A 52,770-nucleotide genomic window follows, 5' to 3' on the forward strand; every position below is an offset into this window, starting at 1 on the left:
AAAATCTAAAATCTAAAATCGATAGTCTCATCCAAAATCTAAAATCTAAAATCTAAAATCGATAGTCTCATCCAAAATCTAAAATCTAAAATCTAAAATCTAAAATCGATAGTCTCATCCAAAATCTAAAATCTAAAATCTAAAATCTAAAATCGCATGACTCACTATCAACAGATACTCAAGATTCAAACTACAGGGAAGTCTCTGTGCAAAATCACTCCTAAGATTGAAGATGCGGTGGCGAATTCAGGTATCAAAACAGGACTTTGTACCTTGTTTTTGCGCCATACTTCTGCTAGTTTGGTGATTCAAGAAAATGCTGACCCGGATGTACTTAAGGATTTGGCTAACTTTTTAGCTAAACTGGTACCGGAGGGCGATCGCTACATTCACGATGCGGAAGGACCAGACGATATGCCTGCCCACATTCGCACTGCGCTGACTCACACTTCCGAACAAATCCCGATCGATCGCGGCAGGTTACTGTTAGGAACTTGGCAGGGAATTTACCTGTGGGAACACCGCCAGCGGGGTCACATTCGCGAATTAGTTGTTCACGTCAGCGGCACCTGATCGGAATTTGCACCTCGCTGATTTTAGTTGCTTCCGGCGTCATCGGGGAATTGTAAAAAAAGCGGCGGGGCGGCCCGACTATTTCGTATTCAGGATGTTCTTGAAGCCAATCTTTGAGTTTCTGGAGGTTATTTTCGTAGCTTTCCCAAGTGTAGGCCCCGCCCACGCCGATGCTGACAACCGTCATCGGCGAAGTATCCCTGACTTCTACAGCGGAGTTAACGCTGCTGGGGGCGATATTTGGTGCGGGATAGAGGAACGAAACTTCTGCTTGGGGAACCCCATCGATTTGCTCAGAAGTTGCCGTGTAGCGCGCTTCTACTGGCGTTGTCATCGCAATTTGGTTGTTGCTGATGTGTTGAAATAAGGGATTGAAGGCGATTCCAGTTGCTTGTCGCAAATCGCCCGCGTGGGTGTAGGTGACAGCGCGGTACTGAGGATATTGCTTAACTTCTATGACCCCAATCTGTGCGGGCTCAGGGAATCCACTAGGTAATGCCATTTAAGATTTGAGATTTGAGATTTTACATTAAAGAATGGGGAAAGACTGACTCCGCAAGGGTTGGGAACTTGCTGGCAGTTGCATTGTTTTTTTGCAACTGGTATAAATAGGCTGAGATTGTTTGCAGACGATCGAGCCACACAACCAGTTTAGCAGTTATTCAGGGCGATGCTAACTGTCGATCGCCTAGAATTAGTTAGAGATTTATTAATTAAGCTCGTAATAAAACGGAGGGCGCTGAGTAAGCAGAGAAACATTAATCTAGTCGTCCTTGAAAAATAACCGTTTTTCAGGGGCGTCTGCTATTTTGGTCGGAAAACATTTGGCTGTTGGGCCGCTCGAGCTGTGCGTTCTCAGTTATTGCGACGCCGATCGCGTTCAGCAACGCCGATCGATTATACCGCTTTCAGGAAATGACGTATGAAAAAGATTCTAGTGATTGAGGACGAGCAAATAATTCGGGAGAATATTCTCAAACTCCTCAAAGCTGAAGGTTTCGACGTGACGGGTGCAGAAAATGGAGCCCAAGGTTTAAATGCGGCGGTGTCAAATCTTCCCGACGTGATTATTTGCGACGTGATGATGCCGGAACTTGACGGGTACGGGGTGCTGATGGCCTTGCGATCGAATCCTGTTACTGCTACACTACCTTTTGTTTTTCTCACCGGTAAAGTCGAGCGCTCTGAAATGCGGCAAGGTATGGAATTGGGAGCAGATGATTACCTGACTAAACCTTTTACTAAAGCTGAACTTGTGGGGGCGATATCGAGCCGCTTGAAAAAACAAGAAGCTGTCGCCGAACAGTACAATACTTTGCGATCGCAAAGCTGCGCATTAATCCAAGATGCCGCCGACAAATTAGAGCAGATAAAAACAAGTTTGTGCGACGCCCTGGAACGAGAAGAATTCCAAGTTTACTATCAGCCGCAGGTCAATGTCCAGACTGGTAAAATTATGAGCGCAGAAGCTTTAATACGCTGGCTGCATCCAGAAAAAGGGCTGATTTCCCCCGCACAATTTATTCCGTCTGCCGAAGCAACTGGCTTCATTGTACCGTTAGGCGAGTGGGTTTTGCAGACAGCTTGCAGGCAAATGCAAGTTTGGCAAAATGCTGGTTTTTCGGGGCTGCGGGTAGCGGTGAATCTGTCGGCGCGCCAATTTCACCAACCGGATCTCAGCAGCAGAATTGCCAAAATTTTAGCAGAAATTGGTTTGGAACCGAGCAGTTTGGAATTAGAGCTGACTGAAAGTTTGATGGTGGAGGATGCTCCAAGTGCGATCGCTACTTTGCAACAATTAAAAAGTTTGGGAGTTTCTATATCTATTGATGATTTCGGCACGGGCTATTCTTCTTTAAGCTATCTGGCGCAATACCCCTTCGATACTTTAAAAATCGACCGCTGTTTTATCAGCAATATCACCCATGGGTGCACAAATGCAGCGATTGTGAAAGCTATTATTGAAATGGCGCACAGTCTCTGTCTTGAGGTAATTGCCGAAGGAGTTGAGACGGAAGCCGAAAAAGATTTTCTATGGCGCTACAAGTGCGATACAATGCAAGGATATTTTTTCAGTCCTCCTTTGCCTGCAGGGGATTTTGAACAGTTGCTGGTGGCAGGCAAGTAGAAGATCGGTTAAGTCAATATTTGTCCTATAATTAAGTGCGATCCGGGTGAAATATGGTTTTAGAATCCAGCAGTAACGTTGACTCACTCAAATCAACCAATAAAACAAATAAGGATGTTTACATAGCTGTGCAACTAACTCTAGTGATAATTTTTTTAGCTATTTTGTCCAAATTTTTTGTCATTGTCAACGCTGGAGAACGGGGCGTCCTGATGCAGTTTGGTAAAGTGCAAGAACAGATCCTCGGAGAAGGACTTCACGTAATAGTCCCCACAGTTTATAGTGTAAAAAAGTTGAGCGTCAGGGTGCAAAAACAGGAAAGTTCCGCTGAAGCTTCCTCAAAAGATTTGCAAGATGTTTTTACGGATGTAGCGCTCAACTGGCACATTATCCCAGACGAAGCCAATGCTATTTTTCAACAAATAGGTGACGAAAAAGAAGTCGTGGCTCGCATTATCGATCCGGCAGTTGAAGAAGTATTAAAAGCAGTTATGGCTAAATACACGGCTGAAGAAATTATTACTAAACGGGGAGAAGTTAAAGCCGCAGTTGATGAATTTTTAACTTTGAGGTTGGTTACATATCACATTGCCGTTGACGATATTTCTTTAGTACACGTTCACTTTTCTGAGCGGTTTAGCGATGCGGTGGAGGCGAAACAAATTGCCGAACAGGAGGCAAAAAGAGGGGAGTTTTTAGCGCTGAAGGCAGTAAAAGAGGCCGAGGCTAAGGTGAATTTAGCCAAGGGAGAAGCCGAAGTGCAAAGGTTGCTGCGGGACAATTTGACTCCGGAACTTTTGGAAAGGCAGGCTATAGAAAAATGGAATGGGCAATTGCCGCTGATTTTTGGTGATGGGGGTAAAAATTTATTGGACTTGAGTAAATTGGTCGAGAGATAACAGCCCTGGACGCATCAGCCCAAAGAAACCGGGTTTTTTACCTAATCTGTGACCTACAACGAAGGATTTTCGGAAAAAAACCCGGTTTCTGACCACAAAAATACACGGCGTTTAGCTTTTTATGTCGGTAAAAAAACTGGTTTCTTGAGTATTGGTGTGTAAGTCCTGAATTACCACTTACCAGCACCTTAAGTTAATATCTGTTCAAAAGCTTTAGTAATTCCAGTTTGAAAACGCTGTCGGTGCTTCAGTTTTAAAACTGGTTTAATTATTTCAAAACATAGATTAGAACTAGGTTGGCTATCTATAATTTTAATCGATCGCAGTGTAGATAGCTGCAATTCTTTTTTTACCATCAATTCAGGAATAGCCGCTGCACCTGTGCCGCTTTCCACCACTGCTTTTACCATTTCGCTACTGTTCAAAACTAAAGTTACATTCAATTCATTGGGATTAATTCCCCAACTTTGCAAAGCTTGTTCCAACATTTGCTGAACTCCAGAACCAGCTTCTCGCATCACCCAATCCGTTTTCATAATTTCCGTTAAACTCACCTCTGCACGTTCAAACCAAGGGTGAGATTGCCCAACTACAATCAGCAATCGTTCGCTGCCTACAACTTCTTCCTCCAGAGTGCTCTTAAGTGAAGCTTTAATATCTCCCGTCACTAAACCCAAATCAAATGTTCCCGTCGCCGTCCCCGCACAAATTTCTTCGGCATTTGCCAGAGTACAATTCACGCAAATACCAGGATATTTTTGTTTGAAGTTGCTAAGTTTATCAGGCAACCAATAATTGCCAATGGTCAGACTGCAACCCAAGTTTAATTCGCCTCGCTGCAAGTCATTCAACTCCCGCAAACCTCTCTCAGTCAAAGCAACTTGGTGGAGAATTTTCTGAGTTTCAACTTGCAGCAACTTCCCAGCATCTGTGATTTCTATCCGGCGGCCGATGCGGTGAAATAGTTTTACTCCGTATTCCGCCTCTAAACATTGGATAGCGGCGCTGACAGCAGGTTGGGTAATGTAAAGTTCCTCCGCCGCGCGGCTGAAGTGCAGGTGTTCCGCGACAGCTAGAAAAACTCGCAGTTGGTCAAGTGTCATTCCGGCCATGCTGAGTACCCTTTTACTAAATATAGTTATTTTTTGACATTAATATCTCTGGCGGCTCAGTTTTGACGTGAACTTTTCGATCGACTCTGTTGTACAGGTTGGAATTATCCACAAAGCACGGTTGCCAGCCGCTCTTTCAATTTTCCTTTTAACCTCAAGGGTTTGAGCTGGTGGCGAGAGATAGGTTTGGTACTCCAACTGTTCTGTTGTGGTGGCACTGCATCACTTGTATTTATTAATTCGATAAAAAACAACATTTGATTATACCTCAGAAGGAGATTACAGTTATATTCAAGCTTCTAACGCAGGGCCCAATGCTGAAGCAGCACCGACAAGTTTAAGCCGAACGCCAAAAGTCGATCGACAAAAAGAGAGAAGATAAATGAGCAAGAAAACGCCAAAAAATCAGAGTGCACACGGCTTAAAGCCTGACTGCCTCTCCTTCGGGGAGGTTTTAGCTCAATCCTTTGCGGTGATTGCACCTACAACTATACCCGCATCTAATCTAGGGTTAATTGTCGCTCTTTCGGGTAACGGGACTTGGCTGAGCTTTCTCATCGGCTTGATGGGCCTAGTATTTGTCAGCATCAATATCAACCAATTTGCGAGTCGATCGGCTTCTGCTGGTTCTCTTTATTCTTATATTGTTAAAGGACTTGGCCCGACGGCCGGGGTAATTTGCGGCTGGAGTTTGGTACTGGCTTATCTATTTACTGCGATGTCCGTTTTGTGTGGTTTTGCCAACTTTACGGGTACTTTCATCGGTCATTTAGGCATCCACCCGTCAGCGATTACGCTGTTAGCGATCGGGGCCGGCGTTGCTTGGTATGCAGGTTATAAAGATATCCAACTCTCAGCTATGGCGATGCTGTGGCTGGAGGGGGTATCAGTGGCAGCGATTTTTATCTTGGGAATCATCATCTGGGCGCACAAAGGTTTTGCCCTGGATATGTCGCAATTAACTTTGGAAGGCGTAACTCCGGGCAGCATAGCGACGGGACTTGTATTGGTAATGTTTGGTTTCTCTGGTTTTGAAAGCGCTACATCTCTGGGCGACGAAGCGAAAAAACCCTTAAAAAATATCCCCAGGGCTGTCATGGGCAGTGCTGTCATGGCAGGCTTATTCTTCGTTCTGATGACCTATATTGAGGTTTTGGGTTTTAGCGGTACTGGAGTTTCTATTACTAATAGTGAAGAACCTCTGACTTTTCTATCGCAACAAGTCGGGATGGGCTGGCTGGGAGAGTTAGTGGCTTTAGGCGCTTTATTTAGCTTTTTTGCTTGCGTGCTCGGCAGCATCAATCCAGCGGCGAGAGTGTTTTTTATGATGGCGCGCCACGGTTTGTTTCACTCTTCATTAGGTGTAGCGCATTCATCTAATAGAACTCCCCACGTTGCAGTAACGATGTGTACATTTATGACATTTTTGGTTCCGGCTGTGATGTCTATGTTTAACATCAAACTGTTCGATTGTATGGGTTATTTGGGGGCAATTTGCAGCTACGGATTTTTAACGGTATACATCTTGATTTCGATCGCGGCTCCGGTTTACCTGCACAAAATTCGTAAATTGCGCGTGCGAGATGTGCTATTCTCGGTTGTGGCGATCGCATTTATGATGATTCCAATTGCGGGAAGTGTGGGCATTCCAGGCAGCACTATGTTCCCAGTTCCCGAAGCTCCTTACGATGCGTTTCCTTACTTGTTCTTGATGTACTTGGTGGTTACTTGCGGGTGGTTTGTCTTGCAGCGGCGGCGCTATCCTGGACTTGTGGGTTCGATGGAGCAGGGTATTGACGCAATTCATGCCAAGTTCGAGTAAGAAAATCCAATTTACGGCGGTGTTCGATTCAAAGCAGTCTCCTTTGACAGTGATGGTTTTTGATTGGCAGTTACCAGTTCGCACTCAGAACGAAGAGTTTTTAGCAACGGGCTTTTTACTGAGATATTGCAGCATTGTCAATAAGCATTTCAAGGGCGTTGCTGGGCTCAACAGCCCACAATAAAATTTATTTTTTGTGGAACGGGCATCTTGCCAGTTCCTAAGATACGATACCAGCGAGTACAACGAAATAAAAAATCTGAGGAGACACAGAAATGAATGAATTACTAACAGCAATTTCTACGGGGATGACGGCTTTTACGGCTACAAACCTGGACGATATTCTGATTCTGCTGCTGTTTTTCTCGCAGGTGAATGCAGTATTTCGGCGCAGGCATATCGTCTTCGGTCAGTATCTGGGCTTTACTGCACTGGTTTTTGCTAGCCTTCCGGGGTTTTTTGGCCGCTTAATCTTTCCGCCAGATTGGATCGGAATGCTGGGTTTGCTGCCAATTGCGATCGGGCTTAGCCGCTTGCTGAATCCAGAAACTGACGATTCGGAAGCTGAGGCAGAATTAGAGCAATCTGAGAACTCTTTTTTTAGCAGTTTTCTGTCTCCTCAAACTTACAGCGTAGCAGCGGTGACGGTGGCAAATGGGGGCGACAATATCGGGATATATGTGCCGCTTTTTGCTAGCAATACTTTAGACAGTTTGGCGGTGATTCTCGCTGTATTCTTCGCGATGGTGGGCGTTTGGTGCTACGCTGCTTATCGGTTAATTCAGATGCGGGCGATCGCGGATACTCTGACTCGCTACGGCAATCAGCTTGTGCCTTTTGTTTTGATCGGACTGGGAATAGCGATTCTGGTTAAAAGCGGCACTCTGGCAAGCCCAACTTTAAGTATAATATCCTTAGTGGGTTGCGCTTTCTGTTTGATAACTCTCAGCAGAGGTAACGCCAGGGAAACTGAAGTCTAGAAAAATTGTAGGGACAGCACATGAATTGGATTGCAGCAGCGATTGTTGCCGGGATTACATCTTTTGCCGCAACCAATATCGACGATATGGTGATTTCGATGCTGTTCTTCGCCCAGGTAAATGATACTTTCCGCCCCCGGCATATCTTTGTGGGTAAGTACCTCGGATTTGCAGCACTCATCGCTGCTAGTTTGCCGGGTTTTTTTGGCGGTTTAATTGTGCCGAAAGCTTGGATTGGCTTGCTGGGTTTGGTTCCGATCGCGATCGGCATCAGTCACTTAGTCAACAGAGAAAACGAGGAAAATGACGTACAAGCGGTATCGGGCGAATTTAAGCGTCAATCTAATTCATCTGCTGTGTCAAAATTAGCAAATCTTTTCAATCCCCAAACTTTGAATGTAGCTGCGGTAACAGTGGCGAACGGGGGAGACAACATCGGCATTTATTTGCCGCTGTTTGCTAGCAGCGATTTGCCGAGCTTGGTAGTGATTTTGGCGGTCTTCTCGGTGATGGTAGGTGTTTGGTCTTATGCCGCTTACTGGTTAACTGGCCACAGGGCGATCGCCCCTATTGTGACTCGCTATACTCAGGCTGTTGTCCCTTTTGTATTAATTGGCTTGGGATTATTTATTCTGATTGAAAGCGGTACTTATCGCCTGCTCCCGCAATTTCAATCTAACTAAATTAGCCCTTCGCTATTTGCATCCCTCTATAGGTAGATAAATTGCCAGAGATCGTAAGTCCTAAGTCATCATTTTCACCTTAACAATTGTTTGCTTAAAAATAGCGCTAAATCGCTTGAAATATATCAAGAATTATGCTAACGTAGTAATGAAGTGACTGATCGAGCTAAAAGCAGCTTCAAAGTAATTTAGCCTCAAGTATTCACGAAAGTTGAAACCATCTTTTGAGCTAGCGAATTGCCAGACTTAGGCAACAAGATACCTGTTGTCTCAATAAATCCTGTAGTGGTGAATCAAACCGAGCTAAAAACTTGAGGATAAATCCCTAAAATATCGCCCGAACACTTCGCCACTACCCCACGCAGCTCGGCTTTGACAATAGGTATAACGCTAAAAAACCAGATTTTTCGATTCTGCCAAATTTTGCCGATCGGGCAAACAAGTTAAAGAGAGCTGGTTTTTGCCTAAGTCCTAAAATAGCAAGCAAACAGAAAGTTGGAAAAAACCTGACAATCTAGAAAAGGAGAAAAATTGTGAAAATCTTCAAATTTGTTTTAGTGTTCTTGGTAATGGTCGCCAATTTAGTATTCGTTCCCCCCTCCTGGGCAGACGCTCCAAAAACGCCGAGATATGCGAAAAATCCCGACTACATAGAGGTGACAGAAGCTCTGAACACTCTCAAGGCAGCGAAAGACGCACCCGATACCCAGAATTATACCCCTGAGGAACTCCGGAAAAAAATCGCTCAATTGGAGTTTCAAAAATACACTTTAGAAACGGGAAAACCTTGGGGTCAGTGCCGCAACGAAACCGGAAAAACCCTGGCTGTCTACGGCCCGAAACACAAAAAAGCAGCGGAGTCTTCTTACGAGAATGCCCTTTATTTTCTAGCTGACGGCCAAACAACTGAACATAAATGGGATTGCGATGGAATTTATTTGCCCAGCGATGTCAATGCAACCGATTTAAGGTCAGCAGATCAACCTTCACAACAATTGACCGGCGGTCTAGCTGTTAAGATAGTTGACGGAACTCAAGTTGTAGCGAGAGCTAATCCCGATACGGCGGCTATAGAATTCAACGTTCCTACTGCGAAAATTTTCCAGCCTGGGGATGCGAATTGGTTTGTTCCTGATGTGACTCAGGCTTACATAGATTCGCAACTTCCCAACGCACCTACTGAGGAAAATGATTAGTTTTGGTGAAGTTGTTGTAACGCGGGCTGTGTAAAGCCCGTTGCAACGCAACATCCCGCCGGGGATCGCTCCCCCCGGCGGATAATCGTCCCAGCGAAAATATATCGGTTTCCCTTCTTAACTTGGCGCTAAAATTAAGGCGTTAAAATTAAAAGGTTTATCTATGCTATTAAATTGGAAATCCACGAAAGTAGATGCAGAAAAGACTAAGCGACCAAATCCGTCGCGGGTGCGGGATCACTTGGCAAACGAGCGCACTTATTTAGCATGGATGCGGACAGCAATATCGCTGATGGGTTTTGGCGTAGTTATCGTGCGCCTTCGCGCCTTCCATCCCCCTATGCTGCCAACTCCGGGCAATGGTTGGAAGTTGGGTTTGCTTTTTTCAACAGTGGGTTTGCTGACGGTGCTATTATCAACTAAGCACTACTTCGGCGTCCGCGAGGATATCGATTACGATACTTATGAACCTACCGATCGCTGGGTAATTCTTTTCAGCCTCGCGATCGCCATCCTAGGGGCTGGCGTAATTTATTATATGTTGACCATTCCTTCTACCTTAGAAGGTTTGATGGCACCAGAATAAGGGCGCCGGTTTTATATCAATCTTCCAGAGTTCGATCGCGTGCAATTATCGTTCAAACTGAGATGTTGCACCATTGTCAAGAACAGGCAAGATGCCTGTTCCACAAAAAGTGCATTTTCTTGTGGGGTGGGCAGGAGAGCCCGCCCAAAAAAGGCTTATCGAGAATGGTGCAAGATGTGAGTTCCAACCGATGCAAGTAGATGATGAGAAAACAAACCAGGAAAATCTGTCGCGGGCGATCGATCGATCGGCAAATGAGCGCACCTTCTTAGCATGGATGCGGGCTGCCGTCGCCCTCATGGGTTTTGGCGTCATCATCGTCCGACTTCGCGTCCTGCAAATGCCCGTACAGTACCGCCTGGGGATGGGGTGGAAGTTGGGTTTAATCTTCTCTCTAATAGGTTTGGCGACAGTCTTCATCTCAACTGTGCACTACTTCACCGTTCGCCGCCAAATTGACGAGGATACCTACGAACCGTCAGATTGGTTGATATTCGTCTTCAGTTCGGCTGTCGCCTTATTGGGGATTGGAGTAATTTATTTTATCTTTGCAGCCGCCCTCAGCCCAAGTAGTTCTGTAATACCCGATTGATTTTGATATACTCACCGTCCTTTCATGAGCGGTGATTCTTGACGCTTCATCGACTGGCGCGTGACCGTTGTAGTCTTACCCTCTCTCTGCGCCCATTTAGAGTCGTGGCGATACCCCATCCCGACTTTATTTATGTTTTTTGCTGCGTTTTCGTCTCGGTCGTGTATTGTTTGACAATCCAAGCATTGAATCGACCGAGTTTTTAAATCTAATTTTCCCCACTTAAAACCACAGTTTGAACAGACTTGGCTAGTAGGTTCCCATTTACCGACTACTATGAACTCTCTGCCAAATTTTTCAGACTTGGCTTCACAGAGTGTCCTAAACTCCCTCCATCCCTGCTGACTAATCGCTCTTGATAATTTCCGATTTTTAACCATTCCCGACACATTCAAATCTTCCAAAACGATCACTTGGTTTTCGTTTACTATTTTGGTTGATAACTTGTGCAGGAAATCTTTGCGCGTGTCAGCAATTCGATTGTGAAGCTTGGCTATTTTAAGTCTAGTTATTTCTCTTCTTTTGGAATCCTTTGGCTGGCGGGCTAATTTACGTTGGAATTTGCGTATTTTGCGGTCTAACTCTTTGTAGCTAGGGCTTTCAGCTTTTTCGCCATGGCTCATTACTGCAAAGGTTTTAATCCCTAAATCAATTCCGATACTTGAATTCTCTGCTTTAGTCTGAATTGGCTCTATCTCTACGACAAAGCTCAAAAAATAGCGATTAGCACAGTCTTTGATTACTGTAACAGAGCTAGGTTCAGACGGTAATTGCCTAGACCATATAGGTTTGACTATTCCAATTTTAGCAAGATAGACTCCATCGCCTTTAAAAGAAAACCCTCCAATTCTAAAACGTGCTGATTGACTGTTTGTTCTTTTCTTGAATTTAGGATATCCGACTTGGCGACCTTTTCGCTTTCCCTTACAGGAGGCGAAAAAATTCTTAAAAGCAGTATCTAAATCGGCAACTGACTGCTGTAAAGGAATGTTTGAAACTTCAGATAACCATTTACGTTCCTCGGTTAGTTTAGCTTGAGTTATGACTAATTTCTGGAGTTGGGCCGATTTAGGCTTTGTTTTCGACTGTCTGCAAAGCGCAAGAGCATCATTCCAGACAACCCGAACACATCCAAACAACTGAACTAAACTTTGGTGCTGTTGGTCTGTTGGGTAAAATCTGTACTGATATCTTGTTTTCACTGGCTATGCTACTATTGGTCTGTACCATGAAATTATATATTGGTTTAGAGTAAATGGCAACCTATTTCCGAAAAGAACGACATAGTGTTACAGATCTTAAGATTCACTTGGTTTGTGTGACTAAATACCGACGGTCGGTATTTACTGCCGAAAGTTTGGGTGTAATTGAAAAGTCGTTTTGCTTGCGTAGCCGAAAAGATGGATTTCCAGATCCTTGAATTTAATGGTGAAGGGAATCAGGTTCACGCACTTATTGAATATCCTCCTAAGCTTTCAATCTCTCAAATAGTGAACGCACTGAAAGGAGTTTCTAGTCGGCGATACTTCCAGGCAGGATACAAAAAGCCTCACAAGGAGGCTTTTTGTCGTCCTAGCTACTTCTCGGTTTCTGTAGGAGGAGCGCCGCTAGAAATTCTTAAAACATATATTCAAAGCCAAGAAAAGCCGTCCTAAAAGGACGGGGCTTGAATCCCCTCCTTTTGGTCAACAGGAGTTAATTATGAACAGCGATACAGTTGCCACGATCGCTTCCATTATCATCTTAGCTGCTGCTATCTGGGCAGCATTCCTAGTGCTCGAGAGTGTCGCGAAAATAGTGCCTAAATTGCTGGGCGTGACAGTCGCGATCGGGCTTTTGCTGGTTTACCTGCAATTTTACTGGGGCATCGACACTGCATATCTTTGGCAAACTGTCAAGCATTTGCCTGAAGCTTTCAATTTCTCGATCGGCGCCTAAACTACCACTAGCCAGCATTCTCAACAACCTCTCTCGGATAGATATTTTTGTACCTGAAACAAACTATATTTAGCCGATCCCACAAAATACGGTAACTTGATTGACTTACTAGACATAACTGATTTGGGCTGTTAAACTACGGTAAGTCGATCGAGTAATGAGCTATCAACGTGGAAAACGCTAAAAAAGTCAGTGAAGAGTACCAGCTTGCAGGACAACTGACCCAACAGTTGCCAGAAGCTAAGGGCTTTAACGAAGTCTGGTTTAAGAAAATCCGAGGCGGGTTGCTTCTGGCAATTGGATATTTGCTATCACCGCTGTGTTGGTGGAACGACATATTTTTCAATCTGCCAATTGCCTACGCTTTTGGGTATATCTGTAGTTGGCTTTCCCCTGATTTACTGTTTCCTTGCACAATTGTCGGCTACTGGCTTTCCAATATTGTGGGAATTCTGTTGATGCAGCTAGGAACTTTAGATGTTTTGGCCGACAAACCCAAGGAAAAAAACCTCAAAAAAGAGTTATTGACGGGTTTAGTTTCCTCAACTGTCTTCACGGTTGTCATTGTGGCATTGATTCATTTTAATGTTCTCGAGACTCCCGATTTCTTTTCCGGCCAGCAGTCGGTTAACCTCAGCTCTGCTTTACCTGTGACGCTCGTCACTCCAAGGTAGAAGGTCGAATATAAACCCCATAAATAAATCCAGGGTTTTTAATCAGTTACACAGGTAGATATAAGAAAATCAGGGAGCTTTTACACTACAATTTATGTAGTTTTGTTTATTTGCATTTACTTATTTTTACCAAGAATTTTGTAGCTGAACGCGCGGTAAGTTTCAAGCGTGGAAGAGCCAAATTCCTGGCTAGAAATATTGAAATGCGAGTAAGATTTTGCCTGTGTAGCTGTGTTGCAGGAGTCGCGCCAGTTATCTCTTTGTTGGTTGGCAGCGCTTAATTACACAGTTTTTGGGCATAACAGTGAACTACTTATTACTATCCTTTCTCAGCTTTTTTGTGGGCATTATCGTTGGTTTGACTGGAGTTGGCGGAGCCTCGCTCATCACCCCAATGTTAATTTTTGTTTTTCAAATTCCAGCATCAATTGCTATTAGTTCTGATGTCGTAGCTGCCACACTGATGAAAGTTGTTGGCGGCTTCAAACACTGGCAGCAAAAAACCCTCGACTTGCAAGTAGTTAAGTGGCTGGCTTTGGGCAGCGTACCCGGTTCGCTGACTGGCGTGTGGCTTTTACACTGCATCCAATCCAGCGGAAATCAGGACTTAGACAGCATATTGCTGCGCTTTCTCGGAGTAGCCATCGCCCTAATTGTCGCTTTATCGCTGACCCAATTAGTGGTCAAAACATTTTTCCCTAATTTTAAATTGCCTTCCCCCCGTGAATGGGACTTAAATACTAATTATGGCCGTATTTGTACTGTGAGTGCGGCAGCAATTTTAGGCTGCATAGTGGGAATCACTAGCGTGTCTTCCGGTTCGATGTTTGCACTGTTGCTGATTGCTTTTTTCCGCCTGGATACTTCTAAATTGGTGGGTACAGATATTTCCCAGGCGGCAATTTTGTTGATGTTTACATCTGTGGGACACCTCAGCCTCGGAACAGTAAACTGGAGTTTAGTTTTGCCGATTTGGTTGGGTTCGGTGCCGGGAGTTTTGGTAGGTGCTAAATTCTGCCAAATTATGCCTCAACGCCCGCTAAAGTTTGTTATTTACGGAATGTTGGCGATGGCTAGTTGGAAGTTGTATCAAGTCTGAAAAGTTAAACCTAGTGTCAGCCTGCTGTTTGAGTCCACAATCCTCAATAATCCCCCCTAACCCCTAAAAAAAAGGGGGGGACTGTTTGATCCTCCCGAAATCTGCCAGGGTTTGAAACCCACGGGGCTTATAGCAAAAGTCGGTTAAAACAGAGATGTTGCACCATTCTCCATAAGCTTTTTATGAACGGGCAAGATGCCCGTTCCACAAGAAAATTCACACTCTTTGTGGAACAGGCATCTTGCCTGTTCTTAAGATATGAACAGGCAAGATGCCTGTTCCACAAGAAAATTCACTCTTTGTGGAACAGGCATCTTGCCTGTTCTTAAGATATGAACGGGCAAGATGCCTGTTCCACAAGAAAATTCACTCTTTGTGGAACAGGCATCTTGCCTGTTCTTAAGATATGAACAGGCAAGATGTGAGTTAAAACCGACTCAAATAGTAATTTTTAGTGCTTATAGCGAGGACTTTCGCTCTCTCGAAAGGGGTTTCAACCCCTTTCGGACTATAGCTTTAAAAGAAAGAATGAATCAGCCCTGCCCTAGGAGGGGTATGCACGGGGGATCTAGACGGGAATGCAAGCTAGACTTATCAAGGACGATCGTGCAACCTAACCTACAATTTAATAATTGCTGACTAATGCTTCAAGTTCCTCGGCCGTCGGCAATTCTAAATCTTTGAACAAGGCTGTACTGAGGTAGCGTTCGCCATAAGAAGGCTGCACAAAAACTATCAATTTTCCAGCATTTTCGGGACGCTTGCCGACTTGAATTGCGGCAAACAAAGCGGCGCCTGCAGAAATTCCTGACAACAATCCTTCTTCTCTGGCCAGCCGACGGCTGTAAGCGATCGCATCTTCGTCGCTAACTGCGATCGTTTCATCAATTAACTCTGGTTTCAACACTTCCGGGATGAATCCTGCACCAATCCCTTGAATTTTGTGAGCACCAGATTTGCCTCCTGAAAGCACGGGGCTGCTGGCGGGTTCAACTGCGATCGTCCTAAAACTAGACTTTCGCGGTTTAATTACCTCAGCAACTCCAGTAATCGTACCGCCGGTGCCAACTCCAGCAACTAAAAAATCTACTTTACCCTCTGTATCTTCCCAAATTTCCTCAGCCGTTGTTTCCCGGTGAATTTTCGGATTAGCGGGGTTACGAAACTGTTGCAGCATGAAAGCATCGGGGGTTTCTTCTACAATTTCTTCCGCACGGGCGATCGCGCTTAACATCCCTTCATGTCCCGGAGTTAATTCCAACCGAGCTCCGTAAGCTTTCAGCATCGATCGGCGTTCCGTGCTCATCGTATCCGGCATAGTTAAAATCAGACTGTACCCTTTCGCCGCCGCTACCATTGCCAAAGCAATTCCAGTATTTCCTGAAGTCGGTTCAACTAAAATAGTTTTCCCCGGTTGAATTAACCCCGCTTCTTCTGCAGCCTGAATCATGCTCGCCCCGATTCGATCTTTCACCGAAGCAGCCGGATTCATCCCTTCCAATTTTGCCACAATTTGGGCAACTACTCCTTCGGCTTGGGGAATTTTATTGAGCTGAACTAAAGGAGTTCTGCCAATTATTTCTGTAACATCCTTAGCAATTCTCATGGCTTAATTTCTCTCCGCTTAAATGTAGTACATAGGATTTGTTTGTTTGCGAAGATCCCGCTGTTCGCACAAATCTTGTAATGTGTATTTGCCCAAAACCGCGAAAGATGCCTGTCGAGCTTCCTGCCATATTTCTAGCACCGCAGTTTTTTCTATTGTTACAGATTCCGAAACTTTTTGGGTCTGGCCGCTGCCGGATCCTTCGAGAGTCGAAAACACCTCTAGCAAAGTAATCTGCCAAGGCTCTTTCGCCAGCAAATAACCGCCTTTAGCGCCCCGCAGACTCTGGACGATACTCGCACGCCGCAGCACGGCAAGAATTTGGTCTAGATAGCGTTCTGGTATCTCACCAGAAGCAGTAAGTTCGCTTACTGTTAGGGGCGAATCCTTCGGGTGGTGGCTCGCCAGTTCCAAGAGGGCTAACAGGGCATATTGTACTCTAGAAGATAGTTCCACATTCCCCACTGGCGATCGAGTTTAAATTGTACATTATATCATAGTACACAATTCCGGTAGGTGTACAGGTGTTATTATATTTTCATTACAAAAACGGTTGGAGAAATCCCGTGAGCAACGTAAATGTAGGTTTAAGCTGTCGGCACTGTCGGTATTACGAGCAGCACGGACACAGGGGCGGAAACTGCCAGATGCTCGGCGTGGGGGTACAGGGTGGGTGGAAAGCTTGCTCCTTGTTGGTTCCGCCCTTTGCACCGTCTTGGGAACACCCGGAAGCGGGTAGAGCCCGAAAGTCTCAAATGTTGCAGGGAGCGAGTATTTTACAGGCAATACCGCCGCCTTGAAGTAACTGCAAGTAGGTAGGCGGATATATGCTGTCTCATCGTTAAGTTGATTCATACTGAGATATTGCACCATTGTCAGCAACAGGCAAGATGCCTGTTCCACAAGAAAATTTATCTTTTGTGGAACAGGCATCTTGCCTGTTGCTAAAAGGCTAATTGAGAATTGTGCAACATATGAGTTCATACTCACCTACTTAAGGGCAGCCAACAGGTGCGAAATATCGCATCTGTTGGCAGTGAGAAGAAAGAAATCAGGAGAAAGAGAAAAGCAAGTGCGATCGTCGCCCTTGCTTTTGAACTTATTGACCAGTGGATGAGAAAATTTAATCAACGCAAATTCGATACAAATTATATCGTTTCTGCTGGCATCGGAATAATAATTTTCCGAGTCTAGTACGCTCGGGATCCTCGCACTACTTTTTCATTTTGATACAACCGGAGTTGAGATTATCTCCTTCGCAGACAACTCAAAATTTGCTCGAAGATCGCATTGTCAGCGAATAATTTCTTTTGCACCGCATTCCTACCACCTACATCGGCGATCGTAAACTATTAACAGTTAATATCCTTTTATATTTCGTAGTGCCACACCTCGGAAGCTTGCAGAATAATCCGGTGGAGCGGCAGACGATCGATCAAGCCTTGCTGCTCAAAATGACCGAGGGTGCGAGTGACAGTTACGCGACTTGTACCGATGATTTCTGCAATGTCCTGATGCGTTAAAATCATATCGATCAGATGTCCTTGCTCTACCTCAGAACCAAACCTCTTAGCCAGCCAAATTAATAGTTGATAGAGCATAAAATCAACTCTTTTGTAACCTCGCATTACCATAAAAGCTTCAGCCTGCTGAATGTGATTGAGCAAAATATCTCGATTTAGCCAGCGATCGCCAGATAATAGAATTGCCTCGACTTTAGTGAGGCATTCAATTTGAAAAGGATCGCATTTTGAGATCGGTTTGCCGATCGTATCACCAGGTCCCCACAATCCCAAGGTGATAATTGTGCCATCTTCAAGCCACGTTACAGTTCGCACTACTCCAGTTTCAATTCGCCACAGAGCATTGCTTCGGTTGGGCAAGTGCATGCGGCGAGAAAATCTATGTCGGCTCGTTTCATCAAAAGTTTTAGTGGAAACAGAAGCAATAGTCATAGCCAGTTACTGAAAAAATCCAAGTTAGTTTGTACAATTGCAGCAGGATAGTGTTGCTAGCCAAAATCTCTATAAATTCAAGCTTTACTAGATTCCTGCACCGTCTAAAAACTGTGTAATAAATAAATTAGAAGACATAAATAATTCATGTTTTTTAGTCTCACTTGGCTCGGATTCAGTTGCTTTTATCGGAGTTATTTGAGATTTAAAAATTTCAACCTGGTCTTCTAAATCCTTAATTCTATCGAACAAAGCTCGAATTGCTTGAGCTTCCAAATCCGGTATGTTTTGAGAATTTTGAGCATCTTCCACCTGCTTTTTCCGAGAGATGATGCGACCGGGAATTCCTACAACTGTGCAATCGCTAGGGACATCCCGCAGCACTACCGAACCCGCACCAATCCGAACATTATTGCCAATTTGAATATTGCCTAAAACCTTAGCGCCGGCTCCTAGGACTACATTTTCTCCCAGCGTCGGATGCCGTTTTCCTATTTCTTTACCCGTGCCGCCAAGGGTTGCTCCTTGATAAATTACAGCATAATCTCCAAGGATCGCAGTTTCGCCAATTACCACCCCCATGCCGTGGTCGATAAACACGCCCCTACCAATTTTCGCTCCTGGGTGGATCTCAATACCTGTTAAAAAGCGGCTCAGTTGAGAAATCAAGCGCGGTACAAACGGAAGGCCAGCGGAATAAAGCCAGTGTGCCCTCCGGTGCAAAAAAAGTGCTTGCAGTCCGGGATAGCAAAATAATACTTCCAGCCAGTTGCGCGCCGCAGGGTCACGTTCGTAAATAATTTGCAAGTCAGGGAACATATTTAGTCTCGGCGTGTTTGGGTTCTACAGTATCGGCAGGGCCGACGGTTTAAGCTGCATAAAGCAGTATTGGTGTTGGCATTATTACATAATATACTATAACTCGACCGATTTACAGTAGTATATGGGAAAAAAATTTTTCCTTCCCCAGCCCCTTCTAAGCTGCCTCCGATATTTTCCGCGAAATAAACGGTACAGGTTGTCTGACTTCTTGCCGCAGCGGAATCTCGATCGAGAATTCCGTCCCCAATCCCGGCGTCGAATCGCAGCGCAGCACACCCTTGTGCTTTTCTACGACAATCTTATAGCTGATTGACAGTCCCAATCCTGTCCCTTTTCCGGCAGGTTTAGTCGTAAAGAACGGGTCAAACAGCAGTTTTTTGACATTTTCTGGCATACCGGGGCCGTTGTCAGATATCCGCACAATTATTTTGTCGGTACTTGAATATTCTGTGGTTATGGCGATCGCGATCGGATTGGCTTCCGCTGCTTTGGGCCCGCGATCGAGGCTGTAACTCTCAAGGGCGTCGATCGCATTAGCCAGAATATTCATAAACACCTGATTTAATTGTCCGGCATAGCACTCTACTAAAGGTAAATGGCTGTAGTTTTTAACAATTTCGATCGCCGGGCGATCGGCTGTAGCTTTCAGGCGGCTTTGCAGAATTAGCAGAGTGCTGTCAATGCCTTCATGGATGTTGACAGGTTTCATTTCGCTTTCATCTAAGCGAGAAAAATTCCGCAAAGATTGGACGATTTGAACAATGCGATCGGCTCCTATTTTCATCGAGGACAGCAGTTGCGGCAAATCTTCGCACAGAAAGTCAAAGTCAATATTTTCTAAATGCTGTGAAATTTCCGAGGGAGGGGATAAATAGTGTTTTTGGTAGAGTTCTACCAACTCCAACAGATCCCTAGTATATTCGCGGGCGTGGTGAAGATTGCCGTAAATAAAATTAATAGGATTGTTAACTTCGTGGGCGACACCAGCAACTAATAAACCCAAACTAGACATTTTTTCCTGCTGAATCAGTTGAGTTTGAGTTTGCTGCAACTCTTGCAACGTTTGCTCTAGCTGTTGAGATTTAGTCCTGCGTTCTGCTGCTACTTTTTCAATGCGATCGGTATAATTCCACAAGCTCATTATATAAAGTGTCGCAGCCAAACTTAAGATACTCCCAAAAATTAGAACAGTCAAAGAACGCCAAAATCTTAGAGGAGTAATGTACTCTGGCGTTAGCCGCAGTTGCAGCAACCACCTGCGATTTTCAATATTGAGAATGCGGGTGCAACTGCTGCCGTCCGGGCAGTAAGCTCTTTCCCCTATTTGGAGTTGATTTTTAATGTTTTCGTCGGTGATTATCCTCTTAGTCTTCGCTTCGTAAAAGGCAAGGAATTTTTCGGACTCAGGAGCCATCGCATCTTGAAGATACACGTTAACAAAGTTGAGTTTAGTTTCCTGTAAAGCCGATTTAACAATAGCATCAACGAGCAAAACCCCGAGAGTAAAACCTTTCAATGTTTCTGGTTCCATAGCAGGTAAATCTGGCGGCCCTGCTGCGGTATCGCCGGGAGGAGTTTGACTAAAAATTGGCAGGAATACAAAGACGCTGGGTTGATTTTGTGAGGGCAATTTTTGGCGGTCAGTTGCGATAATCTCTTGTCTTTTTGTTGCTTTTTCTAAAGCTAGTCGATTTGCACTCAAATCTACATCTAAATCTATTTCCTTTGTCATAGATTGCGGAGAGTCAGAAACACGGGGAAGCCAAGCGATCGCCTTCAGGCTCGGATGGCGGTAGAGGGCAGAACCAACAAATGTCTTCATTTCTGGTTTTTGAACGCCGTCAAATACGCTGTAAAATGCTCCCGCAGCTCGAATTATTTCTAAATTCCCGCTAACCTCTCTCTGAATGTCTGTAGCTATTTTGTCCAGCCGGTCTTGCAGTTCGGCTTGCATGAATTTGTATTCCCAATTGTATGCAACTGAACAGGCGATCGCAGACAGTCCCAATCCTGCACAAAGTGTTAATCCTGCCTGGATGTAACGGCGATAACTAAGTAAAGTGCTAGTTGCTAAATTCTTGAATTTGTTAGCAGTCATATTCTTCACCTATCTTTTTTCTAGTTCTCGTTCCGAGGCTCTGCCTGGGATTTCTTGTTTTTCTCGTTCTCAGGCTCTGCCTGGGAATGAATTTCAGGAGGCTCTGCCTCCGATTTAGAGCTACGAGACAGCATTACCAGGCACAAGCCTGGTAACGATGTGGGAGCAGTGTTTTGTAGAAGATCGCGGATAGTATTTTGCGTAAGATGCAGTCGCTGATTTAAATTGAATAAGCAGGGAAAGTCATCGCGTGTTTGGGCTTGACGTAAACCTGCTGATCTCGCTTTAACTGGAGAGAATCGAAGCGCTCGCGACTCACGTAAGCTGTTACTACCTGCTCGGATTCTAACACTAACTCGGTTTGTATTTCCCGCCCTAAATGAATGATGCGGCTGACTGTTGCTAACGAAAAACCCGACTCCGGCTTAGTTTTAATTTCCACGTCGTGCGGGCGCAAAAACACTACGTCCGAATGAGCGGCTCCATTATGGCGAGGCGTTGAGGCGTTGCTGGCGAACAAACCCGCAGCATTCGACAGCACATTGACCGGCCCAATAAAACTCATCACAAAAGCTGACGCCGGTTTGTCGTAAATTTCAGCAGGAGTGCCAACTTGTTCGACTCTACCTTTGTTCATCACCACAATTTCATCGGCTACTTCCATAGCTTCTTCTTGGTCGTGAGTCACAAAAACTGTGGTGATGTTAACTTCTTTGTGAAGGTTGTGCAGCCACGATCGCAATTCTTTGCGGACTTTAGCATCTAATGCTCCAAAAGGTTCGTCTAGCAGCAGCACTTTTGGTTGAACTGCTAGAGCTCTGGCCAAAGCAACCCGCTGCCGCTGGCCGCCGGAAAGTTGCGAAGGATAGCGATCGCCCAAACCTGTCAACTGCACTAAATCCAAAAGTTCCTCAACCCGCCTGCTAATAGATCCTTTAGGAACTTTGCGAATTTCCATCGCAAAAGCAATATTTTTCCGAATACTCATGTGTTTGAATAAAGCGTAGTGCTGAAACACAAAACCGATATGCCGTTCCTGCACCGACTGATGAGTAGCATTTTCACCAATCAGGTAAATCTCACCGCTGTCCGGCGGTTCTAGCCCCGCGATCATCCTCAGCAGAGTCGATTTCCCAGAACCGGAAGGTCCCAACAGCGCGACTAAAGAGCCCTTTTTAATTTCCAAATTCACGTTGTCAATTGCGTGGAAGGAGCCGAAGTGTTTCGATACGTTCTGAATTGTAATGCTCATCAAAAATTTGGGTTTGAAACCCCGTCCTTTTAGGACGGCTTTACATTGGATGGGGGGAGGATTAGTCCCCCTTTTCTTGCTTGCTACCGCCTTGAATATACTGACGACGTTCGACGTTTTGTATTCGCCTTTCGCCTGGACAGTTACAGGCTCGTGCTTTGTACCTGTACGCATAGCAAGTGGCTGTAAGCCCGTGTGTATATATCCCTTCGCCGCTGACTATCCGAGAGGTTAAAAACTAGGGAAGCATTCTTAACGTCGCTTGGTGTACCACCACCATATAGTTCAGCTTGTCTCGAAGACCCAGGCTAGACACTGGTTTGGCCTCAAATTAAGAAGGTGGTGAGTCTTCCGCTTTCAAGCCCCATCCCTTTAGGGTGGGGTTAGTGACGAGTCTATTTACCTATTTTCGGAGTGAAAAAAGCTAACTCCGCTTAGCTGACCGAGTTACAGTAGTATATCCTGAAAATAATATTTATTCTGCAACCCCTGTAACTTTTTGTATTGTATGGAGAGGCCCGGATGATGGGGACTGCGCTTGAAAGTTGACGCTGGCGGGTCGTCCGAGTTAAGCCGCGAGGGTTTCGAGATGTGGCTGTATCGTTCAGTTGACAGTTGACAGTTGACAGTTGACAGTTGACCGCAAGATAGCGACCTCTACCTGGAAGGAAGAGGATTGGAGTAATGAATAGTCTTCTTTTAATTTCTCCCGATCGGGCTTGGGGCTTTAAACCAATTCTTTCTGGTAAAGGCGATAAATGCGATAAATGCGATCGTCAGTCAATTAGGGAAAAATTAAATGTCCCCGCCCGCAGTATGCAGGTTAAATGCCCAACAGCTTAGCAGCAATGGCTGTTTTGCGGTAGTCTGCTGGCCTGAGGATTCCCCGACTCTGGAGAATTCGCCAGTGCCGGCAATATTGAAGATTTCACGTAGGAATTGCTCAATCTGAGGTGCGATCGCACACAATTTAGATCACAATAGTTTATTCAGAAGCCAGCCAGCTTCAGCTTTGAGAAACTGAGAGAATAGTAAATTCTAACAAAAACACCACTATGGGAAAACCAACAGGCTTTATCGAATTCTTGCGCGAATTGCCCTCCGAACTCTCACCAGTCGAGAGAGTCCACAACTGGGACGAATTTCACCTGCCGATGGATGAGGACAAACTCCGCACCCAAGGCGCGCGCTGCATGGATTGCGGCATTCCGTTTTGCCACACGGGTACCGTCATCAGCGGCATGGCAAGCGGCTGCCCGATTAACAACCTCATCCCCGAATGGAACGACCTAGTATATCGCGGACTGTGGAAAGAAGCCCTAGACAGACTCCACAAAACCAACAACTTCCCTGAATTCACCGGCCGCGTCTGTCCCGCACCCTGCGAAGGCGCCTGCGTCCTCGGCATCAACAACCCGCCAGTCACGATTAAAAACATCGAAGCCTCGATTATCGACAAAGGCTGGGATGAAGGCTGGATTACTGCCGAACCGCCAGCCAAACGCACCGGCAAAAAAATCGCCGTCATCGGTTCCGGGCCCGCCGGTTTGTCCGCCGCCGCCCAACTCAACAAAGCCGGTCATTGGGTAACAGTATACGAAAGAGCCGATCGACCAGGCGGCCTGCTAATGTATGGCATCCCCAACATGAAGCTAGACAAAGAACAAGTCGTAATGCGCCGCCTGAAAGTCCTCGAAGACGAAGGCGTGACATTCGTCTGCAACACCGAAGTCGGCAAAGACTTACCAGCCGAACAATTGCTAAAAGAATACGACTCCGTTGTGCTCTGTACCGGCGCCACCAAACCCCGCGACTTGGGCATCCCCGGCCGGGAATTAAAAGGCATCCACTTCGCAATGGACTTCCTGACAGCCAACACCAAAGCAGTTCTCGACAAGAGCACCAACGGCAACTTCATCTCCGCCGAAGGCAAAGATATCGTCATCATCGGCGGTGGCGACACCGGCACCGACTGCGTGGGTACCTCCATCCGCCACGGCTGCAAAAGCCTGGTACAGCTAGAAATCATGCCCAAACCGCCCTCGGAACGGGCGGCCAACAATCCCTGGCCGGAATGGCCGAAAGTCTACCGCCTCGACTACGGCCAAGAAGAAGCTGCGGCCAAATTCGGCGACGACCCCCGCGGCTATCTCACCACGGCGACAAAGTTCGAGGGCGACGAAAACGGCAATGTCAAAGCCGTGCACACCGTTGAGGTGGAGTGGGCGAAAAACGAGAAAGGGCAGTTTATTCCGAAACAAATCCCGGGCACGGAAAAAGTGTTGCCGGCGCAGCTTGTGTTGCTGGCGATGGGCTTCCTCGGCCCGGAACAGCCCTTGCTGGATGCCCTGGGATTGGAACGGGACGCCCGCAGCAACGTGAAAGCCGAGCACGAAAAATATACAACCAGCATTCCGGGAGTTTTCGCGGCTGGGGACTGTCGCCGCGGACAAAGTTTGGTGGTTTGGGCGATTAATGAAGGGCGCGGCGTGGCCCGGGAGTGCGACCTTTATCTGATGGGGAGCACTGATTTGCCGTAAGACACAGGCTTGAGGCATTGGTTTGTAGTAAGGACTTCTGTCCGGCAGGGGTTTCAACCCCTGCCTCAAAGCTAAAGTCCTCTTGCATAGGACTGAGGAACTCATTAGTCCTATGCAAGAGGACTTTAGCTAAAAGCCCCGTGGAATTCATTCGCTGGCGGACTAGAGTTTTGACACTCCCCAACCTAAAGGTGTGGGGATTCTTGCTTCATCCGTCCTCTCTAGAATTATTGCTAATCCCCTGTTTGGATACGTCCACAAGCGCACACTCCCGGCCCGACCGCATTTGAAATGATTTACTTAATTGTTTGTTCCTCTTTCCTACACGCTAGTCGCACGTAGCTGAGCATTGTAGACGGGGAGAACCCAATATTGGCTATCTAGGCGTTTTATCGCGTTGCCATTTCTCTCTTAACATAGTATTCCAGAATGTGTCAAGAGAAAGCCGTCATAAAATGACGGGGCTTGTACCCAAAATTTTGGTCACAAATGGGTTCTTGGCTGGGAACCAGTTATTTTTCCATCTAAAATCTAAAATCTAAAATCCAAAATAGATTGACGGCGGCCCCCCTCTGCGGCTACGCTTTGAAGTTAGAGGTTGCTAAAGCTTGTAGAGAAAGCAGCCGGCGTTGCCCAAAAATCTAGTTGCACTGCCCAAAGCTGCTACCAACAGCAATGGACAGCTAACCGCCAAACTGTGCGTGGCAGTCTGGAGGCTAATTGAGAATCCTAACATTCTCTGTAGCCGCCCTGCTATGTGTTCATCTGCGGGGCGGCTAGGTTTTTGGGTTTTCCTAGAAAACCCAAAATCAAGGAGAACATATTATGTCACAGGAATTCGTGCCTGACGATAACTTATCCGTAAGCGTTGCCCTCGGAGAGGATCGTCCAAATTCAGACTCAGCAATATCCGAACAGGATGTGGTGCTGTTAACGGTTGTTGGTTCGCCCTCAGGTGTCAGGGAAACCATACTGACTTTGTACCGACTGGGTTTTGCCCAAGTTGGCGATTGGAGTCCCCTACAGCGTGCGGCAAATCCGAAGCAGGTGATGAGTGTGCTGATTCGCAGGCGGAAGCGCAAAGCGTAGGTGTTCGCTGGTTCCCAACCAATAACCCAGATTAACCTGATGTTCGATCGCTTTCAACTAAAACAGCAGGAGTCCCGCACTCTACCTGAAAGGTGAGTGTCGGGAGGAATGCGCGGCAGATAGAGGGGTTCGATACCCCGAAAGCTGCCAATACGCTACAATAAAAACAGCAAAACTTCACTATTTGAAAATGTCCCAAGTTCTTACAGTCTCTTGCAAATTGGAAGTATCGCAGCAGCAGGTTGAAAAGCTGAATGCGGTACTGACTGCCTTTGCAAAATGCTGTGAGTACGTGAACACCCATACACCCGAAAAGCTGACGAATCAGATTGCTGTTCAGTCCTTGATTTACAAGGAAGCGCGATCGCATTCTGGGCTGTCTGCTCAAATGACGATTCACGCAATTCGTAGAGTTTGCGCTAATCGCAAAACGGCAAAGCAAAAGGTTAAGCCCGTTAAGAAGTTTGCCCCCACTTCTGCCACTTACGACGCGAGAACTTTCACCTTCGGCGAATCGGATTGGTTGGTCAGCTTGACCATGCTCAAGGGCAGAGAAAAGTTTAAGCTGCACATTGGTAATTACCAAAAACACTTGCTGCAAGGACAAGACCCCAAAACGGCAACTTTGGTAAAGCGCAACGATGGCAGCTTTTATCTGAACATTCAGCTTGAGTCTGAGCCACCAGAGAAACAAAAGACTGATGATGTCTTGGGTGTTGATTTGGGACGCACAGACATTGCTTGTACATCTGCTGGAGAGAAATTCAGTGGCAAACAGGTAACACAAGCCAGAGACAGATATAGCCGTGTACGGGCTTCGTTACAGCGTAAAGCGTCCAAAGGCACAAGGTCGGCTCGTAGAAGGGCGAGACAGATTTTGCAACGGTTGAGTGGACGAGAACGGAGATTCCAGACATGGCTGAACCATACCATCAGCTATCGACTGATCCAGCAAGCCAAGACATCAAATCAGGCTATTACCCTGGAAGACTTGACCGGAATCAGAGAGCGTACCAATGAACTGTCACGGTCTAAAACAGAACGGAGACGCAGCAATAGTTGGGCGTTCTACCAGTTGCGCCAATTCCTGACCTATAAAGGCGTGAAATTTGGCGTTGATGTAAGACTGGTCGATCCGCGCTATACCTCGAAAACTTGTCACTGTTGCAAGGTGATTGGCAATCGCCAAGGTAAGCGGTTTGAGTGCCTGAATGAGCGATGCGGATGGATTGGCGATGCCGATGTGAATGGAGCAAGAAATATTGCTACTTTGGGGCAGATCGTAAACCTGCCCGGAGGTTCCGAGATAATGTCCTGCAAAGAGCAGGAAGTTGTCTTGAGGGCTACTGAAAGCCCGCACTCTATGCAAAGCATGAGTGTCGGGTAGTTTACAAAATGTAGATTCCGATTTACCTTTGGGCGGGGGCGGGTTTATTATATTGTTGGTTTCAGGCATAGATAGTTGGTGAAACCCGCCCCGACGATGGCCTGTAGGGGCCCGTGAGCCAACGATATTTGCCCCTAACCGACAATCTCAAAAACCCGCCCCGGCAATTGTATTATTCGCGATCGCTCCTCTATGATATAATGTCAAATCGGTTTTGAAAATTCGCGATCGAACTGGGCGGTTGAAACCGCTTCTTGTCAAACGAAGTCCGCCTAAGCGCTGGCGCGCTGGCTTCGCCCACGCGGACTAAAGAATAAAGTAGGAGGCGCCGTGTCCTTCCTCATAGCCCTACAAACCTCAACCAAAACTGTCAACAACATAGATAGAACTATCCGTACCGCCTAGCAGAATCAAACTGCTGTCATCGCTGCCTAAATCTCGACTGCCGGCAATTCCTCGATTCAGAATTTGAATGAGTCTTTGAGCACTAAAGGATTCCAATTCTACATAATTACCTGATTCCAACCACTCCAATTCTTCAGGGGATAAATCTTGGCGAATTGGTGGCGGTAATTCTCTAGCATCTCGTGCCGAACTCTCAGAACTTAGAACAAACATATTGTCGCCAGCCGCAATAATTTGCCTGGGTAGAATTCCGACATCAATAATTATCGCGCTGCTATCTGAGAACCAATTAGGACTCGTGCGTAGGTGGTCAACTAAACCAATTCCTCGGGGAGTGCAATCGTGCAAAGCGTAGACTTTTAAGTCAGGATTTCGGCGCAGCATTTCCATAGTTGTGTCGAAGATATTTTGAGGATATCCGGTAATGCTGAAGACTGCACAGTTGTTTTCAAAGTGAAAATTGTTGGCAATTAAAAATTGGGCAATTTCCGGGCGATCGCACACAACTAATCTGTCAAAACTGTAAGCGCTGACATCAGGACTAACGGCGGTATTTGCATTTAGAGCGCGGGGAGGCGGCAGCAATTTAGTCATAGAGTTAATTAGTACCCAATGATTAATCCAGCCTTGAAACTGATTTAACTCAATAGTAAAATCTTGACTATTGGCAGGTTTTTTGTCAATTTTTCGGGTTCCCAAATAGATAGATAGCATTCCGATAGCAGAGCTAGCTAAAAACAGCGGAAAGGAACTTGATAACAGAGTTACACCTATTCCAAATACCAGAACTATTCCTCCCCAAATTTGCAAAGTTTTTGCAAATTTCTGGCGTTGTTTGTACGGATACTTGCTAGAACGGCTAGCAGTAAAAGTTCCTGCAATCAATAAACTATTTATTACAAACATTCCCAACATGAAAGCTAGACTCCCTTCAGGAAATAGAGCTGCTGTCCACATAAAAACAAAGATACTCGAAACTATATTAATAATGAGGTATATTGGGATTGTGTAGAACTGTCCATAAATTTTTGGTCTCGATCGCTTGTCTAAAAGGTAAAATAACTGCTTAGGGGTAAAAAATAGCGTATCGTTAACAGAAATATCAGCGATCGCCTTGGCAAACATCGGGTCAGTTATTTTGACACCACTCATTCGAGTCGGTTCAAAAGCAAACTGATGGTTGCATCGTATACAGCGACCCCTATTGGCCGTGCGATCTTTTAACTTATTGTCAGTTTGGCAGTTGATGCACTTCATAAAAATCTCCTGTTGATTATTCAAAAAACTTGATTTGCTAGCAAAATGCTGTAATCTTCTCTGCGGCGAATCAGGCGATGTCGGCTATTTTCTAACAGCACTTCCGCTGGTCTGGGACGGTGCAAAAAGTGCGACGACATGGCATAGCCGTAAGCTCCGACATCTAAAATAGCAACGATTTCCCCGATCGCCAAAGCTGGCAGTTGACAGTTTTTCCCCAAATAATCCCGCGAATAAGTAGTATTGCCGCAAACATCAGTAAGATGTAGAGCATCCCGGCAACTCCAGGTATAAATCTCTCGATAACCGCCGTGAACAGACGGCACTGAAAGATTAGCAACAGTAGTATCTACACCGACAATTTGTTTGGCTTCTTGCCATTTTGTCGAAACAACTTGAGCGAGCAAAGTAGCACATCCTGCTACAACCGATCGCCCTGGTTCAATTATTAACTCAATTTCGCGGTCTAGTTGGCTAATTTTGCTGGTTAATTCTGCTCCGAACAGTTCCCAGTCAAAGGCTGTACCCCCGCTGCGGTAAGGATAGCCAAAACCGCCGCCAAAATCGAGATATTCCCAATCTGGCAATTGCTGCGCTACGGCAATTATAGTATCAATTACTTGAGTAAAAGCTGCGGTAGAATTAGTACCCGTACCGCGATAAAAATGCAAGCCGCTGAGCTTTAATCCGGCTTTTCTAGCTAGGGCGATTGCTGCGGTCAATTCGCTCGATCGCACTCCTATTCGACTCTCTCCTGTTAGTTCGGGCAAATTCAGTCTCAAACCCAAACGAGGCGGTTCTAAAATCTGTTGGTTTTCCCTGAGATATTGATAAACTTCACAGCACAACTGCAACTGAGCAAGACTGTCGAAATTCAGAGTTTTGACACCCCATTTGAGAAGTTGTGCCATCTCAGTTTGGTGCAAGTTGCTGCCGCTGTAAACAATGTTTTTGGGTGCAAAACCTGCCTGAATTCCTAAATAAATATCTCCCGGTGTATTGGCGTGCAGTCCCCACCCGCAAGCTTGAAAAATTTGCAGCAGTGCGACGCTGCCATTGGTGACGCTGGCAAAACAAAATTGTGTTCGCGGATAGGAAATTGCTTTAGTAATGCGGGCGATTGTCCGGCGCAAAATATCGCTTTGATAAATGTAAAGCGGCGAACCGTAGCTAGTTAATAATTCTTGAGCTAGGGAAAGAGTTAAAGGAGTTTGTTGGAGAATTGATTGGCGTTCGGCAATTGTTGACATATACCTGTTTTAAACGAACCGCGAAGACGCGAAGGACACAAAGTAAGAGAAGAGAAGAGAAGAGAAGGGCAAGGGTTGATAAAAGATGTTGATTTTATTCTTGCCAGCGCTGGCGGTAATTCCAAAGGGAGCGAGGCAACCAAAATGGATGATTCCAAGACTTGTTTTTGATATCCTCACCTAAAATTTGCGATCGCCAATTTTGCCACATAATTAATAGCCAAATAATTTCGCCAATGCGGCGGCCTTGAATTCCCGCTGCGAATTTGCCGGACACAATTTGAGCAGCTAAATCGGGTTGCCAGCGTTTCTCTGACTGCAGCACGGCAGGGTTTAACCAATGGCCAATTTGATGCCAAAATTCATTAAAACACCAGGAGGTTAAGGGAACTCCCATACCCCGCTTTTCTCGCCAAACTATTTCTGCAGGCAGCCAATTTTCGACGCTTCGTTTGAGGATGTATTTCTCGCAAGCACCCCGCAAACACAATTCTCCTGAGAGTTTAAATGTCCAGTCTGTTAAGGCAAAATCGCAAAAGGGCGATCGCACTTTTAGACCAAAAGCTAGAGCTAAATTAGCAGCACGGGGATGGATGTTCTGCGCGCCTTTGAGCATCAGCCCCGCGCGGCGGAGGCGATGGAGCAAAGACCCGCCTCTAGCCGGATTAAGAGCCTCTAGCAGCCAATCTTGAGGGTGCAAATTCTGAATTTGAGTGTAAATTTGCGGCTGGTAAACTTTAGTTTCGTATCCCCACATCCTGTGAAAAGTTCGCAGGTATTGCAGGGCAAAAGCTCCGTCTCCGGCTGGATTTGCGGCTTGATAAATACCCGCTGCAATCAGGGGTTTATTAGTCCATCCCGCAAATAACTGATCGCCGCCTTCGCCGTTGAAAACGAGATCGGTTTCTTGACTCGCAGCTTCATTTAAAAGGTACAGAGGCACTGTAACTCCGTCGCCAAAAGGCAAATCTAAAGCTTTGACAGCAGAATGCAAAACTTGTTTGATCCGGTGCGGCCTGGCATCTACTTTTACTAAGGGAATTTTCAGCGAGTAGGCAACTTGTTCTGCCCAAGGATATTCAGGAATTCCGGCTTCGCCAAAGTCGAGAGTATAAGCGCGCACTTTGACTCCGGCTTTTACTAATAAAGCTGCGACCACTGAGGAATCTAAACCGCCTGATAGAAATACTCCGACAGTTTCACTGCTGTTTAAATCGGAAATTTGACGCTCAACTGCATCTTTAAGTAAGTTTTGCAATTGGGCGATCGCTTCTGCTTCTTCTTGTATTTTTTCTGAACTTTCTCCCCATTCCAACAACCGTTTTGAGTGGGGTTCAAAAATGACACAGCTATCTCGATCGCACTCCCAAGTCAATTCGGTTCCTGCGGGAACGGCGAACACATTTTTGACTGGAGTTAAAGGAGTTGGGACATAGGAAAAACAGCTATAACCGTACAAACCGGGAATGCTTACCTCTGGCTGTTGACAAATATTTAACAGCAGTTGCAAACTCGATGCAAACCAAATACTCTGCCCGATTTGCGTCCAGTAAAGCGTTACTCGCCCGAAGGGTTCCCTTCCCAAAATCAGGCAATTTTCTCGAACGTTTACCCAGGCATCAGGTAACAGCAAACCGTTAGTTGATGGATAAGTACACAGTCCAGATGCTGAGAGGGCGGCGATTTGCAAAGTACCCTCGCCCTTTTTGGTGGGCAAGTCTGGCGCGCCATCGATTTCGGTACTAGCAACATTCCAAATGGGGTGATTTGGGCCGCCTGCGGTGGAGAAACTGGAAGAATCCTCGACTTTTTGAACAGGAATTTCTCTGACAGACTGGCTGATACTTTTCGCCAGCAGCGGTTCCAATTTGTGGCGAGAACCGCAGCCCCAGTATCCTAAAAATTGACGCGGTTTGTTGGTGATTCCCATATTAAAATTTATCCATAGGCGAGTTTTTGATAATTATTTAACTTCAAAGGATGCACTGCCGATCGCACGACTTTCAACGAACATTTTAACTTGCCAATTTCCGGTAGCAGCAGCAGTACCAATTTGGTAGCGGCATTGAGTATTCCAGATAGGTTTGTCGATTTCGCGAGTCTGATAGCGGTTTTGTTTGACAACTTGGCCGCTGGGGTCAATCCAATCGCAAGATAAGGACAGTTTTTTCCCTATCGGTGCATCTTTCAACGTAGTACGATAAAATATTTCAGGATTATTTTGGCGGGAAATAACTGTCAAATTCCCACCATCATCCTGCACCGAGGTTATGCGGTTTTGTTGAATTGAAACGCGATCGATCGCTTGTCGGTTTTGCTGAATGTAGAATCCGGTAAGTGCGATCGCCCCCGCCGCAGCCGCAGCCAATCCTCCTGCAATCCACCGATTTCGCCGCTGCTGCTGGGCCAGTGCTTCCCGACGCTGCAACTGGATTAAAGCTTCATTTAGCAACTCGGGAGGCAAGCTTAATTCCTGCAAAATTTCTTTGACTTCTTCGGAATCAAGTTGAGATTGCCGGAGATTAGAAAGGCGTTCTACTTCAGCTACTATTTGCGTTAGTTGAGTTTGAGTCAGTCGATTTTCCATATATTAAGATGCGGTAGGAGTTTGTCCTGCGGCTTACTGACATCAGTTCATTAACATTATGAAACAGGCTGAGCTTCAAGTCAATTCATAAATTTCATAATTTTGAGTTCATAAAAGTCATACTGCAGATTCGACGTTTATGAAATACACCCGGATCGCGATGCCCGTAGGGACACCGCACCGTGCCTATTGGTCTCAACTTAAGCTGTCAGCCCACCCGGTAGTCCGCCAGGGGTTGAAACCCCTGTCTAATAGCTAAAGTCCTCGCTATGAGGACTAATGAGTTTAAAAATTCCGCGTTGCTGAATACAGTTAGGAATTCAGATTTCGGAATTCCTATAAGACAAGTAAGCTGTCGCGCATTTAAATTGTATATTCAGGGCAGGCGGGACACCCCACAAGACTTTGATTTTTTTTTGACATACAATTTAAATGCAGAATAGCTTATGGTGAGTTTTGTAACATCAAGCGAAAAGTTGATTCATACCGTGAATTAGCAATGCCAAAGATGCTTCTTCTGGGTCTTTTTTAGAGGACTTTAGCTTTGAGGCAGGGAATTCATTCCCTGTCGGACTGTCGGACTACCTGTTTAACGTTAAGTTGAGACCAATGGGCACGGTGCGGTGTCCCTACAAGGGCTATAGCGGTTCTCAAAAAAGTGAGGTATGCCCTATGCCCACGGAGGCCACGGAGGCCACGGAGGCCACGGAGGCCACGGAGGCCATGAGTACCTCATATGAGAGCTCGAAAGGCTATATGTACTTACTTACTAGCAAAAGTGCTGTATATCATTTCCACTCGCCTTGCAGGGTAAAAGCCGCCCAATAATAGGGCGATTTCCATTTTTCCTGCTGCATCATTTCAATCTGTGCGGCCCTCAAAGCTGCCGCCGGCGCTAACTTTTGTTGCACCATTTTTTGATAAAACTTTTGCATTAACACAGCAGTTCCTTCATCATCCACATTCCACAAACTCACCGCCACCCGCTGCGCCCCCGCATACATAAAACCCCTTGTTAATCCCACCATTCCTTCGCCTTTAACATTCTGTCCCATTCCCGATTGACAAGCACTTAAAACCACTAAATTTGCCGCCAGTTTCAAGTTAAAAATATCCGTGAGGCGCAAAAAACCATTGACAATATTGCCCTTGTCATCTACCATGGACATCACAATTCCTGACAGTTCGGGATTTTGGCTGTTGGCAATGCCGTGGGTGGCGAAGTGAACGATTTGATAATTGGCTAAACTGCCGTCGGTAGCGGTAGTGCGACTGGCATCGAAATCAATTTTTTGACTGCTAGAAGCTGAGGGAAATAAGCTGGATATTGTTTGGGCTTCTTGGCCGGTAAAGGGTAGGCGTTCGGGCGGCCATTGCCGATTAGAAGCACGAAGCGAGCGATTTAAACCGAGGTTATTTTCTTCTAATTTTTCTGTTGTTGCTTGGGTGATTTTTCCTTTAATTCTTTCATCGTCTGGACTAAAAACAGGATCTGCTAAAATTGCTAAAGTTTGGCTGGGCGGTTTTCTATCTCCGTAATTTTGCCTGAGAATGGCGAGAGTTGAGGCGGAAGGCAGGGTAATAATTTCATGTTCGAGAATTAAGGGAACATTGGTATTTTGTCCGGCGGTTTTCGCAAGAGTTAAAGCTGGAAAAGGGGTATAGTGCAGCACGCCGTCGGGAACAATTAATAAGCGTTTGTTTCTTAATTTGGCTGCTGCGGGCTGTAAAATTAATTGACCCAGATTTGCACTCGCTTCGGCAACTTTTTGGGGAATATATTTGTCATATTTGCTAGTTATTGCCGTGCGGAAAGCTCTTGCTGCTGTTTCAATGTCGGCGCGTTTTGGCAATTCATAGCTAGTTAGCCCGGTTGATGTTACAACCCACAAATAACTGCGGTCTTCGCCGAGGGAATACTGCAATAAAATCGTGTTGTCATCTAGAATCTGTTTCTGAATTTCTGGCAGTGTTAAAGGTTGGGGTTGGGTGAGGGCCGCATAGCGGGGGCTGGCGGTACGAATCTCGGTTTGAATTTGCTGATATTGTTCCAAAAGTGCGAGGCGCTGTTTGTCGATTTCATCGGCTTGAGTAGGGTTGGGGTTGGGGCTGCTGATTGCTTCGATGCGCTGCTTTTCAAGGGCATCGAGTTGCTGTTGCACGCTCTTTTCTTGTTGCAGTAAATCGGGGGAAATACCTTCGCGAATGTTGGCGTTACTTTCTTGCAGGAGTTCGAGGAGACTTCGGGCCCTCGAACGTTCGCTGGCTTCTAAGGCTTTTGTATCATAACCGGATTTAGGATTAGTTTTATGCAGTTGCATTAACAAATCGATGTAGAATTCGTAGTAGTCCTGTACTGTGGCAAAGTATGAGCTGCGGAGTTCTGGGCTGGCTATTTTGGTGCGGAGGTTTTCGATAATTTTGAGAGAGGATTCAATGTCATTGAGGGCTTCGGTAAGATTGTTTTGGTTGCGTTTGACAGTAGCAATTCTGTAAAGGATGGTAGCTTCTACATTGCGATCGCCTACTGCCCGACTCAGGGGAAGGGGCTGGCTGTAATACTCTAGCGCCTTCTGTTGTTCTCCCAATGCTGAGTAGACACTGCCAATGTTGGTGAGGGTGTAAGCTTCCCCACGGCGATCGCCGATTGCCCGCCATAGGGGAAGCGACTGGCTGTAATACTCTAGCGCTTTCTGTTGTTCTCCCAATTCTGAGTAGACACTGCCTATGTCATTGAGGGTGAGAGCTTCCCCACGGCGATCGCCGGTTGCCCGAAATAGGGGAAGCGACTGGCTGTAATACTCTAGCGCTTTCTGTTTTTCTCCCAATGCTGGGTAGACACGGCCGATGTCGTTGAGGGTGTAAGCTTCCCCACGGCGATCGCCGATTGCCCGAAATAGGGGAAGGGACTGACTGTAATACTCTAGCGCTTTCTGTTTTTCTCCCAAGTCTGAGTAGGCAGTGCCGAGGTTGAGGAGGGTAGTAGCTTCCCCGCCGCGATCGCCGGTTGCCCGAAATAGGGGAAGCGACTGGCTGTAATACTCTAGCGCTTTCTGTTGTTCTCCCAATTGGGAGTAGACACTGCCGATGTTGTTGAGGGTGCTAGCTTCCCCACGGAGATCGCCTACTGCCCGTCTCAGGGGAAGCGACTGGCTGTAATACTCTAGCGCTTTCTGTTGTTCTCCCAATTCTGAGTAGACACTGCCGATGTTGTTGAGGGTGGTAGCTTCCCCACGGCGATCGCCCGCTGCCTGGCTCAGGGTAAGAGACTGGCTGTAATACTCTAGCGCTTTCTGCTTTTCTCCCAATTCTGAGTAGACATTGCCGATGTTGTTGAGGGTGGTAGCTTCCCCGCGGAGATCGCCTACTGCCCGTCTCAGGGGAAGCGACTGGCCCAAATACTCTAGCGCTTTCTGTTTTTCTCCCAATTGGGAGTAGACACTGCCGATGTTGTTGAGGGTGGTAGCTTCCCCGCGGAGATCGCCTACTGCCTGTCTCAGGGGAAGCGACTGGCTGTAATACTCTAGCGCTTTCTGTTTTTCTCCCAATTGGGAGTAGACTAAGCCGATGTTGTTGAGGGTCATAGCTTCCCCGCGGAGATCGCCCGCTTCTCGATACAATTTTAATGCTATTTCAAACTGGGCGATCGCACCTCTTAAAGCTTCCGCTGTTCCTTGCTGGTATAGTTTCTCTGCTTCTTCATATACTTTTGCAGCAGCGTCGTTACTGCCAATTTGTGCTGTTTGTAAGACTTTACCAACGGGCACGGCTGCTGCCACTGGCTGACTTAACTGAAGCGAAAGCGCGATCGACATACCAGCCAAAAACCATTGAGTGCGATCGAACATAGCCAGCCCTTTTGTATTTGCTTCAATCTTACTCACTAGCCCGCTTAGTGTAAAGGCAGGAAAAAGTCAGGGCGATCGGTCTTTTTCCTGAATACAAAACAATTGGCAAACGCCACCCAATTGCTAAAATCAGCGAGTAGTGCGATTCCCTGCGGGATAGCTATGCCCGCGCGAACTTTTTCCTAAAATGAGCAACATCCTAATTGCCTCCCATCCCCTAAAAACCCACTGGGATTGCCCCGAGTGCGGCGGCACAGGTACAGTCAGCCCAGAAACTTGCCCCGTATGCCTCGGAGCAAAATACATCGATCTCGCTGCCATCACTAACTGGATGCTCGATTTTATGGAATCTCGCGGCTGCAACCCTGATGAAATCGAGCAATTGCGAACCGAAAACCCAGACCCGCTGACCTTAACTTTTTGCCTCGAAATTTGTATAGCGCTTAAATAAACAACGAAAACTTATGTTAGAATTTATAGCATTAAAAAATCATGCCAATTTGAACTGATGAGCGCTATCAAAGCAGGACAAAAATACTCAAAAAACAATATCTATAAAGGCTTCAATTTTGAACAGCACAAACATTTGGGGCTATACATTAAACACCGGAGAGATGAAGCACTAAGCCTGAGTGTTGTATCTAGTTGGTGCTGCGGTACAACCTCAAAAGTTTCCAGGTTAGCTTGCAAGATGGAGCGTGCATTGTCAACCCTTAAGTGTAACCTAGATAACATCGTTTGTGGTGAAGTCCCACCCAATCACGTTCTTTTCAGAAACGGCTACAACTCTGAAATTGATCCAATAAAATGCTACTACGGGCAAACTGAGTTCGCCCAACAGTGGCACAAGGAGTTTATCGCGGGGTTTAGAGAAGAATTTCATGAACAACCATCAGAAGGACTTCGTCCACCGCTCAATCTACCCAGACGATGTAATGGCTTCACGCTGGACGAACATCTCCACGTAGCTAAGATTATGTATTGTCAGATTAGGCAGTCAGCAATCACAACCATCCTGATATGGAATGCTTATGGAAGCAATTCTAAGGCAACCGAGGCAGCTTATAAATGGTGGAAAGCGGCAACTGCCCTAGTCTCGGAACTTCATGAAGTCTCAGGTGAGATTGGTATATATGCCACAACATATCCTACTGACGAAGCCGAGCGATTTGAGGTACAAATTGCTGCGGATCAGAGCTTTGCTGAGCCGCTGAGAATGCCATTGCAAAAATCTCTTCTTCAAAAGGCTGTGGTGGCTAATGCCGGAAAAGTCACTAACGATAAGTACAACCTGGATCTCGGATTGGATTGGCTAAAAGTCAACATCACTTATCCCTAATTACCAATTTACCAATTACCAATATTTATTTGCCCTGCACAGGATGTTGACCGTAATAAGGCAAAGCATCCGACCAAGCAGGGCGACTTCCTTGTTTCCACTCCAAATAAGCCAATTCCAACACACTAGAAACCGACGAGCCCAACTCGCTGCCCACTTCAATTAACTGATAGGAATTTTCCCAACTTTCCAACTTTTCCTGCCAAGATTCCGCCGTCATCACCGTATCAGGAAACAACTCAGTTAAACCAGAATCTTTGTTAACTGAATAAACAGCGCCAAACAATTGTCCCCGCTGTGCAGGCATTTGCAGCGCGATGCTCAAAAGCCCCCCCTTAGCAACGGGAGGTTCCGCACTCAAAAGCCCCCCCTTAGCAAGGGGGGGTTGGGGGGGTGCAGCCCAAGCCACAGCGGCCAAAGTTGAAATCGCAAAAACAGGAATATCCAACTGTTGAGCCAAAGTCCGCGCCGTCACCATACCCATGCGAGTCCCCGTGAAACCTCCGGGCCCCTTCGCCACTGCAATAAAAGCCAAATCCGCCCAAGTTTGCGGTTGAATAAACTCTACTAAATGCTGGTGCAAATCAGTTGCTAAACTGCGCCCCAAATTCCAAGTTTGACAGCGAGAATCGCCGGCAAAATTGCTGATGGCTAAACCTAATTCGGGAGTTGCCGTGTGGAAGGCTAAGCCGTATTTTTTAACTGATGTTCCGTCTTGGGGGTTGCTATTCACGATTAATGATAATTTTCCTTAACAAAAAACAGAGGCGAAGCCACAACTAAGCAACCCAAAAGAATGCCAAATATTCCCGTATTTAAAATCCTTGAATTCCCCATGCCCCCACTCATCAAAAACAGCACTACTAAACTTGCAAATAAATTGTTATTTGCAAATTCTTTATTTTGGGAAACTTGATGCTTGACGGTCATAAAACCAGACGAAACTATTAGCGCGAACCAAGAATTAAAAATTACTATTTGAGAGCCAAAGATAAACCAAACTAAGGCAAACATTAGCGAATCTATCCAAAAATCCTTAGTTTTCAACTTCGGCAGCCAAAAATTTTGGGTAGCAACAGGGGCGATTTTCTTGAGTAATTTATTGTATTTCAGCCGCCGGAGTTTGTTCCTCAATTTAATCTTGGGATCGATTTGCAATAATTGCTTCCATTCGGGGACGCGAGAATTGTTGACTCTTCCCAACAGCTTAACGGCTGCGACTTTATTTAAGTGCAAATCGGTGAGTCGGGTGGCAATTATTTGAGATAAGTGCGGATAGTAAACGGGGTTGTCTTCGGTTCTGTTGATGACGATATTGAGCTGTTGCTTGGCTTGACTGACTTGGATTGTAACATTGTACGGGGCGATCGCCTCTTGCAAAGCTTCCTGGATTTCGGCTTGCTGTTGGCGAGTAAAAAGCAACACGCCAGGCGCAGGTGTAACCACCCGTTCTGCTGGCGTTTCCGGCGCGTCTAGCACCGGCTGTGCGTCTAAATACACAGGTTTGGGGTTCAAGTGCCGGAGGACTGCTGATGCTGAACTGTAGCGCCGCTTGGTGGCACTTTGGAGCATGGTGTCGAGGATGCGGCCCAAATCGTCGCTAACAGCAGTCTTCAAATAATTTCGCCAAGCCCAAGAATCCTCTGTGCTGTCGAACAAATCGAAGGGAGGAATTTCAGTCAGCAAGTGAATGCAGGTAACGCCCAAACTGTAGATATCGCTGGCAAAAACTGCTTTCCCCATCAATTGTTCTGGGGCTGTATAAGCAGCACTGCCGATGATTGTTCCAGTTTGTGGCAATCCGGTTGCTGTTACTTTCTTAGCTGCACCAAAGTCTACTAAAACAATATCTTTTTGGAAAGGAGAGGGTTGATAGGAATTTTCTAAGGCGGATAAAGGGGCTGGAGATAGCCGGCGGCGAATGATATTTTCTGGTTTGATATCGCGGTGAATGACTTTGGATTTGTGGACGAAGTGGAGCACTGGCAATAAATCGTTGAGGATTTGCCGAATTTGAGTTTCGGTGAATGCTCCTTTTTGTTCTAATTCTCGGGCTAGGTTTTTGCCGTCTATAAATTCTTGTACTAAATACTGTCTCCCGTCTTGTTCAAAATGCGCGATTAATTCGGGAATCTGGGGATGTTTTCCCAATGTTTCTAGCTGGGCGGCTTCTTGGTGAAATAGTTGAGCGGCTTTTTGGCCTGCGGTATTTTGCGGGAAAGATTGCTTGATTACGCACTGCGAAAAAATCACAGGTTTGGTTTCATCAACTGCTAGAAATGTTCTGCCAAAGCCTCCTTGTCCGATCGGCTTTATGGTCCGGTAGCGAGATGCTGATGGCGTTTCTGCGTCAAGTGTTAACAACAATTTTGAGCCGCAACTTTGGCACAATTCTGCATCACCTGGGTTTTGCGGATTGTGACAAGTTGGGTTTAAGCAATAGCTCATTGGATTTTAGATTTTAGATTTTAGATTTTAGATTTTAGATGGGGAATGGGGAATTGGGAATTGGGCATCGGGAATGGGGAATTGGGCATCGGGCATCGGGAATTGAAAATTGGGAATTGAATATTGGAAATGGGAAATTGAAAATAGGGTAAAAAGAAGAAACAAGAAAAGGAGAGCGTTTTATTTTTTTCCTTCTTCCTTCTTCCCTCTTCCTTCTTCCTTCTTCCCTCTTCCTTCTTCCTTCTTCCTTCTTCCTTCTTCCTTCTTCCTTCTTCCCTCTTCCTTCTTCCTTAAGTCGGGACGAGTTCGCCTGGCCGCAATGATGCCCATTTGCCGGTCTCTTGCTTGAAACTTTGACACCCGACTACATCCCATTCCATTTCAATTTCGTCTTGGCGGGGACGGATGTTGACGTTGATGGTGGGTTCTACGGGGTCGAAATCGGGTGTTTCAGTGAGGTGAATCTGTTCGTGCTGTTCTTCTACGGCGTGGTAGGTGAAGCAGCGGTCTACATAGTGGCAGTTAATACAAATACACATTCTTGATATCCTCTGTGCATTTCAAAAAGATTGGTGAATTTCGAGCTTTCTGTTAATCTAGCGTAGCAAGAGCTTAATTGTTTGTAAGTTTGTTTATTTTTGTTGCGATGCCGATTAGTTTGCCCTCTGCATTATCTCCTGATACTTGGCCGTTTGATTTGGAAATGCTGACACCGCCTGCTTATCTGGTGGGGGGTGCGGTGCGGGATGCGCTGCTCGGGCGCCGATCGCACTATTTTGATTTGGATTTCGTTATGCTAACACGGGCGGTGAAGACTGCTCGAAAAATTGCCGATCGCGCGAAAGCTGGATTTGTCTTGTTGGATGCGGAACGCCAAATTGCGCGGGTGGTGTTTGCCGGCGGTACGGCGGATTTTGCGCAAGCGGAAGGGGGGAGTCTCGAGGAGGATTTGCTGCGCCGGGATTTTCGGATAAATGCGATCGGCTGCAATCCTTTTACCGGAGAAATCATCGATCCTTTGGACGGTCAAACTGATTTGCGGTTGGGTTTGCTGCGGATGATTTCGCGGTCAAATTTGGAGGACGATCCGCTGAGGTTATTAAGAGCTTACCGCCAAGCGGCGCAGTTGGGTTTTGCGATCGAAGCTGAAACTCAATCTGCGATTCGGGAATTGGCGCCGCTGTTGAGTCGGGTAGCGGTGGAACGGGTGCGGACGGAATTGGGTTATTTGTTGAGCAATCCTGACGGTGTTCCTTGGATTTGTCGCGGTTGCGAAGACGGTTTGTTTTCGATTTGGTTTGAAAGTGCGATCGAGCGTTTTGATATTTTGACAAAAATTGATGCGTCTGCTGCCAAGTTAGCGACAGTTTATCCAGATTTGGGGAGAGAATTTTCGCGATCGATTCGAGATACGATTAAAACGCCGTTGTTGGCGGTTGCGAAGTTGGCCCTTTTGGCAGATTCCGACCCGACAATTGCTGAAACCCAGTTGCTGCGGTTGAAGTACAGCAATGCAGAGATTAAAAGTGCGATCGGGCTTTTGAAATACTTGCCCACATTGCCAGCAAAACCTATCGCGGAAATGTCTTTGAGAGAACAGTATTTTTTGTTTCGGGATGTAGGAATAGTATTTCCCGTTTTAGCGGTTTTGGCGGTGGCGGCGGGAGTTGCGATTGATGAAATTTCACTATTAATTAATCGCTATCTCGATAGGGATGATATTATTGCTCATCCCACACAATTAGTTAGTGGCAATAATTTAATGGAATATTTAAATTTGCCCAGAAGTCCGCGCATCGGTCAATTGTTAATGGAGATTCAATTAGCGCGGGTGGAGGGTAGGATTGCGACTCGCGAAGATGCGCTGAAATTGGCGGCAGAGTTGGTAGATAAATCAGTTGAAGTTTAGATTTTCCACTAATGTTAGAAACGGGCTCTTCGGCCCGTGAAGCGAGAAACTTAATTGTATTGTGGGCCGTTGCTCAGAGCAACGCCCTAAAAAGTTAGTATACAATGGTGCACAATGTGCATATTAACTGATATCTTGCACCATTGTCAGCAACAGGCAAGATGCCTGTTCCACAAAATATAAATTTTCTCGCTTCACAGGCATCTTGCCTGTTCATAAAAGGCTAATTGACAATGGTGCAACATATGAGTATTAAACAACATCCCTTAATTCTGCCGGCAATTCAAACTTGCCATCGGCACCCGGTTCAAACTCAACAACTTTCAACACAGCATCAACATTCAGCGGCCCGTAAATGTGCGGATAATTTTCACCCGCAGCCAATTCATACTTAATTTCAGCTTGCACTTTGTCCGAGTCAATCGAAAGCAGCAGCAATCCTGTTTGTCCCACAAAAAATTTATTAGCAGATTTAAGAACTTGCGGCAGAGTCGAACAGTGGATAAATCCTTCAGAACCTAGCGTATCTCCGCGATAGGATTGAACTTGTTTTGCTTGTTCCCACTGTTGGCTGCGGGTGATGTGAAAAATAATGCTCATAATTGAATAAGTTCTAGGTTTAATCGACAATTGGCAGCAAAATTTGAGAGGGACAATTTCCGCCACCACTTACTGTCAGCGTGATAATGTTAGCATCGATCGCCCGCGCTTCACCGTCCGGCGCACCCGTTCCCGGATTCACGTCGTAAGCGGGAAAACAAGCCGCACTCAAACTCAGACGCAACGCATTACCTTTGGCAATTTACATACAAGTTGCTTGCAGCACAATTCTCACAGGTATTTCACCTGAATTTACCCGGACGTAACCTTGAGTAAAATTGTAGACGCTGCCGCTATCTTTGACCTCAGAAAGTATCCCACACAAATCAAAACTCGGCGCATCGGCGGTACAAAATACTTCGACAATTATATCTCCAGCTAAGTGCAAATCTGCTGTTAGCGGTGCCGAAGTGTATGTTAAAACATCGGTGCGACAGTCAATAGTCGATCGCTCCATCGCGCCTGCAGGAAATGCAGCGTGACCTCCCAAGGATGGCACCAGCCGCCAAGGGTCATGTACGAATATATCATCAGTGCAAACATCCGCGCAACTCTCTGTTAAAATACCCCCATCTGCTCTCATCGCGGCAAGTCCGGTACTTGCTAAAAAATAAGATTTATGATTATTATTAGGCCATTTATCAAAATTCCGCCAATCATTCCTCCCCATCTCAAATAGCGAAATCGGCAGATCGTCTAATATTCCTGTATCAACTCCTTTGAGGAAGCGATCGAACCAGCGAATTTGCAACTCATCCACAGGATTTGAAGCTGCAAAACCATAATCCAACGCTCCAACTTTTCGCCCCCAAGGTAAATGCGCCCAAGGCCAATTATCAAATGCTGCGGACAGGAACTCCGGCTCGCCATTTCCTTGTAAAGATCGATTGTTCCCCGCAAATAAGTATCAAACCAACCGCCAACGTGCAGCATTGGCAAGTCTAAATCTTTGATGTTTGCCGATAACTTTTCCCAATACTCGCTCGGTCGATAATTATCCAACCAATCGTGATAATATGAGTCTGGGGCCAGATTTTTAATAATCTCAGGACGCGCCGGCACGGTATCGTGTAGCGGGAGATTTCTCGAAGCTGCATAAAAGGCTTGATAGGCAGAAATATCGGTTTTTAAGCGAGCGGTTTCTGCGGCTAGCTGAATTGCCCAGCCGAGATTTGATTGCAGACAAAACGCGCCGCCGCCCTAGGCCCAATCTGCGTATAAATTACCGCCTACCATTGCCGGACAAATTGTGATTAATGCGCTCGGTTTAGCAGCCGCAGTGTAGAGTTGAGTCATGCCTTGGTAGGAAAAACCGTACATTCCGACTTTGCCGTTACTTCCCGGCAAATTAGCTGCCCAATTGACGGTATCAAAACCGTCTTGTGTTTCGCTAACAAATAGATTAAACTCCCCTTCGGAAGTGCCGCGTCCCCGCACGTCTTGGATGACAACGATGTAGCCGTGTTTGCGTACCATGCGGGATGGGAATATACTACTGTAGAGGCGATCGCCCTTCCGTAAGGTTGCCGCATTAATAATACTGGAAATTCACCCGCAGCATCGGGGCGGTAGATGTCAGCATCTAAACGCAGGCTATCTGTAGTTAGCATTGACGCTGTTTCTTTCGGACGAAGTTTCAGCATAAATCCTAAAGAACATCAACTAAAAAAGTTCGTAGTAACTGACATCTTGCACCATTCTCGATAAATCTTTTATGGGCGGGCAGGATGCCCACCCCACAAGAAAGTTCACTCTTCGCTTCACAGGCCGGAAAGCCTGTTCTTGATAATGGTGCAAGATGTGAGTAGTAACTGACATCTTGCACCATTCTCGATAAATCTTTTAGGGGCGGGCTCTCCTGCCCACCCCACAATAAAATTCACTCTTCGCTTCACAGGCCGGAAAGCCTGTTCTTGATAATGGTGCAACATCTCAGTAGTAAGGTCTTTAGCTTTTTCTTTAAGGACTCAAGTCCTTACTACAAACCTAGGACTCAAGTCCTTACTACAAACCTAGCGCGATACGAGTACATCCGATCGCCCGAGAACTCTCATATCTTCCTCATCGAGTTCGACTGGTGTACCGCTGCGAATTAGTTCCACAAAATCCTCATTCGGCACCATAATGCACAAAGTGTACAAACGTTCAGTGCCCGTATTCTCAATTACGTGAGTGCCAGTTGGAGGCACTAACAAACTATCTCCCGGTTGAATACTAACTGTTTTGCCGTCGCAGGTTGCTTGCCCTGTTCCTTTGAGTACAAAAAACATTTCTACTGCGAATTGATGGCGGTTGGGAGGAGTTTTGCCGCCCACATCGAAAATCTCCACGCAAACTGTTAATGAAACATTGGCTATTACCGGATCGAAGACGATAGCTAATCTATTAGTATCGCCCGGACTGATGCGAAATGCTTGGTAGTCTTTCGGAGACTTTATAACAGGAATCATGCAGTGGTTTGTCATGTTTTTTTGTTAGTTGTCAGTTGTTAGGTTTCTGCTGTTATTAGTGAGAATCCCGAGTCATTAGTTCAGGACTTACGAAACCGGCTTTGTCTTAAAAATGGTTGTTTGATAACTAAAGATTTACGAAGAAACCAGGTTTCTGGCATCGAGTAAGTCCTGTGGCAATTTAGCCTCAAAAATTTATTCCTAGTGACTAATGACTAATGACTAATGACTAATGACCAATGACTGCTATTTAATTGCTTCTAACATAGCCTGAGAATCCGACAAAAAGCCAAAACATTGTTTGACGTTATAAAGAGTAGCTTGCCAGCAATACTCGGGAGATGTCGTAGCTGTACAATCTTTGACTAAAATACAGTCGTAACTGAGAAAATTAGCATCTTGCAGTGTAGCCATGACGCACTGATCGGCGTTTACTCCTCCGAATAAAAGTGTAGTTCTACCGAGGTTCCGCAAGATGCTATCTAAAGGAGTATCCCAAAAGCCACTCATCCGATATTTATCAACGCAAATATCCTCGGGATTCGGTGTCAATTCATCGACAACTGCGGCCGCCCAACTCCCTGCCATCAGTACAGGTGCGCCGTTTTTTGGCAGCGGATCTCCCAAACCTACGCCGTCGCCTGTGGGATTGTAAACGTGACGGGAAGCTGCACTAATATTGAGCAAATCGGGGCGGTTCCCCCAGTTGATCCAAATAATTGGCACTGCGTGCGATCGCAATTTTGGCAGCAAATTTTTTAAAGGATTAATTGGAGTTCGGGCGGGCGTTACATCCACGCCAATATGTGCTAGCCAACCGTCGGGATGACAGAAATCATTTTGCATATCTATCACCAACATTGCTGCTTTTGCTAAGTCCAAACGCAGAGTTTTAGTTTCTGTTTCCAGAGTAACAGGTTGAGGCGCGATCGGCGAGCGGGTGATATCGGCAATTTTGGCATCAACTTTCCAAGCATTCGGCGGTACGCCCAAGGTGCGGAGAGTATCAGAATTCATAGGGATTGTGACTCAAAAACACTTTCAATTTTATCACCATTTGATTGTTACTAACTTGTCATATCTTAAATCTTTACTAGAATTAAGTATCAGGGGCAACTTTTTGATGAATTTTATGATTTATTAACTTTCTTAAAGCTGGGCGATCGCCAATGTTAGCGCCATGCAATCATAATAAAAATTAATGTAAATTTACAAAAGGGTAAATCTGTGAGCTTTACAATTCAAAATGCTTTAATTCCGGTTGAGAGCGGTTACGAAACCGCAGAGGTGCAAGTGGTGGATAATTGCATAAGTGCGATCGCGCCCAATCACCCTTCTTTTAATTCCCCCGCTTACCAAGGGGGGAACCCCCCCTCTAATTCCCCCGCTTACCAAGGGGGGGATAGGGGGGTGAAACAGTTATTGACGGCAAAAATAAGCTGCTGCTACCCGGTTTTGTCAACGCCCACACTCACTCTTCAGAAATGTGGCAACGAGGCATTATTCCCCCTTTGCCGCTGGAGTTGTGGATTGCCGAATTATACGATTTTACCCCTCTCGATCCCGAACAAGTTTACTTGAGCGCCTTGGGAACTGCGGTTGAAACATTGCTGTAGGGCGGTACAAGTGTAGTCGATCATTTAGTTTTGATTCCGGGGCAAGAATTAGAAATAATCGCCGCCGCAGTTCGCGCTTATCAAGAAATCGGTATCCGCGCTTTTATCGGGCCGTTAATTCAAGATCAATCCCTGACAGCGGGAATGCCTTCTGGCGATAGCGGTATCGAACACGCGGCTTACATTCGATCGACTAAGGCAACTTTGGAATTAATGGAAACAGCCATAAAACAGTTTCACAATCCCGAAAAAGGTGTTAATATGTTGGTGGCGCCGACGGGAATTCAACTGCGTTCTGATGCTTTGTTTGAAGGCTGCATCGAATTGAGCGATCGCTACAATCTTTGTCGCCACGCCCACCTATTAGAAACTTCCGCGCAAAAACAGTTAGCCCACGAAAAATACGGCTGTAGCGCTGTCGAACACCTGCAAATAATTGGTTATTTTAGTCCACGGACTTCCTTAGCGCACTGCGTTTGGCTGGACGATTCCGACATAGCGATTATGGCAGAAACTGGAGCGACAGCCGTACACAATCCCCTCAGCAACTTGCGCCTGGGAAGCGGGATTGCACCGATTTTGAAATACCGTCAAGCGGGAGTCAACGTATCTTTTGGCTGCGACGGCGCTGCTAGCAATGACTCTCAAGATTTGCTGGAAGCGATTAAAATTGGTTCGATTTTGCACAATATCACCGATTTGGATTACCGCCAATGGATTACACCGCGCCAGTCTGTAGAAATGGCATCCCTGGGAGGAGCAAAAGGCTTGAATCTCGCCGAGGAAATGGGTTCCTTGACAGTCGGTAAAAAAGCAGATATTGTGCTGTATGATTTAACCAGTTTATCATTGCTGCCGCGCACCGATCCGATTGGCTTGCTAATATTGGGACGCCCGACTAATGCGGTAGACAGCGTTTGGGTCAACGGCAAGCAAATTGTCACAGAAGGTAAGGTGAAAACGATCGATGTTGATGCTTTGAGGCGGGAATTATTCGATCGCAGCGAGTGGACGAGCAAGCGTCAATCGCAAACGGTGGGCGAGATTGAAGCCCATTACCGCCAAGTGATGAAAGTGCAAGGTTATTCTTAAAAGCTATCCTCTGTTTCCCTAAAATACGATCCTGTCCTTTGCTACAATCTCAAGTACCATTAGACACCGTATTTTAGGGAAGCATCACCAGCGTTAAAAGTCAGTAGAATTATCCCATACAGCCTCAAACAAAAAATATCGGTAACAATAAAGGCAGCAAAAGTAAATTAATTAAAACAGGTAAGTCATAATAGAAAAGTAAGATCGCTCCCCAACTAGAGATAACTGTTATGTCATGGAAAACCAGGCTGGCTACTGCTGCCATCATTACATTAGCAATTTTCGCAGAATTAGCGCCGGCACTTAAAATTAACCCCATCAACCTCGCAAATCCTAATCACTCAAAAGCTGCAGCCATGACACCCCTTAACAACGAGAGCGATGTAGACGCCAGACTGGTTGCAGCTAATACCAAATTTGGTTTTAACTTGTTCAACACCCTAAGCAAACAACAGCCGAATAAAAATATCTTTATTTCCCCTACTTCTGTCGCCCTCGCACTGTCAATGACATACAACGGAGTCAGCGGAGAAACCAAACAAGAAATGACAAAAGTTCTCGAATTTACGGGAATGACTCCGCAAGAAATCAACGCAGCAAATCAAGCTTTGCAAAATAGTTTTCCGAAAGTTGACCCCAATGTCCAAGTATTAATTGCTAACTCGCTTTGGGCGCAACAAGGCTTCTCCTTAAAACCAAAATTTCTGCAAACAAATCAAAAATACTACAATGCTAATGTTACCGAACTAGACTTTATAAATCCGCAAGCTATTAGCATCATTAACAACTGGGTGAGCCAAAAAACTCAAGGAAAAATCGATAGAATTGTCGATAAAATTAGCCCCGGTGGAGTCTTGTTTTTGATTAACGCTATCTATTTCAAAGGCAACTGGCAAACGCCCTTTGATAAATCTCAAACTGCGAACAAAACTTTCTCTTTAACCGACGGCAGTTCAAAACAGCATCCGATGATGTCCCAGAAAGGTAATTTTGGGTACTACGAAACAGACCAATTTCAAGCAGTCAGTTTACCTTACGGAAAAGAAGGCGCTCTGGCTATGTATATTTTCTTGCCCCACTCCAATAGCAATTTGCCCACTTTCTTGCAGCAATTAACACCAGAAAACTGGAATCAATGGATGCAAGAATTTACAAATAGAAATGGTACTATTGAAATACCCCGCTTCAAAATAGAGTATGAAGTTGAACTCGAAAACACACTCACAGCTTTGGGAATGGCAGGATTTTTTTATAGTTCAAAAGCAGATTTTTCTCCGATGACTGATAACGACGTAGCAGTAGATTCAGTAAAACACAAAACATTTGTCGAAGTGAACGAAGAAGGTACAGAAGCAGCCGCCGTCACTTCCATCAGGTTTAGCAGATCTGGATCGCCTTTTCAAATGAATGTAAACCGTCCATTCTTTTCTGCCATTCAAGACCAGAGTACAGGAACAATATTATTTATGGGTACCATTGTTGACCCCCAATAATATCAAAAATAGTAGGTGCGTCAGGAAATGTTCGATCGACTTTTAATAAAATAACCCTAGCTGACGCACGCTAACAAGCTAATTATACGGTAAAATATCAGTCTAAAAATAATCATATTTGCGACAAATTGATGATTAAATTGCACAAATGGCAGCGGATACTGGCTTTAATAGTTGTTTTTGCGATCGCCCTTACCTCCTCCGCGATTTTATCCCCCCGTCTCTTAGCTCAAACCCCGCCCAAAACCCCAACAACCGAAGTGCGCGGCGTCTGGCTGACGAACATTGACAGCGACGTTATCTTCTCGCGCAACAACATCATTAACGCTGTAAATCGACTGGATAAACTCAATTTCAATACCATCTATCCCACGGTTTGGCAAGGAGGGTATACGCTTTATCCGAGCGCTGCAGCCGAACGAGTATTCGGACAGTCGATCGACCCATCGCCCGGATTGAAAGACCGAGACATTCTCAAAGAAATTATAGCACAATCCCGCCAAAAAGGTATAGCAGTAATCCCCTGGTTTGAGTTTGGTTTCATGGCTCCCGCCGAATCAGAATTAGCCACACTTCACCCAGACTGGCTGGCGCAGCGACGCGACGGTTCAACTATTTGGAAAGAAGGCGAACACGAGCGAGTTTGGCTGAATCCCTTTCATCCCCAAGTGCAGCAATTTATCTTAGATTTAATCCTAGAAATTGTCGATAATTATGATATAGATGGCATTCAATTTGACGACCATTTCGGCTTGCCAGTAGAATTTGGCTACGAGCCGTTAACAGTGTCAATGTATCAGGAACAAATCAAAAGCCCTCCCTCCGACGACGCCCGCGAAACCTTCTGGGTGCGCTGGCGCGCTGACAAAATTAACGACTTCGTGGGCAGAGTTTCCCGCGCCATCAAATCCCGCAAAGAAAAATGTATTGTCAGCTTATCTCCCAACCCTTTTCACTTTGCTTTACCCGCCCACTTGCAGGACTGGTTTACCTGGGAAAGACGCGGCTATATCGACGACATTGTGTTGCAGGTTTATCGCAGCGATATCAAGCGTTTTAGTGCCGAACTGGAACGGGAAGAAGTTAAATTGGCTAAACTTAACATTCCAACTGCGATCGGCATTTTAACAGGTCTTAAAAATAATTCCGTGCCCCTAAAACAAATTCAAGAACAAGTGCAAGAAGTGCGAAAAAGAGATTTCGCTGGCGTGTCGTTCTTTTTTTACGAAAGTTTGTCGAATTGGGCTAGCGAAACCCCCGAACAGCGCAATTCGGCTTTGCAAGAATTATTCCCCACAAAGATGCAGCGCCCGCCATCCGAAGGCAGAATTTGAAACCCACGGTTAAAATGAGAAAAATGCTACAGCGCTTATGAATTGTCCTCTTATCTTTGAGCGCTTTCCTAACAATTGGCTATCTCAGTCCCAGAAAGTGGGAAAATTACTCGCAAGCAGATTGCACAATCTCCGCACAGGTTAACTCTTTTTTTTAAGGAATAAGCCATCGCCCTTGACCGCTTGTTTACAATTTACTTCACCTTATTGTCAAGTTCCCGAAACACTAGCTCCGTCAATGTGCGACAAGTAGCATCAAGAGTATCGGCGAGCCGTCTGCCGCGTTTTTTGGCTGCCTCGGCATCGAAAGCGCAACCTATGAAATATTCTCGCAGTTCTAACTGAATAGTGGTGTAGGTATGCCCTGTGAGTTTCTGAGGCTCGATGCGACAGTTCACGTAAGTCCACAAAGTGCCGCGAGTATTCGCGCACCCTGTCGAGTTGCCACCACCGCAACCGGCTCTAACTTGACCGCTGGAGTTCTCGACTTTGCCGAGGCCGCAAGCTTGCCGAAAGCGACGCAAAGCTGTTTTCTTGGGCAGGCAGAGGAAGTCTTCAAAGGGGTATATTCGAGGGTAGTATCCATCAGAGCTCCCTATAACCGAAGGCAAATAGATCGAACACGGGCGTGGTACCGATAGAACATATTGTCAACGAGGCAAATCGGGTAGCCAAAACATCCCTTAACCGCACTTATCATACCTCAATTCAGCAACGCCGAAATTAGCTCGCTCACGCGCAAGCCGTGGCGGTAGCTGAGGAGTATAATAAGATAATTGCGGGTGGCGAGAAAAGTATTTTTGTTTGCCTTTGCTACCGCTATAAGCTGCTCCACCTCTAATTCCAGCAAGTATTCTCTACTTCTTTTAGATGCGTTAGTAGGTTTCATTGAGTATGCAATTCGTGTCAAAAAAGCAGTTAGTACACGGGTCGGAAACACCTACTCATTCGTCGTTGAATGCGATTGCACTATCCAAAACACACATTGTGAATACTAGCATGGCAGATGTGTGTGTGAAGTGTCGTTCGTGCTGGAAGTCACGGAAGGGCGAAGATTTGAACCTCCCAATACTCATAGGGAAAAGAGGTGAAAACAGGGAGGTAAGAGCGAACACCTGCAAACCAACTCCAAAAAAGCGGACTCAGCAACCAAGATGCTTTAACTCTGTGGGCGTGTAGACTTGGCGCTGATAATCGCACTTGGGCGTGACGCAACATTCAATCCCGTCTGCTGAGAGCATACCAGGCAATTTTTTACTACACCTTGGACGTTTGACGAGAAAACACTTACTTACCCAAGAGCCTGCGATTTTAACTTTTTTCACATACGCTCCTTGCCACGCGTACTTCCGAGCAAGATCCTATTCTGACGTTGATAAGGATTCAACCATTGGGGACTCCTTACAGATAGAGCGCTTGGGACGGTGAAGACCGACTCCGAGCGGCTACATTCGTCTATGGTTAGATTCTGGAATTGAGACAATTGCATTAATGCTAGCGAACACTCTACGGCAAGTCCAAGATATCCTGAGTCCGACTATGGGAATCCTAGACCATAATATGAGATTTCGCGCGTGGAGTATGTCGCATTGTATCTCGATCGACCTAGTGGCTATATTTTATATAGCAATCCTTGCAGGAGTCATAAATTTTTTACCCCACCCCAGCCCTCCCCGAAGCCGCGGGGAGGGAGTAAGAAATTCACAAATGATTTAGGATTGCTATAGTAATCATAAAAAATTAAAGGATGAAGGAAGAAAGAAGAAGGAAAAATGAAGAAGGAAGGCAACGGATGGATGTAACGGATGTAAGGGGGGTAACGGATTTAACGGATAGAAGGAAGAAGGAAGAAGGAAGAAGGATGTCTCTAAAAATCTTTTTCCCCAAACAAAAAGCGCCCCTATTTCTAGGAGCGCTTTTTGTTAATCAAAGACTAAAACTTAGCCGTTGATAGAAGGAGCAACCATTGCTACTGGGGTGACTTCACTAGCAGCCAAGTCGAGAGGGAAGTTGTGAGCGTTGCGCTCGTGCATGACTTCCATACCCAAGTTAGCGCGGTTGATCACATCAGCCCAAGTGTTGATGACGCGACCTTGTGAGTCGATAATCGA

At 45.8% G+C, this 52,770-nt stretch carries 51 protein-coding genes and 3 pseudogenes; 26 read left to right on the plus strand and 28 right to left on the minus strand.

The features are described 5' to 3' along the window. The first annotated feature begins 156 nt into the window (after positions 1-156). Positions 157-573, plus strand: coding sequence for a secondary thiamine-phosphate synthase enzyme YjbQ (locus QUB61_RS13350; RefSeq protein ID WP_333129055.1), 417 nt, complete (start codon positions 157-159; stop codon positions 571-573). Here the strand turns inward: QUB61_RS13350 and QUB61_RS13355 are convergent. Further along, a complete protein-coding gene (locus QUB61_RS13355) occupies positions 560-1,075 on the minus strand; it encodes a heme-binding protein (RefSeq protein WP_333129057.1) in 516 nt (171 codons plus the stop codon). The genes QUB61_RS13350 and QUB61_RS13355 overlap by 14 nt on opposite strands. Before the next feature lie 420 nt (positions 1,076-1,495). On the opposite strand from QUB61_RS13355, the gene QUB61_RS13360 reads away from it, so the two are divergent. Then, positions 1,496-2,701 (plus strand): EAL domain-containing response regulator, encoded by a 1,206-nt coding sequence (locus QUB61_RS13360; protein ID WP_333129059.1) that lies wholly within the window; start codon positions 1,496-1,498, stop codon positions 2,699-2,701. A gap of 53 nt (positions 2,702-2,754) precedes the next feature. Beyond that, positions 2,755-3,600, plus strand: a complete 846-nt coding sequence (locus QUB61_RS13365; protein WP_333129061.1) for a prohibitin family protein — start codon at positions 2,755-2,757, stop codon at positions 3,598-3,600. Between the two features lie 188 nt (positions 3,601-3,788). On the opposite strand, the gene QUB61_RS13370 is transcribed toward QUB61_RS13365, so the two are convergent. Next, complete coding sequence (locus QUB61_RS13370; RefSeq protein WP_333129063.1) at positions 3,789-4,703, minus strand: LysR substrate-binding domain-containing protein; 915 nt, start codon at positions 4,701-4,703, stop codon at positions 3,789-3,791. Positions 4,704-5,094: 391 nt separating this feature from the next. Between QUB61_RS13370 and QUB61_RS13375 the strand changes: the two genes are divergently transcribed. From QUB61_RS13375 to QUB61_RS13400, 6 genes are all read left to right on the plus strand, one after another. After that, a complete protein-coding gene (locus QUB61_RS13375; protein WP_333129065.1) occupies positions 5,095-6,534 on the plus strand; it encodes an APC family permease in 1,440 nt (479 codons plus the stop codon). Between the two features lie 275 nt (positions 6,535-6,809). Beyond that, positions 6,810-7,514: a cadmium resistance transporter gene (locus QUB61_RS13380; RefSeq protein WP_333129068.1), complete on the plus strand. Its 705-nt coding sequence runs from the start codon at positions 6,810-6,812 to the stop codon at positions 7,512-7,514. 20 nt (positions 7,515-7,534) lie between these two features. Then, entirely contained in the window at positions 7,535-8,197 is a 663-nt protein-coding gene (locus QUB61_RS13385) for a cadmium resistance transporter (protein WP_333129070.1), read from the plus strand. 533 nt (positions 8,198-8,730) lie between these two features. Further along, positions 8,731-9,393, plus strand: coding sequence for a hypothetical protein (locus QUB61_RS13390; protein ID WP_333129072.1), 663 nt, complete (start codon positions 8,731-8,733; stop codon positions 9,391-9,393). Between the two features lie 163 nt (positions 9,394-9,556). Beyond that, positions 9,557-9,979 carry a DUF202 domain-containing protein gene (locus tag QUB61_RS13395; RefSeq protein ID WP_333129074.1) on the plus strand — a complete coding sequence of 141 codons (423 nt, stop codon included), beginning with the start codon at positions 9,557-9,559 and terminating at the stop codon, positions 9,977-9,979. A 91-nt stretch (positions 9,980-10,070) separates the two neighbouring features. After that, complete coding sequence (locus QUB61_RS13400) at positions 10,071-10,571, plus strand: DUF202 domain-containing protein (RefSeq protein ID WP_333129076.1); 501 nt, start codon at positions 10,071-10,073, stop codon at positions 10,569-10,571. An 11-nt stretch (positions 10,572-10,582) separates the two neighbouring features. Here QUB61_RS13400 and QUB61_RS13405 read toward each other — a convergent pair whose 3' ends face one another. Continuing rightward, positions 10,583-11,773, minus strand: a complete 1,191-nt coding sequence (locus tag QUB61_RS13405) for a transposase (RefSeq protein ID WP_333129079.1) — start codon at positions 11,771-11,773, stop codon at positions 10,583-10,585. Positions 11,774-11,826: 53 nt separating this feature from the next. On the opposite strand from QUB61_RS13405, the pseudogene tnpA reads away from it, so the two are divergent. From tnpA to QUB61_RS13425, 4 genes and pseudogenes are all read left to right on the plus strand, one after another. Further along, positions 11,827-12,226: pseudogene (gene tnpA / locus QUB61_RS13410) on the plus strand (IS200/IS605 family transposase). A gap of 46 nt (positions 12,227-12,272) precedes the next feature. Continuing rightward, positions 12,273-12,509 (plus strand): hypothetical protein, encoded by a 237-nt coding sequence (locus QUB61_RS13415; protein ID WP_333129082.1) that lies wholly within the window; start codon positions 12,273-12,275, stop codon positions 12,507-12,509. A gap of 170 nt (positions 12,510-12,679) precedes the next feature. Beyond that, positions 12,680-13,183 carry a hypothetical protein gene (locus QUB61_RS13420; RefSeq protein ID WP_333129084.1) on the plus strand — a complete coding sequence of 168 codons (504 nt, stop codon included), beginning with the start codon at positions 12,680-12,682 and terminating at the stop codon, positions 13,181-13,183. Between the two features lie 304 nt (positions 13,184-13,487). Beyond that, complete coding sequence (locus tag QUB61_RS13425) at positions 13,488-14,282, plus strand: sulfite exporter TauE/SafE family protein (RefSeq protein WP_333129085.1); 795 nt, start codon at positions 13,488-13,490, stop codon at positions 14,280-14,282. A gap of 625 nt (positions 14,283-14,907) precedes the next feature. Here QUB61_RS13425 and cysK read toward each other — a convergent pair. Next, complete coding sequence (cysK, locus tag QUB61_RS13430; RefSeq protein ID WP_333129087.1) at positions 14,908-15,888, minus strand: cysteine synthase A; 981 nt, start codon at positions 15,886-15,888, stop codon at positions 14,908-14,910. An 18-nt stretch (positions 15,889-15,906) separates the two neighbouring features. Next, complete coding sequence (locus QUB61_RS13435; RefSeq protein WP_333129090.1) at positions 15,907-16,344, minus strand: Rrf2 family transcriptional regulator; 438 nt, start codon at positions 16,342-16,344, stop codon at positions 15,907-15,909. A 110-nt stretch (positions 16,345-16,454) separates the two neighbouring features. Here QUB61_RS13435 and QUB61_RS13440 point away from each other — a divergent pair, with 110 nt between their 5' ends. After that, the gene (locus tag QUB61_RS13440; protein ID WP_333129093.1) at positions 16,455-16,688 is read left to right on the plus strand and encodes a hypothetical protein; all 234 of its coding nucleotides are present in this window, start codon (positions 16,455-16,457) and stop codon (positions 16,686-16,688) included. A 570-nt stretch (positions 16,689-17,258) separates the two neighbouring features. On the opposite strand, the gene QUB61_RS13445 is transcribed toward QUB61_RS13440, so the two are convergent. From QUB61_RS13445 to QUB61_RS13460, 4 genes are all read right to left on the minus strand, one after another. Next, the gene (locus tag QUB61_RS13445) at positions 17,259-17,843 is read right to left on the minus strand and encodes a Crp/Fnr family transcriptional regulator (RefSeq protein ID WP_333129095.1); all 585 of its coding nucleotides are present in this window, start codon (positions 17,841-17,843) and stop codon (positions 17,259-17,261) included. Between the two features lie 87 nt (positions 17,844-17,930). Then, on the minus strand, positions 17,931-18,662 hold the full coding sequence (gene cysE, locus QUB61_RS13450; protein ID WP_333129097.1) for a serine O-acetyltransferase: 732 nt from the start codon (positions 18,660-18,662) through the stop codon (positions 17,931-17,933). 157 nt (positions 18,663-18,819) lie between these two features. Further along, positions 18,820-20,763: an ATP-binding protein gene (locus QUB61_RS13455; protein WP_333129100.1), complete on the minus strand. Its 1,944-nt coding sequence runs from the start codon at positions 20,761-20,763 to the stop codon at positions 18,820-18,822. A 220-nt stretch (positions 20,764-20,983) separates the two neighbouring features. Further along, positions 20,984-22,015: a sulfate/molybdate ABC transporter ATP-binding protein gene (locus QUB61_RS13460; protein WP_333129102.1), complete on the minus strand. Its 1,032-nt coding sequence runs from the start codon at positions 22,013-22,015 to the stop codon at positions 20,984-20,986. 684 nt (positions 22,016-22,699) lie between these two features. On the opposite strand from QUB61_RS13460, the gene QUB61_RS13465 reads away from it, so the two are divergent. Beyond that, the gene (locus tag QUB61_RS13465; RefSeq protein ID WP_333129104.1) at positions 22,700-22,858 is read left to right on the plus strand and encodes a hypothetical protein; all 159 of its coding nucleotides are present in this window, start codon (positions 22,700-22,702) and stop codon (positions 22,856-22,858) included. Positions 22,859-23,070: 212 nt separating this feature from the next. After that, positions 23,071-24,555: a glutamate synthase small subunit gene (gene gltD, locus QUB61_RS13470; protein WP_333129106.1), complete on the plus strand. Its 1,485-nt coding sequence runs from the start codon at positions 23,071-23,073 to the stop codon at positions 24,553-24,555. Between the two features lie 601 nt (positions 24,556-25,156). Here gltD and QUB61_RS13475 read toward each other — a convergent pair. Beyond that, positions 25,157-25,291 (minus strand): hypothetical protein, encoded by a 135-nt coding sequence (locus QUB61_RS13475; protein WP_333129108.1) that lies wholly within the window; start codon positions 25,289-25,291, stop codon positions 25,157-25,159. A gap of 89 nt (positions 25,292-25,380) precedes the next feature. Between QUB61_RS13475 and QUB61_RS13480 the strand changes: the two genes are divergently transcribed. Further along, positions 25,381-25,644 carry a hypothetical protein gene (locus QUB61_RS13480; RefSeq protein WP_333129110.1) on the plus strand — a complete coding sequence of 88 codons (264 nt, stop codon included), beginning with the start codon at positions 25,381-25,383 and terminating at the stop codon, positions 25,642-25,644. A gap of 190 nt (positions 25,645-25,834) precedes the next feature. Then, on the plus strand, positions 25,835-27,031 hold the full coding sequence (locus tag QUB61_RS13485; RefSeq protein ID WP_333129112.1) for an RNA-guided endonuclease TnpB family protein: 1,197 nt from the start codon (positions 25,835-25,837) through the stop codon (positions 27,029-27,031). Positions 27,032-27,388: 357 nt separating this feature from the next. Here QUB61_RS13485 and QUB61_RS13490 read toward each other — a convergent pair whose 3' ends face one another. The 5 genes from QUB61_RS13490 to QUB61_RS13510 form a co-directional block, all read right to left on the minus strand. Then, the gene (locus QUB61_RS13490; RefSeq protein WP_333129115.1) at positions 27,389-28,588 is read right to left on the minus strand and encodes a hypothetical protein; all 1,200 of its coding nucleotides are present in this window, start codon (positions 28,586-28,588) and stop codon (positions 27,389-27,391) included. Between the two features lie 125 nt (positions 28,589-28,713). Then, the gene (locus QUB61_RS13495) at positions 28,714-29,943 is read right to left on the minus strand and encodes a decarboxylase (protein WP_333129116.1); all 1,230 of its coding nucleotides are present in this window, start codon (positions 29,941-29,943) and stop codon (positions 28,714-28,716) included. A gap of 94 nt (positions 29,944-30,037) precedes the next feature. Further along, positions 30,038-31,873, minus strand: coding sequence for an asparagine synthetase B family protein (locus QUB61_RS13500; protein WP_333129118.1), 1,836 nt, complete (start codon positions 31,871-31,873; stop codon positions 30,038-30,040). Between the two features lie 33 nt (positions 31,874-31,906). Continuing rightward, complete coding sequence (locus QUB61_RS13505; protein WP_333129120.1) at positions 31,907-32,530, minus strand: DUF3859 domain-containing protein; 624 nt, start codon at positions 32,528-32,530, stop codon at positions 31,907-31,909. Between the two features lie 788 nt (positions 32,531-33,318). Continuing rightward, positions 33,319-36,378, minus strand: a complete 3,060-nt coding sequence (locus QUB61_RS13510; RefSeq protein WP_445300996.1) for a tetratricopeptide repeat protein — start codon at positions 36,376-36,378, stop codon at positions 33,319-33,321. A 187-nt stretch (positions 36,379-36,565) separates the two neighbouring features. Here QUB61_RS13510 and QUB61_RS13515 point away from each other — a divergent pair, with 187 nt between their 5' ends. Beyond that, positions 36,566-36,829 carry a hypothetical protein gene (locus tag QUB61_RS13515; protein WP_333129125.1) on the plus strand — a complete coding sequence of 88 codons (264 nt, stop codon included), beginning with the start codon at positions 36,566-36,568 and terminating at the stop codon, positions 36,827-36,829. Between the two features lie 57 nt (positions 36,830-36,886). Then, positions 36,887-37,717 carry a hypothetical protein gene (locus QUB61_RS13520; RefSeq protein WP_333129127.1) on the plus strand — a complete coding sequence of 277 codons (831 nt, stop codon included), beginning with the start codon at positions 36,887-36,889 and terminating at the stop codon, positions 37,715-37,717. Between the two features lie 25 nt (positions 37,718-37,742). Here the strand turns inward: QUB61_RS13520 and tsaB are convergent, their stop codons facing one another. From tsaB to QUB61_RS13540, 4 genes are all read right to left on the minus strand, one after another. Next, a complete protein-coding gene (gene tsaB / locus QUB61_RS13525) occupies positions 37,743-38,450 on the minus strand; it encodes a tRNA (adenosine(37)-N6)-threonylcarbamoyltransferase complex dimerization subunit type 1 TsaB (RefSeq protein WP_333189994.1) in 708 nt (235 codons plus the stop codon). A 2-nt stretch (positions 38,451-38,452) separates the two neighbouring features. Then, the gene (locus QUB61_RS13530) at positions 38,453-40,165 is read right to left on the minus strand and encodes a serine/threonine-protein kinase (RefSeq protein WP_333129132.1); all 1,713 of its coding nucleotides are present in this window, start codon (positions 40,163-40,165) and stop codon (positions 38,453-38,455) included. Between the two features lie 180 nt (positions 40,166-40,345). Continuing rightward, positions 40,346-40,495, minus strand: a complete 150-nt coding sequence (locus QUB61_RS13535; RefSeq protein WP_333129134.1) for a hypothetical protein — start codon at positions 40,493-40,495, stop codon at positions 40,346-40,348. After that, complete coding sequence (locus QUB61_RS13540; RefSeq protein ID WP_332955532.1) at positions 40,456-40,704, minus strand: Ycf34 family protein; 249 nt, start codon at positions 40,702-40,704, stop codon at positions 40,456-40,458. The genes QUB61_RS13535 and QUB61_RS13540 overlap by 40 nt, the downstream gene beginning before the upstream one ends. 107 nt (positions 40,705-40,811) lie before the next feature. Here QUB61_RS13540 and QUB61_RS13545 point away from each other — a divergent pair, with 107 nt between their 5' ends. Beyond that, complete coding sequence (locus QUB61_RS13545) at positions 40,812-42,074, plus strand: CCA tRNA nucleotidyltransferase (RefSeq protein ID WP_333129159.1); 1,263 nt, start codon at positions 40,812-40,814, stop codon at positions 42,072-42,074. A 252-nt stretch (positions 42,075-42,326) separates the two neighbouring features. On the opposite strand, the gene QUB61_RS13550 is transcribed toward QUB61_RS13545, so the two are convergent. The 6 genes and pseudogenes from QUB61_RS13550 to QUB61_RS13565 form a co-directional block, all read right to left on the minus strand. Then, complete coding sequence (locus tag QUB61_RS13550; RefSeq protein WP_333129136.1) at positions 42,327-42,674, minus strand: DUF952 domain-containing protein; 348 nt, start codon at positions 42,672-42,674, stop codon at positions 42,327-42,329. Positions 42,675-42,693: 19 nt separating this feature from the next. After that, the gene (locus tag QUB61_RS39880; RefSeq protein ID WP_445300189.1) at positions 42,694-42,858 is read right to left on the minus strand and encodes a hypothetical protein; all 165 of its coding nucleotides are present in this window, start codon (positions 42,856-42,858) and stop codon (positions 42,694-42,696) included. A gap of 18 nt (positions 42,859-42,876) precedes the next feature. Further along, positions 42,877-43,464 carry a CocE/NonD family hydrolase gene (locus QUB61_RS39885; RefSeq protein ID WP_445300190.1) on the minus strand — a complete coding sequence of 196 codons (588 nt, stop codon included), beginning with the start codon at positions 43,462-43,464 and terminating at the stop codon, positions 42,877-42,879. Further along, a pseudogene (locus QUB61_RS39890) lies at positions 43,371-44,317 on the minus strand (CocE/NonD family hydrolase). The gene QUB61_RS39885 and the pseudogene QUB61_RS39890 overlap by 94 nt, the downstream one beginning before the upstream one ends. A gap of 369 nt (positions 44,318-44,686) precedes the next feature. Then, positions 44,687-45,124 carry a cupin domain-containing protein gene (locus QUB61_RS13560; protein ID WP_333129139.1) on the minus strand — a complete coding sequence of 146 codons (438 nt, stop codon included), beginning with the start codon at positions 45,122-45,124 and terminating at the stop codon, positions 44,687-44,689. A gap of 246 nt (positions 45,125-45,370) precedes the next feature. Beyond that, positions 45,371-46,141, minus strand: coding sequence for a cysteine hydrolase family protein (locus tag QUB61_RS13565; RefSeq protein ID WP_333129141.1), 771 nt, complete (start codon positions 46,139-46,141; stop codon positions 45,371-45,373). A 467-nt stretch (positions 46,142-46,608) separates the two neighbouring features. On the opposite strand from QUB61_RS13565, the gene QUB61_RS13570 reads away from it, so the two are divergent. From QUB61_RS13570 to QUB61_RS13585, 4 genes are all read left to right on the plus strand, one after another. Next, on the plus strand, positions 46,609-46,740 hold the full coding sequence (locus QUB61_RS13570; RefSeq protein WP_333129144.1) for a hypothetical protein: 132 nt from the start codon (positions 46,609-46,611) through the stop codon (positions 46,738-46,740). Positions 46,741-46,770: 30 nt separating this feature from the next. Then, complete coding sequence (locus tag QUB61_RS13575) at positions 46,771-47,832, plus strand: amidohydrolase family protein (protein WP_333129146.1); 1,062 nt, start codon at positions 46,771-46,773, stop codon at positions 47,830-47,832. Between the two features lie 230 nt (positions 47,833-48,062). Then, positions 48,063-49,325, plus strand: a complete 1,263-nt coding sequence (locus QUB61_RS13580; protein ID WP_333129148.1) for a serpin family protein — start codon at positions 48,063-48,065, stop codon at positions 49,323-49,325. A gap of 131 nt (positions 49,326-49,456) precedes the next feature. Next, entirely contained in the window at positions 49,457-50,659 is a 1,203-nt protein-coding gene (locus QUB61_RS13585) for a glycoside hydrolase family 10 protein (protein WP_333129150.1), read from the plus strand. Positions 50,660-50,853: 194 nt separating this feature from the next. On the opposite strand, the gene QUB61_RS13590 is transcribed toward QUB61_RS13585, so the two are convergent. Next, positions 50,854-51,183, minus strand: coding sequence for a hypothetical protein (locus QUB61_RS13590; RefSeq protein ID WP_333129152.1), 330 nt, complete (start codon positions 51,181-51,183; stop codon positions 50,854-50,856). A gap of 179 nt (positions 51,184-51,362) precedes the next feature. Next, positions 51,363-51,548: a hypothetical protein gene (locus QUB61_RS13595; protein ID WP_333129155.1), complete on the minus strand. Its 186-nt coding sequence runs from the start codon at positions 51,546-51,548 to the stop codon at positions 51,363-51,365. Positions 51,549-52,406: 858 nt separating this feature from the next. On the opposite strand from QUB61_RS13595, the gene QUB61_RS13600 reads away from it, so the two are divergent. After that, positions 52,407-52,610, plus strand: a complete 204-nt coding sequence (locus QUB61_RS13600; RefSeq protein WP_333129157.1) for a hypothetical protein — start codon at positions 52,407-52,409, stop codon at positions 52,608-52,610. On the opposite strand, the pseudogene QUB61_RS13605 reads toward QUB61_RS13600, so the two are convergent. Then, a pseudogene (locus QUB61_RS13605) lies at positions 52,600-52,770 on the minus strand (photosystem II q(b) protein); the annotation flags it as partial. The gene QUB61_RS13600 and the pseudogene QUB61_RS13605 sit on opposite strands and share 11 nt — an antisense overlap.

Source organism: Microcoleus sp. C2D2, assembly GCF_036702495.1.
Taxonomy (GTDB): Bacteria; Cyanobacteriota; Cyanobacteriia; order Cyanobacteriales; family Microcoleaceae; genus Microcoleus.

Bases quoted from the DNA above. Each gene is read 5' to 3' on its own strand.
- QUB61_RS13570 (WP_333129144.1), top strand. From the start codon at position 46,609: ATGTGGCAACGAGGCATTATTCCCCCTTTGCCGCTGGAGTTGTGGATT.
- QUB61_RS13545 (WP_333129159.1), top strand. From the start codon at position 40,812: ATGCCGATTAGTTTGCCCTCTGCATTATCTCCTGATACTTGGCCGTTT.
- cysK (WP_333129087.1), bottom strand. From the start codon at position 15,888: ATGAGAATTGCTAAGGATGTTACAGAAATAATTGGCAGAACTCCTTTA.
- QUB61_RS13400 (WP_333129076.1), top strand. From the start codon at position 10,071: ATGCCTGTTCCACAAAAAGTGCATTTTCTTGTGGGGTGGGCAGGAGAG.
- QUB61_RS13500 (WP_333129118.1), bottom strand. From the start codon at position 31,873: ATGGGAATCACCAACAAACCGCGTCAATTTTTAGGATACTGGGGCTGC.
- QUB61_RS13395 (WP_333129074.1), top strand. From the start codon at position 9,557: ATGCTATTAAATTGGAAATCCACGAAAGTAGATGCAGAAAAGACTAAG.
- QUB61_RS13375 (WP_333129065.1), top strand. From the start codon at position 5,095: ATGAGCAAGAAAACGCCAAAAAATCAGAGTGCACACGGCTTAAAGCCT.
- QUB61_RS13600 (WP_333129157.1), top strand. From the start codon at position 52,407: ATGAAGGAAGAAAGAAGAAGGAAAAATGAAGAAGGAAGGCAACGGATG.
- QUB61_RS13510 (WP_445300996.1), bottom strand. From the start codon at position 36,378: ATGTTCGATCGCACTCAATGGTTTTTGGCTGGTATGTCGATCGCGCTT.
- QUB61_RS13385 (WP_333129070.1), top strand. From the start codon at position 7,535: ATGAATTGGATTGCAGCAGCGATTGTTGCCGGGATTACATCTTTTGCC.
- QUB61_RS13560 (WP_333129139.1), bottom strand. From the start codon at position 45,124: ATGATTCCTGTTATAAAGTCTCCGAAAGACTACCAAGCATTTCGCATC.
- QUB61_RS13475 (WP_333129108.1), bottom strand. From the start codon at position 25,291: ATGTTAGGATTCTCAATTAGCCTCCAGACTGCCACGCACAGTTTGGCG.
- QUB61_RS13490 (WP_333129115.1), bottom strand. From the start codon at position 28,588: ATGAGTGGTGTCAAAATAACTGACCCGATGTTTGCCAAGGCGATCGCT.
- QUB61_RS13515 (WP_333129125.1), top strand. From the start codon at position 36,566: ATGAGCAACATCCTAATTGCCTCCCATCCCCTAAAAACCCACTGGGAT.
- QUB61_RS13580 (WP_333129148.1), top strand. From the start codon at position 48,063: ATGTCATGGAAAACCAGGCTGGCTACTGCTGCCATCATTACATTAGCA.
- QUB61_RS13540 (WP_332955532.1), bottom strand. From the start codon at position 40,704: ATGTGTATTTGTATTAACTGCCACTATGTAGACCGCTGCTTCACCTAC.
- QUB61_RS13565 (WP_333129141.1), bottom strand. From the start codon at position 46,141: ATGAATTCTGATACTCTCCGCACCTTGGGCGTACCGCCGAATGCTTGG.
- QUB61_RS13455 (WP_333129100.1), bottom strand. From the start codon at position 20,763: ATGACTGCTAACAAATTCAAGAATTTAGCAACTAGCACTTTACTTAGT.
- QUB61_RS13530 (WP_333129132.1), bottom strand. From the start codon at position 40,165: ATGAGCTATTGCTTAAACCCAACTTGTCACAATCCGCAAAACCCAGGT.
- QUB61_RS13350 (WP_333129055.1), top strand. From the start codon at position 157: ATGACTCACTATCAACAGATACTCAAGATTCAAACTACAGGGAAGTCT.
- cysE (WP_333129097.1), bottom strand. From the start codon at position 18,662: ATGTTCCCTGACTTGCAAATTATTTACGAACGTGACCCTGCGGCGCGC.
- QUB61_RS13465 (WP_333129104.1), top strand. From the start codon at position 22,700: ATGAATAGTCTTCTTTTAATTTCTCCCGATCGGGCTTGGGGCTTTAAA.
- QUB61_RS13460 (WP_333129102.1), bottom strand. From the start codon at position 22,015: ATGAGCATTACAATTCAGAACGTATCGAAACACTTCGGCTCCTTCCAC.
- QUB61_RS13495 (WP_333129116.1), bottom strand. From the start codon at position 29,943: ATGTCAACAATTGCCGAACGCCAATCAATTCTCCAACAAACTCCTTTA.
- QUB61_RS13480 (WP_333129110.1), top strand. From the start codon at position 25,381: ATGTCACAGGAATTCGTGCCTGACGATAACTTATCCGTAAGCGTTGCC.
- QUB61_RS13365 (WP_333129061.1), top strand. From the start codon at position 2,755: ATGGTTTTAGAATCCAGCAGTAACGTTGACTCACTCAAATCAACCAAT.
- QUB61_RS13445 (WP_333129095.1), bottom strand. From the start codon at position 17,843: ATGACTATTGCTTCTGTTTCCACTAAAACTTTTGATGAAACGAGCCGA.
- QUB61_RS13370 (WP_333129063.1), bottom strand. From the start codon at position 4,703: ATGACACTTGACCAACTGCGAGTTTTTCTAGCTGTCGCGGAACACCTG.
- QUB61_RS13550 (WP_333129136.1), bottom strand. From the start codon at position 42,674: ATGAGCATTATTTTTCACATCACCCGCAGCCAACAGTGGGAACAAGCA.
- QUB61_RS13485 (WP_333129112.1), top strand. From the start codon at position 25,835: ATGTCCCAAGTTCTTACAGTCTCTTGCAAATTGGAAGTATCGCAGCAG.
- QUB61_RS13380 (WP_333129068.1), top strand. From the start codon at position 6,810: ATGAATGAATTACTAACAGCAATTTCTACGGGGATGACGGCTTTTACG.
- gltD (WP_333129106.1), top strand. From the start codon at position 23,071: ATGGGAAAACCAACAGGCTTTATCGAATTCTTGCGCGAATTGCCCTCC.
- QUB61_RS13520 (WP_333129127.1), top strand. From the start codon at position 36,887: ATGAGCGCTATCAAAGCAGGACAAAAATACTCAAAAAACAATATCTAT.
- QUB61_RS13535 (WP_333129134.1), bottom strand. From the start codon at position 40,495: ATGGGCATCATTGCGGCCAGGCGAACTCGTCCCGACTTAAGGAAGAAG.
- QUB61_RS13415 (WP_333129082.1), top strand. From the start codon at position 12,273: ATGAACAGCGATACAGTTGCCACGATCGCTTCCATTATCATCTTAGCT.
- QUB61_RS13595 (WP_333129155.1), bottom strand. From the start codon at position 51,548: ATGAAACCTACTAACGCATCTAAAAGAAGTAGAGAATACTTGCTGGAA.
- QUB61_RS13360 (WP_333129059.1), top strand. From the start codon at position 1,496: ATGAAAAAGATTCTAGTGATTGAGGACGAGCAAATAATTCGGGAGAAT.
- QUB61_RS13585 (WP_333129150.1), top strand. From the start codon at position 49,457: ATGATTAAATTGCACAAATGGCAGCGGATACTGGCTTTAATAGTTGTT.
- QUB61_RS13505 (WP_333129120.1), bottom strand. From the start codon at position 32,530: ATGGAAAATCGACTGACTCAAACTCAACTAACGCAAATAGTAGCTGAA.
- QUB61_RS13355 (WP_333129057.1), bottom strand. From the start codon at position 1,075: ATGGCATTACCTAGTGGATTCCCTGAGCCCGCACAGATTGGGGTCATA.